The organism is Psychrobacillus vulpis (assembly GCF_006861825.1).
Taxonomy (GTDB): Bacteria; Bacillota; Bacilli; order Bacillales_A; family Planococcaceae; genus Psychrobacillus; species Psychrobacillus vulpis.
Window position 1 is genome coordinate 1 of the sequence record NZ_VDGI01000018.1, and the last position, 57,166, is coordinate 57,166.

A 57,166-nucleotide genomic window follows, 5' to 3' on the forward strand; every position below is an offset into this window, starting at 1 on the left:
CTTGCATGTATTAGGCACGCCGCCAGCGTTCGTCCTGAGCCAGGATCAAACTCTCCATAATAGAGAACTTAAAAAGCTCATTTTGTTTTGCTGGCATCATCATTAAATGATGTCAAAATTGTTTGCTCTCGGACTAACAAAGTTAGTCGTTCAAGCTATATGTCTTAACGTTTTGCATGTTCAGTTTTCAATGTTCATGTGTTTATATTGTCGTCTTGTTACAGCGACCTTTGTATCTTAACATCTTTTAAACATGAATGTCAACACTAAATCATAAAATTTATTAGAATGATTGGAAAGGTGCGAGCTCACAATGAAAACAAAGCTTTTATTAGTTGTTGCAATGGTATTCTTTTTTTCTCTATTTTTTATTATCCCAAATAATTATTCTTCTATTCTTCCTGTTTTTCAATTGATTGAAAAACCAACTGTCGTGTCCAAAGGAGCACACGGCAAAACAGTAACTATCGATTTAACTTTTGGAAAAGAGGATATGGAAACTTTTTTAAAAAACCTCGAAGCACCCTATCCACATTTTTTTATAAGCGAGGATTGGATAAAACGTTCACCTACTCTCATAAAAGTTATGAAGGAAAAAAATATTCCGATTAGTCTCTTAGGGCAAGAAGGTGCTAAATATATTGAAGACCCTACATTATTCAAAAAGGAAATAGATCAATTTGAAAAGTTAGTTGGTGAAATTCCTCTTTGGTTCCGCACGAAGGACTATGAGTTTCCAGTGGAATTGCAAAAGACTGCTTGGGAATACGAAGTAAATTTACTAAGCTCAAGCATGTATTGGGTTGAAGGAGAACCGAATCCAAAGTTACAAAAAGGTGATATCCTTAGCGTTCCGCTCCATCAAGAGGAACGAATGGATATGAAACAATTAAATCAATTACTAAAATCAGATTCTTTTCTATCTATTGAACAAAATATATTCGGTCTAACAACTAAAAGTAAAGCAATACCAGAATAACAACAAATTGTTCATGCCCAAGTTCTTCGCAAAAAAACTGCTCTGACTATATGTCAGAGCAGTTTTTATTTTGTCTTTAAAACAGCAGCTTCTTTTCTTGCTTTTCTACGTGCTTCTAATTTCAATCGGTCTTCCTCCGATTTTGCATTGTACTTTGGCAAAGCTAATAATTGATATGCATTAACTCCGAGAATTGGGAACAATAATAACGTCACCCAACTATCTACGTTGTCTGCACGAACCATCAATACTGGCAACCATTCTAAAGTTGATACAACAATCATAAAAAACAATGCTGAAATTAATGTATGTTTTTTTGTCATATTCGCTTTTACAATAGCTACAATAACTGCTGTAATTATTAAAACCGCCAATAAACCAACATATAACCATATTTGACCTGTTGTTTCAGCATTCGGTTTGAAGCGGAAAAATATTAAATCCAAAATTACAATTGCAATGATTAATAATTGAACCCAATTCCATAAAGTAAGTGTTCTGAAAATATTTACACCCATTTGATGAATCGTTAAGTAAGCAAAATAGCCCATTTGGGTAATGACACTTACTGTGAATCCCATAATAACCATAAAAGCGAATGCAGCAAAAAATTCGCTCCATTGCCCTGCTTCAAAATACTTTGCAAAAGCATCGTTCCAACGTATAAATAAACCTAACACACCTGTGATTAGTCCGCCTATCCACATTGCGTTTAGAAAAAATTTAAACCAGTTTCGAATTGTCACGGCAAAAAATCCTCCATATTTTAAAACTTCCTTTATAGATTGTAACAACCATTAACGAAAAAATCTATTTGTTCCTTACATCTATACATAATTAAATGAAAAATGTGAACAATAATCGAAAGGATGGTGACTGACTTGAAGTATCTTGCCCTCGTTTTATTAACTATTGGCCTGTTAGCGGGTTGTAATAATCCCACCTCATCTGCTCCTTCCTATGAGGAGATGAAAAAAATGATGATTGATGCATTACAAACAGAGGAAGGGAAAAAATCAATACGAAAACTTTTAGATGACCCTGAATTTCAAGGCCTTTTAGTAATTGACAGCGAACAAGTGAAGAAATCCGTTGAACAAACGATGTTATCAAAGGATGCAGAAGAGTTTTGGAAAGAAGTTTACCAAGACCCCAAATTTTCCGAAACAATGGCGAAAAGTATGTTGAAGCAACAAGAAGAACTAATGAAGTCTCTAATGAAAGATCCGACGTACTTAAAAGATTTAGAAAGCTTTTTTGGTTCAGCTGATATGAAAAAGGAATTAGGAAAAATACTACAGTCTAGTGACATGCGAAAAGAAATGGAAAAAGTTGTGGAAGAAACGATTCAAAGTCCTCTATTACAAACGAAGTGGCAAAAACTAGTTGAAGAAGCTGGCTCTGGTTCACAAAAAGGTGGAGGTGGAGGCGAGTCTTCCGATAAAGGTTCAGAATCCTCTCAGGATAAAGAGAAACAAGATGAAACACAAAAATAAGGCCGATCCTTGTTGGGAAACGGCCTTTTTCTTATGCTTTTTCAATTACTTTTTGAGCAATATCTAAATAAATTTTACCTGTTTCATGTGTTTCTGCATATACTGACGGTGCAAAGTCAATGTCGTTCCAATCAGGTTGACCAAGTGGAATTTGTCCTAGCAACTCAGTGCGTAATTCCTCTGCAAGTTTTGGACCGCCACCTTTACCAAATACCATCTCTCGTTCACCTGTTGATTTGGATTCATACCACGACATATTTTCAATAACACCTAATATTTCATGATCTGTTTGCAGAGCCATTGCGCCAGCTCTTGCAGCAACAAATGCAGCTGTTGGGTGAGGTGTCGTTACGACGATTTCTTTAGATGCAGGTAACATTTGGTGAATATCTAAAGCAACATCACCTGTACCTGGCGGCAAGTCTAGTAGTAGAAAGTCTAACTCTCCCCACTCTACATCTTTAAAAAATTGATCTAAAACTTTTCCAAGCATTGGTCCACGCCATACAACTGGTGTATTATTTTCCACGAAGAATCCCATAGAAATGACTTTTACACCTTTACGCTCTACAGGAATAATTCGATCTTCTTTTATTTGTGGAGTATCTTTTACACCCATCATGTCTGGAACACTGAAGCCGTAGATATCTGCATCTACTAAACCAACTTTTTTCCCTAAACGCGCTAGAGCTACTGCCAAGTTTACAGAAACCGTTGATTTACCAACCCCACCTTTACCTGATGCGATAGAAATGATTTTCACTTTACTATTCGGAGAAAGAATACTTTCATTGTCGCTGCCTTTTGCTTGACCGCGGAATTGTTCTAACACTTCTTTTGGTAGCTCTTCGAATCGGATGCCGACAGTTGCTGCTCCCGCATTTTTTAGAACTTCTACAACTTTCCCTTGCAGTTGCATTTGCTCACCAGAGTTAATTTTTGCAATTGCTAGTTTCACACTTACATGATTTTTTTCTTCTTTTATGGAAACATCTGAAATTCCGTTCGTTTCTTCCAGAGTTCTATGTAAAAATGGATCATTTAATTCTCCAAGTAACTCACGAACCTGTTGTTCATTAATCATTTGTAGACACTCCCCTTTTAGTTAACTATTCGCATTATAGTATACCATACACGAGTGCCTACAAACCCTACATTGCTCTTAGTAAATATTATCTTCTACAAAGCGACTTACACCTTTTGCGATTGCTTCTACCATTTTCTTTTGATACTTTTCAGATTTTAATAATTCTCTTTCCTCATTATTACTCAAAAATCCTGTTTCAACTAGTACAGCTGGAGCCTTTGCTTTCTTTAAAATATATACTTGTTTAATCGCAAGTGCTTCTCTTTCTGTATTTCCTATATCTTCACGAATTGCACCTTGAATAGATTTTGCTAATAGTTCGCCACCCTCGTGTCCTTCTGCATGATAAAATACTTGCGCTCCTCTCCATCTCTCTTCTGGAACTGCATTTACATGTAGACTTAACACAATATCCGCTTCGGAATTATTCATTATTTCTTCTCGAAGGAGTAAATCCGCACGCTTTCTAGCGCGAGTTGTATTATAGCTCTCATCTGGAGTATGCTCGGCGATCGCGTCCCCTTCTTTACTCCGTGTCATTACTACAGTTGCTCCTTTTGCTTTTAGTTCTTTCTCTAACTTTAGAGACATCGCCAGAGTAATATCTCTCTCCACCGTTTCTCCGTGGCTTGCCCCTCCGTCTATACCTCCATGCCCGGGGTCAATCACAATTTTCACTCCACTTAATGGTTCTGGTAAGAAGAAACTTAAATCGCTTGCTTTCGTTCCATAAAATACAGCAAGCAGAGAAATCAAAAACAATACTAAGATAACAAGCCACTTTTTCAGATCTATCGCTCCTTTTTCACTCATTATACGTATGAGGGACAAAGAGTATGTTAGCTTTATTGAACAACTTATTTATTCATTTCCCAATCCGATATATTCCTTTTTTATCTCTTAATCTACAACCATTTTTTACGAAAATACTTATCATATGCTCATTACTTTCATCTGTACTTCCAACATAATAATGAGCTTGGATCTTTTTCATCAGTTCTAGCGTAATCTTATGAATCTCTAATCCAAAACCTCTCCCTCTCATTTCTGGAACAATTCCGAAGTAGAACATTCTTCCTTCATCTTTCGTTCCATTTTCAATATGAGGAATACTTACCCCAACTAATTCGTTTTCTTTTAAAAAGTAATAGCAATTGCTTCTCCACGCTTCTCCTAGTTCACTACTTAAGGAGGTCATCACTTGTTCCATTGGCTGAGGGATATTTTTATTTGCTGTTCCTGTTCGGCATAAGTCATATGCTTCTGCAAACTCCAAATCAGTCATCAATCCTTCTGATAAAGAATGGAAAGTTAGATTAGTTTCTACGTGATATGTTTCATCTAATGTTTTTACATATTCATGAATGACCGAAATTTTTCGAAACCCATTATCCAGTAACCAGTTTTCAAATGCTTCTTCCATTAATAAAGATACATATTCAATTTCACCTTTCTTATACTCCATCAGTATTTTTGTCAAAGCTTCTTTATAATCTTCTTCAGAATTGCCTTTAATCTTTACTTGATCGACTAGCCAAAATGCTTTTTTATTTTTAATTATATTGAATAAATTCATACAAATTCCTCCATCTATATCGTTCTTTTCATTCCATGATAGAAAATAAAAAAACGTTAGACAAACCCCTAGTAAGTTTATCTAACGACTTCCTATTAAGTCCTGTTCTTCATCACTTTATCACTTAAATAGAAGGACGGTAATGCTAGCACAGTAATGACACCTATAATAATAAATACTATGGATCCTCCGTTTAAAACATCTAACAGAAAGCCTCCTAAACTTGGCCCGGCAATTTTACCAATCGAACTAACTCCTGATAAAGCAAAGTAAGTCCCTTTTTCGTGATCCTCACAAATTTCGTCAATATGTACATCGGTCATTGTAAACACGAGTACCTCTCCCGCTGTAAAGATCACCATTGCAAATATTAGAAAAAGAATATGTTCACTTTGACCAAATAATAATAACCCGACAGAAAGACATGTACTTCCAATGATTAGACATGCAGTTGTACTAATTACTTCACCGAGTTTATAAACAAAATACTGAATTACTAGTACAGTAATCGCATTTGTTGTAATGAGCCAAGCAAAATATTTCAATGCAAGCTCATGGTTAAACGTAATCCCTAAATATTGACTTAGTGTAGAATCGAACTGGCTATAACCAAAGCTGATGAATATTAAAGCTACTATAAAAAGGGTGAATCCATAATCTTTCTTGAATACGTAGAAAGACTGAAATATAGATACTTTTTTTGAATTCGTTGTTTCTTGTTTAATAGGATACTTTTTAAATAACAGTGCAAATGTAATGATATTGACTAGAAAAATAAAACCTACTGTGAAAAACAGTGTATCTGTCCCAAACTTTTGAAAATAAACAGATGTAAGCGGGGCAATTGCAGCGGATATATTGATTAAAAAATAGCGAATGTTAAAGATGAATCTTCTGTTTTCCGGTTCTGTGTAAAGACTTAATAATACCCGGTAGGTTGGTTCTACAATCGCTTGACTGACCCCAAGAATAGCTGCAAATATAATGAATCCAACATATTGATCGATAAATGGGAAATACATATAACTAATAAAATAGCCAACTAACCCAGCAAATATAACCTTATCTTTAGGATATTTATCTATGTATGGACCTATAAAGAAACTGACAATCAATTTTGATAAGGCAAGGGTGGAAATGATCGTACCTATTTGAACACCAGAGTAATCAAATTCATCTAATAAAAACAAAGTTAAGTACGGCAATACTAAAAACGTTCCAAATCTTGCAATAAAAATACTAATTAGAATTGTAGATATTACTACATTAAATTTACTTTTCATATGGTACCTCTTTTTCTCACAAAATTACCTTCCTAAGACATAAAAGAATAAATACATACATCTTTCCCTTTCAAAACAATCTCTTCTTCTAGCTTCATTCCATTTTTAATCGCTACTTTTCTGGAAGCTTGATTATCTGGTTGAATGAGTGAAATAAATCTAGTTATTCCTAATTGTTTTATTCCTCGATTAAGAAATGTTTTCGCCGCTTCAGAAGCATAACCTTTTCCCCAATATTCTCGAGCAATCCAATAACCTATTTCTAATTGTTGCTTACCATTTATAGTTTGTGGAACAATTCCAGCGTGGCCAATTGGTATATTATCTTCTTTTCGAACAATTAGCTTTAACCCATATTCTTCATTTGACTTGTAATGGCTTAGAATCCAGTCTAAAAACAATTGTGTTTCTTGCACATCACGTGTATTGCCATTTCCTATATATCGAACCATTTCAGGATCAGATAAAATGGAATACAAAAAATCAAAATCCGCTTGATCATACAGTCGATATGTTAGCCTCTCTGACGTAAATTTCATTCCCTCCACCTCCAATCCAATAAATTATTTCTATTTCCTAAATATCTCTTAATATACACCTCAAAAAAAACGGATACAATCACTTTTCCAAATAAAAATCTAGACATAAGTTACAGAATTATTACTGGTGCCTGGCACCAGTAATACTTCTGTTGTTTTCAATAACGATAAAAATACTATTCTTTTCTATAGCTAATAAGATTTTTTCTAATAAAAAAAGACCCCCAACCAAATTGGTTGAGAGCCTTTTGAAAATTTGAAATTAACGTTTTGAGAACTGAGGTGCACGACGAGCGCCTTTAAGTCCTGGTTTTTTACGTTCTTTCATACGTGGGTCACGTGTTAAGAATCCTGCAGATTTCAATGCTGGACGGAAATCAGGATCTACTGTAAGTAGTGCACGTGCAATACCGTGACGGATTGCTCCTGCTTGACCTGTGAATCCACCACCATTAACATTTACGTGGATATCGTAGCTACCTAGAGTTTGAGTAGTTACTAATGGTTGTTTAATGATTTCACGTAAAGTTTCGAATGGTACGTAATCTTCTACGTCACGTTTGTTGATAATGATTTTTCCTTCGCCTGGTACTAAACGTACGCGTGCTACTGAACTTTTACGGCGACCAGTGCCGATATATTGAACTTGTGCCAAGTGTATGTCCTCCTCTTAATTATTATCCGCGAAGCTCGTATGCTTCTGGTTGTTGTGCCGCATGTGGATGCTCTGCTCCAGCGTAAACGTTTAGTTTAGTAAACATTTGACGTCCTAAAGAGTTTTTAGGAAGCATACCTTTGATAGCTAATTCGATCATTTTCGTTGGGTACTTAGTACGCATTTCTAAAGCTGTACGTTGTTTAAGTCCACCAGAGAATTGAGTGTGACGGTAGTAAATTTTGTCATTTAACTTGTTCCCAGTTAAATGAATTTTGTCAGCGTTGATAATGATCACATGATCACCTGTATCAACGTTAGGTGTGAATGTTGGTTTGTTTTTACCACGTAAAATAGCTGCAACTTCTGAAGCTAGACGACCAAGAGTTTGGCCTTCAGCGTCAACTACTAACCATTTACGTTCTACTTCGTGACCTTTAGCCATGAATGTTGTACGCATGTATTTTGTCCTCCTAATTCAATCATAATCGATCTATAATTTTCTATATCCTCATACCAATAAGTTTCGGGGCTTATATTGTGGGGTTAATGAAAATACCATACATCATCATACCGTGAATAGGTGATTTAGTCAAGTATTTTTCAAAAAACACCTGGAAAAGTTGCTTCATTCGAAATACTCCACATTCTCCAAGTATAAACCGTGTGCTGGCGCGGTTTTTCCCGCCTTCTTTCGATCACAAGATTCCAGAATATCTCTTATCTCTTCTACACTTTTTTTTCCGATTGCAATTTCCCATAAAGTACCCGCAATTATTCGAACCATATTATATAAAAAACCGTTTCCGTTAATAACCATATGCAATTGGTTTGACCCTTTTTGGACTTCCAGTTTGATCGAATGAACCGTTCTAACAAAATCTTTCACGCTTGTATTAGAAGCACAAAAACTTGAAAAGTCATGTGTTCCAAGTAAATAACAAGATGCTTGTTTCATTAATTCGATATTCGGCTTATAACGATCTGCATGAACAGTAAAATTTCGCTCAAATGGACTATGTATTTCATTTAACGACCAAATATAACGATACGTTTTCCCTTTAGCATCAAAACGTGCATGAAAATCATCTCGTACTTGTTCTACCGATAATATGCGAATATCTCTTGGAAGTTGTACATTTAACGCCGTTTTCCATCTATCATTAGGTAGTGTGAGCGTACTATCAAAATGGATGACTTGGCCCGTTGCATGCACACCTGCATCCGTTCTTCCGCTAGCAACAACCTTCACACTTTCTCCTTTATGCATGGTTTGAAGTACCCGCTCTAATTCTAATTGAACAGTTCTTTTCCCTGGTTGCACCTGATAACCAGAAAACTCACTCCCATCATAACTAAAGATTGCTTTTAACCTCAACACTCACACCTCATTCTATTGCCTTAAAAATACAAGTACCCCTGCTAATACAACCAGTGAAAACATAGTAATCGTATCTCGTAATTCCCACTCAAGCTTACGATATCTTGTTCTTCCTTCTCCACCTTTATATCCTCTTACTTCCATGGCTGTTGCTAAATCTTCTGCACGCTTGAAAGCACTCACAAATAGTGGAATAAGAAGTGGAACAATGGCGTTCATTCTCTCTTTCAAACTACCTGTTGTCATATCAGACCCTCTAGCCATTTGCGCTTTCATTATTTTATCGGTTTCATCCATCAATGTTGGGATAAACCTTAACGAAATTGACATCATTAGTGCTAATTCGTGCACAGGAAGCTTCCATTTCTTCAATGGGTTTAATAATGTCTCTAATGCATCTGTAATCGAAATAGGGGTCGTAGTGAGCGTTAAAATAGATGTTAAAATGACAAGTACAAAAAAACGAATGGATATGAATATCCCTTGTCGTAAACCCTCTTCGTAAATCGTAATAAATTTCCAATGGTAAATGACGTCGCCTTCTCGTGTAAATATTAAATGCAATAAAAATGTAAAGATGATTAATATTACGACAGGCTTCAATCCGTTTATTAGGAAATACAGTCTTATTTTAGACATACGAATAATTAAAAATGTAAATACAACCAAAACTCCATATGTAATCCAGTTATTAGCGATAAATACGATAGCTATAAATAAAAATACAAATATCAATTTTGCACGTGCATCTAATCGGTGAATAAATGAATCGCCAGGAATGTAACGTCCAAATATCATTTTTTCTAGCATTACTCCTCACGCTCCTTTTTAATCAGTTGCGCAAGCTCTTCTGCTAGAGACTCTTCTGTTAAGCAAATTGTAGGTAGTTTTTTCCCTATCATTTGTTCTATCTTTTTTTGAAATCGAACACTTTGAGGCAACTCTAGTCGGAATTCCGTAAGACGCTCTTCATGTGCAAAAATTTCTTGAGGAGTACCCTCTAATACACATTTACCGTTATGCATTATCGCAATTTGGTCTGCATATCTCGCTGCATCTTCCATACTATGAGTTACTAGAACGGTAGTTAAACCTTTTTCTTTGTGAAGTGTATAGAATAAATCCATTATTTCCTTCCGACCTCTTGGGTCAAGACCAGCAGTGGGCTCGTCTAATACAAGTACTTTTGGATTCATCGCAAGTACACCAGCAATTGCCACTCTTCGCATTTGCCCACCTGATAAGTCAAAAGGTGATTTCTCTAATACTTCCTCTGGCAAGCCTAATAATTGGGTTAACTCGATAGCGCGACGTTTTGCTTCTACTTCTGGAACACCGAAATTCATAGGTCCGAACATAATATCCTTCAAAACAGTTTCATCAAACAATTGATGTTCTGGAAATTGAAAAACAATTCCTACTTTTTGTCTTACTTCTCTTAATTGCTTGTTTTTTTTATCTGCTTTTACTTCTACATCACCGATATTTATAGAACCATCTGTAGGTTTTAGTAATGCATTTAAATGTTGTAATATTGTCGATTTACCGGAACCTGTGTGACCAATAATAGCTTGATACGAACCTGACGCAATATGCAAGTCCACATCAAATAGTGCACGTTTTTCAAATGGTGTATTTTTCGCATAAGCATAGCTTACTTGTTGAAGTGTGATGTCCATAAATCATTCACCAACTCTTCTTCTGACATATGATCTGCAACTAACGGGATTCCTTGCGCTCGTAATAAACGAGAAATATTCATGGCAAAAGGTAAATCCAAACCGAGGTCAACTAATTCCTGCCCTTTTTGGAATATCTCTTCTGGTGTACCTTCTACATATTTCTCCCCTTGATTCATCATAATTACTCTATCTGCAAGTAGTGCTTCTTCTAAGTCATGGGTAATAGATATTACAGTTAAGTCTGTTTCTTCTTTTAGTTGACGTACTGTAGCAAGTACCTCTTCTCTACCTTGTGGATCTAACATAGAAGTAGCTTCATCTAACAACAATATCTTTGGCTTTAATGCAATAGCACCAGCAATTGCTACACGTTGTTTTTGTCCGCCCGATAAATGATGAGGCTCACTATTCATGAATTCACTCATGTTCACTTTTGCTAAAGATGCTTCTACTCGCTCTACCATTTCCTCAAAAGGGATACCATTGTTTTCTAATGCAAAAGCTACATCATCCTGGACAGTTGCTCCTACAAATTGATTGTCTGGATTTTGAAATACCATACCCATTTGAGAACGGGTTTCCCATAAATTTTGTTCATTTAAAGTTTCCCCAAAAACACGTACCGTTCCCGTCTGAGGAAATAGAAGACCATTCATTAATCGTGCAAGTGTCGATTTACCGGAACCATTATGTCCAACAATCGCAACCCATTGGCTTTCGTAAATTGTATACGATACATTATTTAATGCAGGACGTACATTACTATCATCTGTTGCATATGTAAAAGTTACATCTTGTAAAGAAATAATTTCGCGTTTCATCCTTTACCTCCTCTAGCTCATCTCAGCTGTACTAAACTCTACTTAACCATTCTACGATAAAATAAAAAAGCGCGCACCTCATTTTGAGAAATGCGCTCTTCTATAACTGCTTCAAGATTGGCTGCTCAAGACCAATCAGGAAAATGAGGTGCGTAGAGCTAGACGAGACGCTACTTATCAATTACGCCTTGGCGTAAATGAGTCCGCTCATCATAACACTCAGCTTTTATATTGTCGTATAAATCTAATAAATAAGTTTGAAAAAAGAAGAGGGTGGTAGAAACACCAATTGCCCTCTTCAGATTTTATGATTAAACTAACTCAATTACTACAACTGGTGCTCCGTCTCCGCGACGAGGTCCAACTTTCATAATACGAGTGTAACCGCCTTGACGATCTGCATAGCGTGGTGCTACATCATCAAACAATTTTTGTAATGCAAAAACTGTTGATTCGTTACCTTCTTCATCAGTAGAAGTTGCTACTTCACGACGAATGTAAGCAGCAGCTTGACGACGTGCATGCAAATCTCCGCGTTTACCTAAAGTGATCATTTTTTCAACAACTGAACGTAATTCTTTTGCACGTGCTTCAGTAGTTTGAAGGCGCTCATGAATGATTAAATCAGTTGTTAAGTCACGTAACATCGCTTTACGTTGAGAACTTGTACGTCCAAGTTTTCTGTAACCCATGGATGTTTCCCTCCTTTGGTGAATAGTTCAAATCTTGCTATATCAAAATCGCTTAGTCTTCTTTACGTAATCCTAAGCCAAGCTCATCTAACTTCGCTTTTACTTCTTCTAGAGATTTACGTCCTAGGTTTCTTACTTTCATCATGTCATCTTCTGATTTGCTTGCAAGCTCTAATACTGTATTAATACCAGCGCGTTTCAAGCAATTATAAGAACGAACAGAAAGATCAAGTTCTTCGATAGTCATCTCTAATACTTTTTCTTTTTGGTCTTCTTCTTTTTCAACCATGATTTCAGCAGTTTGTGCCTCATCTGTCATCCCTACAAAAATATTCAAATGCTCCGTTAAAATTTTCGCTCCAAGCGAAATCGCCTCTTTTGGACCGGTGCTGCCATCTGTCCACACATCAAGAGTTAATTTATCGTAGTTGGATAATTGGCCAACACGAGTATTTTCCACTTGAAAATTAACGCGTGAAACTGGAGTGTAAATAGAGTCGATCGGGATTACGCCGATAGGAAGATCCTCACGTTTGTTTTGATCAGCAGGAGTGTAGCCACGGCCTCGACCAGCGTACATACGCATACGGAAATGACCATTTTTGCCGATTGTTGCAATATAGAGTTCTGGGTTCAAAATCTCAACATCACTGTCATGTGTAATGTCAGCTGCTGTAACGGTCCCCTCTCCTTTTACATCAATCTCAATGACTTTTTCTTCATCAGAGTAGATTTTCAAAGCTAGTTTCTTCACATTCATAATAATAGATGCAACATCTTCCACTACGCCTTCAATAGTTGAAAACTCATGTAATACGCCATCAATTTGAATAGAAGTAACTGCAGCTCCTGGTAAAGAAGACAGAAGGATACGACGTAAAGAATTGCCCAAAGTATTTCCATAGCCACGTTCTAGCGGTTCTACAACAAATTTACCAAATTTGGCATTTTCGCTGACTTCTACACTTTCAATCTTTGGTTTTTCAATTTCGATCATTCCAATTTACCCTCCCTCAAAACATCGAATGTATAGGTTCTTTCCATCATGAATTCGATCGTTTAACTGATTGCTGTTCGCACAACCACAGTCTGTACAATAAATGATGTTCTCAAACAATTAAGTTTCACCTATTATACGCGACGACGTTTTGGTGGACGGCAACCATTATGTGGTACTGGTGTTACGTCTTTAATAGCTGTAACTTCTAGACCTGCAGCTTGAAGTGCACGGATAGCCGCTTCACGACCAGCACCAGGACCTTTAACTGTTACTTCTAATGTTTTTAGACCATGTTCCATGGAAGTTTTTGCAGCAGTTTCAGCAGCCATTTGTGCAGCGAATGGTGTAGATTTACGAGAACCTCTGAATCCAAGAGCTCCAGCACTAGACCAAGAAAGTGCATTACCTTGCATGTCTGTAATAGTCACAATTGTGTTATTAAATGTTGAGCGGATGTGAGCAATACCGGATTCGATATTCTTTTTCACACGACGCTTACGTGTTTGTTGTTTACGTGCCATGTTAAGAAGAAACCTCCTTTACCGATTATTTTTTCTTGTTCGCAACTGTCTTACGAGGACCTTTACGAGTACGAGCATTGTTCTTCGTATTTTGTCCGCGCACAGGTAAACCGCGACGGTGACGGATACCACGGAATGATCCGATTTCCATCAAGCGTTTAATGTTAAGTGATACTTCACGACGAAGGTCACCTTCTACTTTAAATGCACCAATTTGTTCACGGATTTTGTTTAACTCGTCTTCTGTAAGATCGCGTACGCGAGTTTCTTCAGAAATACCAGCTCCTACAAGTACTTTTTGTGCAGTTGTTTTACCAATTCCGTAAATATATGTTAATGAAATAACAACGCGTTTATCGCGTGGAATGTCAACACCAGCAATACGTGCCATATGTGTCGTGCACCTCCTTCTAATTAGCCTTGTCTTTGTTTGTGTTTAGGATTTTCACAGATTACCATTACTTTACCGCGTCGGCGAATTACCTTACATTTTTCGCAGATCGGTTTCACAGATGGTCTCACTTTCATCTAACCTAACCTCCTTAGTAGTCCGGAGTGCAAAAGATTATTTAAAACGGTACGTGATACGACCGCGAGTTAAATCGTAAGGAGATAGTTCAATTGTGACTTTATCTCCAGGTAAAATACGAATGAAGTGCATACGAATTTTACCCGATACATGCGCAAGTATCGTATGACCGTTTTCTAATTCTACCTTAAACATCGCGTTTGGCAAAGTCTCAACAACTGTTCCTTCGACTTCAATTACATCATCTTTCGCCATCAACCCTGTCTCCCTTCTATATACAAATCAGGTTCTCATCAATATTCAAACGTAATTTGCTGTTAGTATAGCCTCTAATAGAACGAAACTATTCGTTTCAAGCATATGTTTGGAAATCATGAGAGATGTTCGAAAGACACTCGTAAGGTTTCGCTTTTAGCAATCCACGGAGTAGACTGACTGGTAGAAACCTGTCTCCCTCATGTCAACATGTTCGTACGAAAGTGTTGGATGAGTCCCAATGTACCCGTTCGTTACATAGATGCTTCCACGAAACCCATTATACCCCTTCAGAAAGTGAAATGCACGTGGACTAGGGGGTCCTCGCTTTTATACATTTCTTCTCGTCCGTTCGTATACCGGGCGCAATATGCTTTTGCAGCTCTCGAAAAAAAACGTTTTCGTTCTTTGCATACTGCCCGGGTATTCAGTCGATCTGCGACAGGCACCGGGCTATTAGATGCGGTTGCCCTGTAACAGAGCATCTAGATCAGCAAAAACTTTTGTAATTTCTTGCTGTCCATTAATATTAGCTAAAATACCTTTGTTCTCATAATAATCAAGCAAAGGTTGAGTTTGCTTCATATTTACTTCCAGACGGTTTGTCACCGTTTCCGGATTATCATCCGCTCTTTGATAAAGCTCTCCACCATCTTTGTCACATACCCCATCTTTTATTGGTGGGTTAAAAACTAGATGGTAAGCAGTGCCACATTCTTTACAGATGCGACGACCAGTTAGACGTTTAATCAATTCTTCTTGCACTACTTGAATGTTCAACACATGTTCAAGTGATTTCCCTAGATCCGAAAGTAAAGCATCAAGTGCTTCTGCTTGAGGAACTGTACGTGGAAAACCGTCAAGTAAGAATCCATTTTCACAATCTGGTTTACTCAATCTTTCACGGACAATACCAATCGTTACTTCATCTGGCACTAAAGCACCTTGATCCATAAACGATTTTGCTTTTAAACCAAGTTCCGTACCATCTTTTATTGCTGCACGAAACATATCGCCTGTAGAAATATGAGGGATTGCGTACTTCTCAACAATTTTATCTGCTTGTGTACCTTTACCGGCACCTGGCAGACCCATTAAAACGATATTCATACGGAAATGCCCCCTCAGGACTATTTTGTAGATTTTTAGGAACTATATCGTTCCTAAAAACCAACATTATTTCATAAAACCTTTATAGTGACGTTTAACTAATTGTGATTCAAGTGTTTTCATCGTCTCAAGGGCAACACCCACAATGATTAGTAAACTTGTTCCGCCAATTTGTGCTGATTGCGGAAGTCCCGCAAATTTAACAAACAATAATGGCATGATTGCTATAATCGCAAGGAATATAGAACCAACAAAAGTCAAACGGTATAATACGCTAGTCAAGTAGTTCTGTGTGTTTATTCCCGGACGAATCCCTGGAATATACGCACCTTGCTTTTTCAAATTGTCTGCTACATTCTCTGGATTCACCTGAATGAATGCATAGAAGTAAGTAAACGCAAGGATTAAAGCAACGTAAATTGTCATACCAATAGGCTGTGTGTAATCTAATGCATGCGTAATAAAGTCAGTGACCTTATTTTGACCAAAAAACAACACAATAGATTGTGGAGCCATCAGGAAAGCAGATGCAAAAATTACCGGGATAACTCCCGCAGCATTTACTTTTAAAGGTAAGTGTGTTTGTTGACCACCCGTTTGAGCAGTACCAGCAACACGTTTCGCATATTGGATAGGAATTTTACGCAACGCTTGTTGTACATAAATAACTCCAACCGTAACAGCGATAATAGCCAATAATAGTAAAGCTAACACAATAATATTGATAAATAACGCTTCTCCAGCATCTTGAATTTTTTGCGCATACACTTGGTTTACTGCACTCGGAATAGCAGCTGCGATACCAGCGAAGATAATAATAGAAATACCATTACCAACACCTTTTGCAGTAATCTGCTCACCTAACCACATTAAAAATGCAGTACCTGCAGTTAACACAATTGCAATAACAAGATATGTCATGATGCCTTCGTCATTTATTAAAGTACCGCTATACATACGGTTAAAACCATATGACATAGCAAATGCTTGAATAAAAGCTAAAACGATTGTGAAGTAACGAGTGAACTGAGCAAGTTTACGTCTTCCGACTTCCCCTTGTTTAGACCACTCTGTAAACTTCGGTACTACGTCCATTTGCAATAATTGCACGATAATGGATGCAGTAATGTATGGCATAATTCCCATTGCTAGAATGGAGAAGTTCTTTAAAGCTCCACCGCCAAATGTATTTAAAAATCCGATCAAACCTAATTGATCCGTTTGTTTTAAAACATTTGCATCGACATTCGGTACTGGTATAAAAGTTCCGATACGAAAGACGATTAACATTAATAAAGTAAAAATGATTTTATTTCGAATATCTCTCACACGCATAAAGTTGGAGATTGTCTGAAACATTAAACCACCTCTGTTTGTCCGCCAGCATTCTCAATTGCTTCTTTAGCTGAAGCAGAGAATTTGTGAGCTTTTACAGTTAATTTCTTGTCAAGTGTTCCATTACCTAGAATCTTGATACCTGATTTTTCACTACTCACTACACCTGTTTCAATTAATAATGCAGGTGTTACTTCTGTGCCTTCTTCGAAACGATTTAATGTGTCAAGGTTCACAATTGCAAATTCTTTACGATTAATGTTCGTAAATCCACGTTTTGGCAAACGACGGAATAATGGGTTTTGACCGCCCTCAAATCCAGGACGAACCCCTCCTCCAGAACGAGCGTTTTGACCTTTATGACCTTTACCTGCAGTTTTACCATTACCAGAACCGATACCGCGACCTACGCGATTACGTGTAGAACGAGATCCTTCTGATGGTTTTAACTCATGTAGTTTCATATGGTGGCACCTCCTTATTCTTAAAATAAACCTTAAATTTCTTTCAAAGTTACTAAGTGAGCTACTTTGCCAACCATCCCGCGGATAGCTGCGTTGTCTTGATGCTCAACTGTTTGGTGTAATTTACGTAATCCAAGAGCTTCTGCTGTTTTGCGTTGATTTGGTTTAGTACCAATCAGGCTTTTAGTAAGGGTAATTTCTAATTTAGTTGCCATTGTAATTTCCCCCCTTATCCTAACAGTTCTTCTACTGATTTACCACGTAATTTAGCAACGTCCTCAGCACGTTTTAGTTCAGTTAATCCTTGTACTGTAGCACGAACCATGTTGATAGGTGTGTTAGATCCAAGTGATTTAGAAAGAATATCTGTAATACCAGCTAACTCTAGTACGGCACGCACTGGACCACCAGCGATAACCCCTGTACCAGGTGCAGCAGGTTTAACTAGAATAGATCCAGCTCCAAAGCGACCAATTACTTGGTGAGGAGTAGTTCCGCCAACTCTAGGTACTTCGATTAAGTTCTTCTTCGCATCTTCAACTGCTTTACGGATTGCATCTGGAACCTCTTGTGCTTTACCAGTACCAAATCCTACATGTCCATTCTTGTCACCGACAACTACTAATGCAGTAAAACGGAAACGACGTCCACCTTTTACAACTTTAGCAACACGGTTAATCGTAACTACGCGTTCTTCAAGTTCAAGTTTGTTTGGGTCAATACCACGCATGAAATATGTCCCTCCTTCTTCTTAAAATTCTAAGCCGTTTTCACGTGCAGCTTCAGCTAACGCTTTAACACGTCCATGATATAAGTAACCGCCACGGTCGAATACAACAGATTTGATGTTCTTTTCAACAGCGCGTTTTGCGATTGTTTCACCGATTGTAGCAGCAGCTTCAACGTTACCTGCTGTACCATTGAAATCTTTATCCATAGTAGACGCACTAACGATTGTTACACCTTGTGAATCATCGATAAGTTGTGCGTAAATATGTTTATTAGAACGGAATACATTTAAACGAGGACGTTCAGTAGTACCCGTGATTTTTGTACGTACACGTGCATGACGTTTTTTACGAACTTGATTTTTGTCTTGTTTCGTAATCACAGTGGTCACTCCTTTCTAATGCGAAATGCATTATTTACCTGTTTTACCTTCTTTGCGGCGTACAACTTCGCCTTCATAACGAATACCTTTACCTTTGTAAGGCTCTGGTGGACGTACTTGACGAATGTTAGATGCTAAAGCACCAACGCGTTCTTTGCTAATACCGCGAACGATAATCTTTGTATTAGAAGGAACTTCAACTTCAATTCCATCTTCAGGAGTGAACTCAACTGGATGTGAATACCCTACGTTAAGTACAAGTTTCTTACCTTGTAGTTGCGCACGGTAACCAACCCCAACTAACTCAAGTCCACGTTCAAATCCTTTAGACACACCTAGTACCATGTTTGCTAATAAAGCACGTGTTGTTCCATGGATTGTACGGTGTTCTTTAGACTCTGAAGGACGTACTAAAGTAATGACATTACCTTCTTGTTCAATTTTAATATCTTGATTAAAAGATCTTGTTAATTCACCTTTTGGTCCTTTAACTACTACTGTATTGTCAGCGTTAACTGTTACAGCAACATCTGCAGGAACCTCAATTGGTTTTTTACCTACTCGAGACATTTTGTTGCACCTCCATTCGTTTGTTGATTATTACCAAACGTAAGCTACGATTTCTCCGCCAACTTGTTTAGCGCGAGCTTCTTTATCTGTTAATAAACCATTTGAAGTAGAAACTAAAGCGATTCCTAAACCATTCAATACTTTAGGCACTTCATTTGTTTTAGCATAAACACGTAAACCAGGTTTTGAAATACGTTTCAAACCAGTAATAACGCGTTCGTCGTTTTGACCATATTTTAAGAAGATGCGAATGATTCCTTGTTTGCTATCTTCTACATACTCAACATCACGTACGAAACCTTCGCGTTTTAAAATTTCAGCGATTTCCTTTTTCAGGTTTGAAGCAGGAACTTCTAATTTCTCGTGACGAACCATGTTAGCATTACGAATGCGTGTAAGCATATCTGCAATTGGATCTGACATTGTCATTACATTTACCTCCTTCCCAGTTATAGGGGATTACCAGCTTGCTTTTTTAACGCCAGGAATTTGTCCCTTGTATGCAAGTTCACGGAAACAAATACGGCAAAGCTTAAATTTACGATATACAGAGTGCGGACGTCCACAGCGCTCACAGCGTGTGTATTCTTGCACTTTGAACTTTGGCGTACGTTGTTGTTTAACGATCATTGATTTTTTAGCCACGTTTTCGCCTCCCTTATTTTACTTTTGGAATGGCATACCGAATTGTGTTAATAACTCACGAGCTTCTTCGTCAGAGTTCGCAGTTGTTACAATTACGATGTCCATACCGCGTACTTTCGAAACTTTATCATAATCGATTTCAGGGAAGATTAATTGTTCTTTAACTCCAAGAGTGTAGTTACCGCGACCGTCAAATGCTTTTTTAGAAACACCACGGAAGTCACGTACACGAGGAAGAGAAATAGCGATTAATTTATCCAAAAAGTCATACATACGCTCACCGCGTAGAGTAACTTTTGCACCGATAGGCATTCCTTCACGAAGACGGAAACCAGCGATCGATTTTTTAGCTTTCGTAACTACAGGTTTTTGACCTGAGATAATTTGTAATTCTTCAACAGCAGCGTCAAGTGCTTTTGAATTGGAAACAGCATCACCCACACCCATATTGATAACGATTTTATCAACTTTAGGTACTTGCATTACTGATTTATATTCAAACTTGCTCATAAGAGCCGGAGAAACTTCCTTAAGATATTTTTCTTTTAGGCGGTTCATGTGTGTACCTCCCTTCTTTTTACTTATTTAATAATTTCACCAGATTTTTTCGCAACACGAACTTTTTTGCCATCTTCTACTTTATAACCTACGCGAGTCGGCTCGCCAGTTTTTGGGTCGATTAACATAACATTCGAAACGTGAATTGCAGCCTCTTGACTTACAATTCCGCCTTGCGGATTAGCTTGGTTTGGCTTCATATGTTTTTTGACGATGTTTACACCTTCAACTAACACACGGTCTTTCTTAGGAAAAGCAGAAAGGATAACACCTGTTTTCCCTTTATCTTTACCTGAGATTACCTTTACTTTGTCGCCTTTTTTAACATGCATTCTGTCGCACCTCCTTGATTGGCACTTTCATGTAAATTAAAGAACTTCTGGAGCTAAAGATACGATTTTCATGAAGTTGCTGTCACGTAGTTCACGCGCGACAGGTCCGAAAATACGAGTTCCACGCGGTCCTTTATCATCTTTAATGATAACGCATGCGTTCTCATCGAATTTGATATAAGTACCGTCTTTACGGCGTACGCCGCTTTTAGTGCGAACGATTACAGCTTTAACGACGTCACCTTTCTTGACAACGCCACCTGGTGTTGCTTTCTTAACTGTACATACGACGATATCGCCGATATTAGCAGTTTTACGTCCAGTACCACCAAGTACTTTAATAGTTAAAACTTCACGTGCACCTGAGTTGTCTGCAACTTTCATACGAGTTTCTTGTTGGATCACTTAGGTTACCTCCCTTCGGAATTAATAAGTTCCGAATTTTATTATTAGATAATAACCGCTTTTTCTACAACTTCCACGAGACGGAAACGTTTTGTAGCTGACAGCGGACGAGTTTCCATGATGCGTACGATATCGCCGATTTGCGCTTCGTTTTGCTCATCATGAGCCTTAAATTTCTTAGAATACTTAACACGTTTACCGTATAATTTGTGTTTTTTATGAGTTTCAACTAAAACAGTGATTGTTTTATCCATTTTATCAGAAACTACACGGCCAGTGTATACTTTGCGTTGATTACGCTCAGTCATGCCTGAAAACCTCCTTTATCAGTTGTTTGCACTGATTTCTCTTTCGCGAATCACAGTTTTCATACGCGCAATCGCTTTACGTACTTCACGAATGCGAGCTGTGTTTTCTAATTGACCAGTCGCCAATTGGAAGCGCAGGTTGAAAAGCTCTTCTTTCAGTGATTTTACTTTTTGTTCGATTTCTGCAGTAGTAAGTTCACGGATGTCATTAGCTTTCATTAGATTCACCACCAATTTCTTGACGTTTAACTACTTTACATTTAACAGGAAGCTTATGTGATGCTAAGCGTAGCGCTTCACGAGCGATCTCTTCAGATACACCAGCAATTTCAAACATAACTTTTCCTGGTTTTACTACAGCTACCCAACCTTCAGGAGCACCTTTACCGGAACCCATACGAACCTCAAGAGGCTTTTTCGTGTAAGGTTTATGTGGGAAAATTTTAATCCAAACTTTACCGCCACGTTTCATGTAACGTGTCATTGCAATACGAGCTGATTCGATTTGACGGCTTGTAATCCAGCTTGCTTCAGTTGCTTGTAAACCGAATTCACCGAATGATACTTCTTTACCGCCTTTCGCTTCACCACGCATTTTTCCGCGGTGTTCACGACGATATTTAACGCGTTTAGGCATTAACATATTATTTGCCTCCTTCCTCAGAGTTCTTCTTCACTGGAAGGACTTCACCACGATAGATCCATACTTTAACGCCTAGCTTACCATAAGTTGTGTCAGCTTCAGCATGTGCATAATCAATGTCAGCACGTAATGTATGAAGTGGTACAGTACCTTCACTATAGTGTTCAGCACGCGCGATGTCAGCGCCGCCAAGACGACCAGATACTTGAGTTTTAATACCTTTAGCGCCTGCACGCATTGTGCGTTGAATTGCTTGTTTTTGAGCACGACGGAAAGATATGCGGCCTTCTAATTGACGTGCGATACTTTCTGCTACTAATTTAGCATCCAAGTCTGCTCTTTTAATTTCTACGATGTTGATGTGTACACGCTTGCCAGTAGTGTCGTTTAAGTGTTTACGAAGTGCTTCAACTTCAGTACCACCTTTACCGATTACCATACCTGGTTTCGCAGTGTGAATTGTAATATTTACACGCTTAGCAGCACGTTCAATTTCAACTTTAGAAACTGATGCGTCTTTTAAACGAGTTTCAATGTGCTTACGAATTTTCAAGTCTTCGTGAAGTAGAGTTGCATAGTCTTTTCCAGCGTACCATTTTGACTCCCAGTCACGAATAATACCTACTCGTAATCCTATTGGATGTACTTTTTGACCCACGGATTATCCCTCCTTCTTCTCAGATACCACTACTGTGATGTGGCTTGTACGTTTGTTTATAGCACTTGCACGTCCCATAGCACGTGGACGGAAACGCTTCAATGTTGGACCTTCGTCAACGAAGACTTCAGAAACAACAAGGTTGTTAACATCTAAATCATAATTGTGCTCAGCGTTTGCAACTGCCGATTTTAATACTTTCTCAACAACAGGTGATGCTGCTTTAGGAGTAAGTTGTAAAATCGCAATAGCTTCACCGATTTGCTTACCTCTGATTAAATCAACGACTAATCTCACTTTACGAGGAGCAATGCGCACTGTTTTAGCAATAGCTTTTGCTTGTGACATTTGAATGACCTCCTCTCAAATTAGCGTCTTGTTTTCTTATCATCTGCACCATGACTTTTATAAGCGCGTGTTGGTGCGAACTCACCTAATTTATGACCTACCATGTCTTCAGTCACGTATACAGGAACATGTTTGCGTCCGTCATATACCGCGATTGTTAACCCGATAAAAGTAGGGAAAATTGTTGAACGGCGAGACCAAGTCTTAATCACTTGTTTTTTCTCAGAGTCCTTCTGTGCATCGACCTTTTTTAATAAATGATCGTCTGCGAAAGGTCCTTTTTTCAAGCTACGACCCATGCTGAAACCTCCCTCTGTGATTGCACCACGGCTCGTTCTTTGAACCGTAGTAAAACCACTTTATTTTTTACGACGACGAATGATAAGTTTGTCGGATTTGTTTTTCTTGCTACGAGTTTTGTATCCAAGAGTTGGTTTACCCCATGGAGACATAGGTGACTTACGACCGATTGGCGTACGTCCTTCACCACCACCGTGTGGGTGATCGTTCGGGTTCATTACAGATCCACGTACAGTTGGGCGTTTACCTAACCAACGATTACGACCCGCTTTACCAATGTTTACAAGTTCATGTTGTTCGTTTCCTACTTCACCGATAGTAGCACGGCAAACAGAAAGGATTAGGCGAACTTCACCAGATTGTAAACGTACGATAACGTATTTACCTTCTTTACCAAGTAATTGAGCAGATGTACCAGCTGAACGTACTAACTGACCACCTTTACCAGGTTTCATTTCGATATTATGGATAGTAGTACCCATTGGGATGTTTTGTAATGGAAGAGCGTTTCCTACCTTGATATCAGCTTCTGGACCTGACACGATTGTCATTCCAACTTCTAAGCCTTTAGGAGCTAGGATATAGCGTTTTTCCCCATCCACATAATTGATCAATGCGATGTTCGCAGAGCGGTTTGGATCATATTCAATAGTAGCAACACGTCCTGGAATGCCGTCTTTGTTTCGTTTGAAATCAATGATACGGTATTGACGTTTGTGTCCACCACCATGATGACGAACAGTAATTTTACCTTGATTGTTACGGCCGCCTTTACGTTTCACAGGAGCAAGAAGTGATTTCTCAGGTTTGTTCGTTGTGATTTCAGCGTAATCTAATGAAGTCATGTTACGACGTCCGTTAGTCGTTGGTTTATACTTTTTAATCGCCATTTTTTTCCCTCCTTTTTGAGCATTAATTCCTTATACAAGGATTAGATTTCGAATAACTCGATTTCTTTACTTTCAGCAGTTAGTGTAACAATCGCTTTACGACGTTTGTTAGTATATCCACCGAATTTACCTACACGTTTGAATTTACCTTTATAGTTCATGATGTTCACTTTCTCAACATCTACTCCAAAGATTTCTTCAACAGCATATTTTACTTGAGTTTTGTTAGCGCGAGTGTCCACTTCGAAAGTGTACTTTTTATCTGCCATAACTTCAGAAGAACGCTCGGTAATGACCGGACGTTTAATAATATCACGTGCTTCCATTATCCAAGCACCTCCTCAACTTTTTCTACTGCAGCTTTAGTCATCACTAATTTATCGTGACCAACTAAATCTAATACGTTAATGCCTGTTGCTGACACAACTGTGATTCCAGGGATGTTACGAGCAGCTAATGCTACGTTCTCATCTAAATCAGCAGTTACGAATAACGCTTTTTTGTTAAGTGAAAGATTAGACAATACCTTCACGAATTCTTTTGTTTTTGGTGCATCAAAAGCTAAACCTTCAAGTACTACGATGCTTTCTTCACGCACTTTCGATGAAAGAGCTGAAAGAAGAGCTAGACGACGTACTTTTTTAGGTAATTTATAGCTATAGCTACGTGGAGTTGGACCGAACACGATACCACCGCCACGCCATTGTGGAGAGCGAATCGAACCTTGACGAGCACGACCTGTTCCTTTTTGCTTCCATGGTTTACGACCACCACCTGCAACTTCAGAACGGTTCTTCACTTTGTGATTACCTTGACGAAGTGATGCACGTTGAGCAATGATAGCTTCAAATAAAACAGCTTCGTTTGGCTCAATACCGAAAACTTTATCGTTTAACTCGATTTCACCAACAGAAGATCCTGTTTGATTGAATAAAGATACTTTTGCCATTCCTGTTTCCTCCTTTCTTCAGAGACTATTTCGATTTAATAGCAGCTTTTACAACTACTAATGATTTACGAGAACCAGGAACATTACCTTTTACAAGTAGTAGGTTACGCTCAGCATCCACTCTTACGATTTCTAAGTTTTGGATTGTTACTGTGTGCCCACCCATTTGACCAGGTAATTTCTTTTGTTTGAATACGCGGTTCGGAGCAACTGGCCCCATTGAACCTGGACGACGGTGATAACGAGATCCATGGGCCATTGGTCCACGAGATTGTCCGTGGCGTTTAATAACACCTTGGAAACCTTTACCTTTAGTAACACCTGTTACATCAATTACATCGCCTTCTGTAAAACTTTCTACCTTGACTTCTTGACCAACCTCGTAATTAGCTGTATCCAAGCCGCGGAATTCGCGGATGAAGCGCTTAGGAGCAGTGCTTGCCTTAGCTACGTGCCCTTTAGCAGGTTTGTTAGAAAGCTTTTCACGCTTATCTTCAAAACCTAACTGAATAGCTTCGTAACCGTCTGTTTCAACTGTTTTCTTTTGAAGCACTACGTTTGGAGAAGCTTCAATAACAGTTACAGGGATTAAGTCACCGTTCTCAGCAAATACTTGCGTCATACCGATTTTTCTACCTAAGATTCCTTTGGTCATCCGTCACACCTCCTATAATAATTAATGTTTTTTTATCTTTTACCATTAAAGTTTGATTTCAATATCAACGCCAGATGGTAAATCAAGCTTCATTAACGCATCAACAGTTTGTGGTGTTGGGTTAACGATATCGATAAGACGTTTATGCGTACGCATTTCGAATTGTTCACGAGAATCTTTATACTTATGAACAGCACGAAGAATCGTATAAACAGATCTTTCAGTCGGAAGTGGAATCGGACCCGATACACTTGCACCTGAACGTTTAGCAGTTTCAACAATTTTCTCAGCAGATTGATCAAGAATTCTGTGATCATACGCTTTTAAACGGATACGAATTTTTTGTTTTGCCATTACTTTCCCTCCTTTTCGCCTATTTTCTAGACATTCTCCACGAAAATTTTCCAAACACTCGCCATGGCAAAGCGGCCGGGTGTGTCGGTAACCTCTCGCTTCATCGCAGTCAAAGACCAACATTCAACATTATATACAATAAAAAAAGATTAATCAAGTGTTTTTCTGAAATTCTTTTTATTTGTTTTAAATACGTTCCTCTCAGTTTATAAACATGCTTTTTAAGCCAGGTTTTAGTATAAGAAACTTTAAACGTAGAATCAAATGATATGGTAATTCATTGAATACATTCGTATAGTAGTAATTTTATAATAGAAAAAGGACAACCTCGTTAAAGATCGCCCTTTCTCTACTATAAGAACTTATTGTATTTATGAAAAAAACATAATTGCAACCCAACCAAAAACAATTAAAGGGACATTGTAACAAAGAAACGTTGGGACACATGTATCCCATATATGATTGTGTTGCCCGTCTACGTTTAGTCCTGCTGTAGGTCCAAGTGTTGAATCTGAGGCTGGTGAACCAGCATCTCCTAATGCTCCTGCTGTTCCAATCAACGTTATGGTTGCTAAAGGGCTTAAACCAAGCTCTAAAGCAAGTGGTACAAAGATGGCCGCTATAATTGGAATTGTAGCAAAAGAAGAACCAATTCCCATTGTTACAAATAAACCGATTATCAACATGATTAATACTGCCAAGCTTACGTTACCTGCAAGTAGTTCGGCAGAGGCTTCTACTAAACTCTCAACATGCCCTGTCGCCGTAATTACTGCAGCAAAACCATTTGCAGTTATCATTACGAAGCCTACAAACGCCATCATGCGCATTCCTTCTGTTAATAAGCGGTCGGCTTCTTGCCACTTTAGTGCACCTGTCACGTAAAGTACAGCAATACCGGACAGTGCTCCTGCAATCATTGAGTCTGTTTGAATCTGAACGTATAAGGCTGCCAATAATGCAACGACAGTAAAAACAATATTACTTTTCTTCACATCGACTTTTAAGCTTTCTATTTCAATATCACCTTGCTTGTAGTTCCTAGGCTTGCGATATAGAACAAAAGCTATTACTAAGCCAAATACCATCCCTAATGCCGGTACTGCCATTGCACGTGGAATATCTTCTAATGCAATTTTAAGTCCAGCCAGTTCCATTTGTGTTGCTACGATTTGCTGATAAATCGCACCAAAGCCGTATGGCAGAAACATATACGGTGTAATTAAACCAAAAGCCAATATACATGCAATTAAACGGCGATCCACTTCTAACATGTTTAAGATTTTCAAAATCGGTGGAACTAACAATGGAATAAATGCAATATGAATTGGGATTAGATTTTGTGAAAAAACAGCCATCATTATCAACAATAAAAAGACTAGTACTTTCGCTAACCCTGCCCGTTGAGAATTACCTTCTCTTTTCACAAGCTTCAAAATGGCTACGACTAACAGATCCGGTATACCCGTTTTCGAAATTGCAACAGCGAAGCCCCCTAGTAGCCCATAACTTAACGCAATAGTCGCTCCAGCACCTAATCCACCCGTAAACGCATCGATTGTTGCTGAGACGCTTAAACCAGCTGTAAGGCCTCCTACAAGGGCACCCATTATCAATGAAAATACAACATTAATACGAAGTAAACTCAAAACTACCATTACACCAACCGCTATTAATACAGCATTCATAAACAACACTCACTTTCACGCACTAGATTGCTAATACGATAGAGTTTAAAGTGATTTAGTATAAAAGTCAAGGAGAAAAGCGCAAGGCAACCTATACACTCTGGTTGTTATTCACTATTTCCTGCGTTCCTTGGACAAAACATATGCTATACGACTACAAAGCCAATTCTCACTGCTCTCAAGTAAATGAAGGAGGAAATACTGCGAGTAATTTGGATTTACTTGCTCAACGGAAATTAAGTTTCGCTCGCCTGAAGCATATTGTATTTTCTCTCCAAGACCCCGCCGCAGCGGTACGAGGGCACTGAAAAAGTGTTATTCTAATAATTTTTTATCAAATAGTCGTTAAGAGAATTTATCGCTTTGGCATTCGCTTTCCGCGGGCGAGGGACGAGCCTCCTCCTTCGCTTTGCTTCGTGCGGGGTCTCGTCTGTCTCGCTTTTCCCGCAGGAGTATCATGCGTCGCGCTAAATTCTCTTAAATAAATACAGCAAATAGTTCCTACAAAAATACTGATTCGAGTTTTTCAGTGCCCGCAGCGGCACTTATCTCTATCAATAACAAAAGTGCAGAGCGTCTGTCTTAGAGAAATATAAATTCTAAAACACAAAAACCCTTTGCTATAAAAACAAAGGGTCCAAAACATTTTAAAGTGATTCATTTACAACTCTTTTATAATATCCAATAGATAGAAAAGCAAAGGCAGAATATAAAACCACATAAATACTCATCGTAATAAGTAACGGAGCAACAAGTTCTGTTCCAAAGAACATCCAACCTGACTTAACTGCAAAATAACTATGCGCAAGTCCAATTACTAATGGTACACCAAAGTTAAACAACTGTTTCATATAAATACCTTTCATCAAATCTTTCTTGGAAAACCCAATTTTTCGAAGTATCGTGTAGGAAGCGCGTTCCTCTTCAGCCTCTGTCATTTGTTTAAAGTACAAAATACTTCCCGTGGTCATTAAAAATGCTAACCCAAGGAATCCAGTGATGAAAATAACAAGACCAAATACTTCAAGATTAGATTGTCTAAATGACTCTTGTGAATCAAGTGACACAACTTCTTTATGACCTTCAACATTCACGAATTCGAAAGATCCATCATTAGTTGTTTCTTCATATAGTGATTGTACTTCTTTTATTTTTGTTCTATCTACTAAGTCAATTCCCGTTTGATTAGTCCAAACTGTTTGTTTTTGTACAACTGGATCATTTGCAAGTAACTCAAACAGTTCATCCGTTACTACCAGGGCTGGACTACTATAAGTAGCTCTATAACTTATTAAAGGCTCCTCATCTAGTTTTTTGATTTGCACAGTAACTTCACCTGAACTTGTCATTATGTGGACTGGTTTATTGACCTGAAAGGGCATAAATTCGGCTAACATTCCAGAATAACCTACTAAGTAACCTTCCCCTTCTTTCAACTTGAAGTTTGGCATTACCTTATGAACCTCACTATGCTTCATGATTATCGTTTCGGTTGATTTAGGATCAATCATCATCCCTTCAGGTAATTCATTCTCAAGAAGCTCTGACATGTCATGCTTTGCTGAAAGTAACGAGAAGTCAACTTGCTTATATTCTATTTTTTCTTCATGCAAACGTTCAGTAAAGGATTGACCTTGATCATTAAATAAGATGAAATCATATGGAACACTTCTCTGTGCCGTTGCCGATGCTGAATAGTAAGAAATGTATGATAGAGACAAAATCGCTAACGCAATGGCCGACAATACTGTAATGAGCGTGAGCGACTTCGCATTTCCTTTCATACGATGCATAATTGGAGTCAGGGACAAGACATCTACAATAGACAGACGCCCTCTTTTTTGTTTTCTAATTATGTTCATCAAAAATGCAACGGAAAAGCGAAAAACAAAAAATGTCCCCCCAATTGTAGCTCCTAAAATTAGCATCATTCTAATAAATAAAATATTTACACTCGCACTATCCCCCTCAAACAACTTTGTCGATAAGTAATAACCATACACGATGGACACTAGACCGATGAAACCAAGAAACATTTGAAATGCACTAAACCGTTTCACTCTTGTATCCGCATCCTTACTTGCATTAAATAAGCTAAGTAAAGAAGTCCTACGAATCATAAATGACGTTTGGATTAACACGATTATTAATAAAATCGCAAATACAAACAAAGTCATTTGAAATGCTTGTATGGAAAATGAGATTGAAACTAACGCTTCTTTTTCTAATATACGCAAAAGAATCATCGTGAATAAACGAGATGTTAAAAATCCTACCCCTACCCCTATGGCAATGGCACCAGACCACAATATTACGTTTTCTAATGCTATTAATCGAGTAACAAGTCCTTTAGACATTCCGATTAATTGATACAGACCGATTTCTTTACTCCGTCTTCTCATGAATAGATGGTTTGCATACAGAACAAAAAATACAACGATAAATAACAATAGATATTGTGCCGTTTTTAATGATGCAGCAACTTTAACACTGCCTGAAATGTTTTCTACACTTGGATTATATTGCAACGTGATAAAAGAGAAGTACAATGTCACACTAAAGATAAGAGCAAAGAAATATAAATAGTAATGTTTGATGTTCTTTTTCATACTTCTTAAAACTAATTGACTAAGCGTCATAACCATCACCACCAAGCACACCTTGCGTATTCATTATCTCTTGGAAAAATGCTTTGCGATTCTTTTCCCCTTTATATAGCTCTGTGTAAAGTTGTCCATCTTTTAAAAATAACACTCGACTACAGAAGCTAGCAGCTACTGGATCATGGGTAACCATCATAATCGTTACTTTCTTTTCAAAATTAATCTTCTCTAAATTACTCAATAGAGCTGTTGCAGCTTTTGAATCGAGCGCTCCAGTTGGTTCGTCTGCAAAAACAATAGACGGATTCGTTATTAATGCTCTTGCGGCAGATGTTCTTTGCTTTTGCCCACCAGAAATTTCATTTGGATATTTAGGTGCTAATTCTTTTATTCCCAATAAATTCGTGATCTCATTAAAACGCTGCTCTGCTTCAGTTTTCGATACTTTACTCATTGATAAGGGCAATAATATATTTTCTTTCACTGTTAGAGTGTCTAACAAATTATAATCTTGAAAGATGAATCCTAATTGTTCTCTACGAAAACTAGATAATTCGCGCTCTTTCATCATTCTTAAATTTTTTCCGTTTATTTCAATAACACCTTCTGTTGCAAAGTCAATGGAACAAAGAACATTTAATAATGTCGTCTTCCCAGAACCTGAAGGCCCCATAATCCCTACAAATTCACCAACGTTTACTTCCATATCTATACCTTTTAGTACTTCTTGTGCATTTAACTTCTTGCCATACACTTTTTTTATTTTACGTCCACTTAATATCTTCATTTTTTTCCTCCCACCACTTAGTAACTCCATTGTACTGCTTCAATTTGCATTTATCGTTTGATTTAGATGACAAATAAAAAGAGTAGATGACAGTTTTGTCACCTACTAGAAATTTGAAGAAATTGATTCTTTAAAGGAAAACATAAAGAAAATGTAGTACCAACACCTAGCTCCGATTGCACCAATACTACTATTCCTAGTTTTTCAGCTGCATTTTTAGCTAAGTATAGGCCCATACCTGTGGATGCTGTAGTAAGACGCCCTGTTGATCCAGTAAATGATTTGTCAAAAATTCTAGGCAAATCTGCTTTACTAATCCCAATCCCCTCGTCTTGTATATGCAATAATACATGACCGGTTTGGTCTCTAGTTACAAAAACCCTAATTTCTGTGTTTTCATCGCTATATTTCACTGCATTAGTTAATAACTGCCGAACAATGAATGAGAACCATTTTTGATCCGTCAGCACTTCTACCTCTAAATCCACTAGGTCAAAGCCTATTCCTTTTTCCATACACCAGGCAAGTAGTTCACGAATTTCTTTATGTATAATTTTCTGAAGTACAATAGTCTCCATCATATTATCTATTCCAATAGAAGGTAGTCTTGTATTGTGCAATTGTTGGTCTAATAGCAAGTGAATACGGAGCCATTCTAGCTCCATTTTTTTCTGTAAAATAGGATTCTCTATTGAATCTATCATTAATCTTATAGCAGTTATAGGCGTCTTCATTTCGTGAATCCATATAAGAGTACGATCATTTTCCTCGGAAAAGTCTACCTTGACGGCATTTAACTCTTCTCTACTTTTTAAGACTACTTCTTCTATCGCTTCAGCAAAGAGATGTTCAAAAGGAGTACACCCATCAGGAAACAAAGCAAGAAGAGTATCAAAATCAAGCTGTTTTTCCAGTTGAATCATGACATTCAACTTTCTCAAATATCGTGTTTCAATAAAAAAACGCCATGCTAAAAACAGAATAAACAAGATTATATTCACGCTATTAATATAAATTGTAGATGTATGAACAAATGCAACATCTAATGCTAGAATAAAATTTAACCAAATTTGCATAACAATAAAAAAAAGAATCCACGCTTTTCTTTCTTTCAAAAATAATAGCAACACAACAGACTATACCTCCTTTGTTATCGCCATATAACCTAGACCTTTTTTCGTTACAATAACATCATTTAAGCCAATTTCCTCAAGTTTAATACGTAGTCTATTAACATTAACTGAAAGTGTATTGTCATTGACGAACCTTTCATCATCCCATAATTTCCGCATAAGTTCGTCACGAGAAACAATTTTATCTACCGATTGTAATAATACACGCAATATAAAGAGCTCGTTCTTTGTTAGTTCGCTCGTTTGATCATTACATGTAATGCTACTTCTTGAATAATCAATAATTGAGCCATTCCAACTATTAATGTCTACTTTCTCATCTAAATAATCATATGTTCTACGAAATGTAGCCTGAACTTTGGCAAGAAGTACATCCATATTAAACGGTTTTTGAACGAAATCATCTGCCCCCATTTGCATAGCCATTACCATATCCATTGGATGATCACGTGACGACAAGAAGATTATCGGTACCTTTGAAATATGGCGAATCTCTCTACACCAATGGAATCCATCAAATGCAGGAAGCTGAATGTCTATAATTACTAATTGCGGCTTTTCTTCTACAAAAATCTGTATTACTTTTTGAAAGTCATTCGGTCGGATTACATCAAATGACCATTGGACAAATCTCTCTTTAATCATTTCAAAAATGGAATAGTCGTCTTCTATTACCAATATTTTAGCGTTCACTACACTCACCTCTTACCAATTAGTTTACACTATTTTTTCGCATAAAAAAAATCCATCTCGTCGTCACGAGATGGATTTTAACTTGTAATTTAGAAATTACTTAGTAATAGTAGCAACTACACCAGCGCCTACAGTACGTCCACCCTCACGGATAGAGAACTTAGTACCTTCTTCAAGAGCGATTGGAGCGATCAAAGAAACTGTCATTTCGATGTTGTCTCCAGGCATAACCATTTCTACGCCTTCTGGAAGGTTACAAACGCCAGTTACGTCCGTTGTACGGAAGTAGAACTGTGGACGGTAGTTAGAGAAGAATGGAGTATGACGTCCACCCTCTTCTTTTGAAAGAACATAAACTTCAGCTTTGAAGTCTGTGTGTGGTGTGATTGTACCTGGTTTAGCTAATACTTGACCACGTTGGATATCTTCACGAGCAACCCCACGAAGAAGAGCACCGATGTTGTCACCAGCTTCTGCATAGTCAAGAAGTTTACGGAACATTTCAACACCTGTAACAGTAGTTGATTTTGCATCTTCAACGATACCGATGATGTCTACAACGTCTCCAACTTTAACTTGGCCACGTTCAACACGTCCTGTAGCAACTGTACCACGACCTGTGATTGAGAATACATCCTCGATTGGCATCATGAATGGTTTGTCAGTTTGACGTTCTGGAGTTGGGATATAGCTATCAACAGCGTCCATTAACTCAACAATTTTTTCTTCCCAATCTGCTTCGCCTTCAAGAGCTTTAAGAGCAGAACCTTTAATTACTGGAATGTCGTCGCCTGGGAAATCGTATTCAGAAAGAAGGTCACGAATTTCCATTTCAACTAATTCAAGAAGTTCTTCGTCGTCTACCATGTCACATTTGTTCATGAATACAACTAGGTAAGGAACACCTACTTGACGTGAAAGAAGAATATGCTCACGAGTTTGTGGCATTGGGCCATCAGCAGCAGATACTACTAGAATACCGCCGTCCATTTGAGCTGCACCTGTGATCATGTTTTTAACATAGTCAGCATGTCCTGGGCAGTCTACGTGTGCATAGTGACGACTTGCAGTTTCATACTCAACGTGTGAAGTATTGATTGTGATTCCACGTTCTTTTTCTTCTGGTGCGTTGTCGATGTCAGCGTATGATTTAGCTGTACCACCCATTTTTTTAGAAAGAACTGTTGCGATAGCAGCAGTTAAAGTTGTTTTACCATGGTCAACGTGTCCGATTGTACCAATATTAGCATGCGTTTTTGAACGGTCAAATTTTTCTTTAGCCATTAGAGAAATCCTCCTCAGTAATTGTATGATTTTTTATGATAAAAGGTAGAGGGCGTACGTCCCCCTATCTTTTATACACTACAAATTAGTTATACTTTAATTTTGGTGAAATTTCAATTATTCACCTTTATGTTTTTTAATAATTTCTTCCGAAATTGATTTTGGAACATCTTCATAGTGATCAAACACCATAGAGAATACTCCACGTCCTTGCGTATTAGAACGTAAAGACGTTGCATATCCGAACATTTCAGCAAGTGGAACCATTGCACGAACAACTTGTGCGTTTCCACGAGCATCCATACCTTCAACGCGACCACGACGAGACGTGATATCACCCATGATGTCTCCTAAATATTCTTCAGGAATAACAACTTCTACTTTCATGATTGGCTCAAGAAGTACTGGGTTTACTTTAGATACAGCATTTTTCAATGCCATAGATGCAGCAATTTTAAATGCCATCTCATTCGAGTCAACATCATGGTATGATCCGTCGAATAATTTAGCTTTAATATCGATTAATGGGAAACCAGCAAGTACACCATTGTCAAGAGAGTCACGAAGACCCGCTTCTACAGCTGGAATATATTCACGTGGAACAACCCCACCAACGATTGCGTTCTCAAATTCAAAGCCTTTTCCTTCTTCGTTTGGAGAGAACTCAATCCAAACGTGTCCGAACTGACCACGTCCACCAGATTGGCGTACGAATTTACCTTCAACTTGTGCCGAAGAACGGAAAGTTTCACGGTAAGATACTTGTGGAGCACCTACGTTAGCTTCAACCTTAAATTCACGACGCATACGGTCAACTAGAATATCAAGGTGAAGTTCACCCATACCAGCGATAATTACTTGACCAGTTTCTTGGTCAGTATGAACGCGGAATGTTGGATCTTCTTCAGAAAGTTTTTGTAGAGCTTGACCCATTTTATCTTGGTCTGCTTTAGTTTTAGGCTCAACAGATAACGAAATAACTGGTTCTGGGAATTCCATAGACTCAAGAATTACTAGAGCTTTTTCATCACATAGTGTATCACCAGTAGTTGTATCTTTTAGACCTACAGCGGCAGCGATATCTCCAGCGTAAACTTGAGAAATCTCTTCACGAGAGTTAGCATGCATTTGTAGAATACGGCCTACACGCTCACGCTTACCTTTTGTAGAGTTTTGTACGTATGAACCTGCTTGAAGAGTACCAGAATACACACGGAAGAATGTTAACTTACCAACATAAGGGTCAGTCATTACTTTAAACGCTAATGCAGAGAATGGTTCTGAGTCATCTGAATGACGTTCAATTTCTTCTTCGCTATCTGGGTCGATCCCTTTCATAGCAGGAATATCAAGTGGTGATGGAAGGTATGCAACAACTGCGTCCAAAACTTTTTGAACACCTTTGTTTTTAAATGCAGTACCACATACTACTGGATAGAATTGTATGTTTAGAGTACCTTTACGAATACCATTAACTAATTCTTCGTTCGTAACTTCTTCTCCACCAAGATATTTTTCCATCAAATCTTCGTCAAGTTCAGCTACCGCTTCAACTAATTTTTCACGGTATTCTTCAGCTTGTGCTTTGTATTCTTCTGGAATTTCTACTTCTTGGATATCAGTTCCTAAATCATTACCATATACAGTAGCTTTCATCGTTACTAAGTCGATAATTCCACTGAATTGGTCTTCAGAACCAATTGGTAACTGAATAGGATGAGCGTTAGCTTGTAAACGGTCACGAAGTGTTCCTACAGAATATAGGAAGTCCGCACCTGTTTTATCCATTTTGTTTACGAATACAATACGTGGTACGCCATAAGTTGTAGCTTGACGCCATACTGTTTCAGTTTGAGGTTCAACACCAGATTGAGCATCTAGTACTGTAACTGCACCATCAAGTACACGAAGTGAACGTTCAACTTCAACTGTGAAGTCTACGTGTCCAGGTGTATCAATGATATTTACACGGTGGTTATCCCAAGCAGCTGTCGTTGCAGCAGAAGTGATTGTAATACCACGTTCTTGTTCTTGTTCCATCCAGTCCATTTGTGATGCACCTTCATGCGTTTCACCAATTTTGTGGATTTTACCAGTGTAATATAGAATACGCTCCGTAGTAGTCGTTTTACCAGCATCGATGTGAGCCATGATACCGATATTACGTGTTTTTTCTAAGGAGAACTCTCTAGCCATATTGTATTTCTCCTTCCAATTCGGATTAGAGTATGATTTTTAAATGAATCTTACCAACGATAGTGTGCGAATGCTTTGTTAGCTTCCGCCATTTTGTGCATATCTTCACGTTTCTTAACTGATGCACCTGTGTTGTTTGATGCGTCAAGAATTTCGTTAGCTAAACGCTCTTCCATCGTTTTTTCTCCACGAAGACGTGAATAGTTTACTAAGTAGCGAAGACCTAGTGTTGAACGACGGTCAGGACGTACTTCAACTGGTACTTGGTAGTTTGCACCACCAACACGACGAGCACGTACTTCAAGAACTGGCATTACATTGTTTAGTGCAGCTTCGAATACTTCTAAAGCGTCTTTACCAGAACGTTCTTTTACAAGATCAAACGCTCCGTATAGAATTTTTTGAGAAGTACCTCTTTTACCATCAATCATCATTTTGTTAATTAAACGAGTTACTAGTTTTGAATTATAAATTGGATCTGGTAACACGTCACGTTTGGAAACAGGACCTTTACGAGGCATGTGTTTTCCTCCTTTCGACGAATGTCAAATTATTGATTACTAAAAATTAGTTTTTCTTTTCTTTCGGGCGTTTTGCACCGTATAAAGAACGGCTTTGCATACGACCATTAACACCAGCTGTATCAAGAGCACCACGTACGATATGATAACGTACCCCTGGTAAGTCTTTTACACGTCCTCCGCGGATAAGTACAACACTATGTTCTTGTAGGTTGTGTCCTTCTCCTGGAATATAAGCAGTAACCTCTAACGTATTTGTTAAACGTACACGCGCATATTTACGAAGTGCTGAGTTTGGTTTTTTCGGCGTCATAGTACCAACACGAGTACAAACCCCACGCTTTTGTGGCGAGTTAAGATTTGTAGCTGATTTTTTAAAGCTGTTATAGCCTTTTCCTAATGCTGGAGACTTTGATTTCGTGATATTGGATTTACGAGGCTTACGTACCAATTGGTTAATTGTAGGCATCGATTATTCCTCCCTTCATTTGTTCTTGTTAATACCACACATCCAGGTGGTTCATTTTTGGGGTAAAAACAAAGTCTTTGTGTTTCACACAAAAACTGTTACACAGTAATAGCTACTACCGACGCGCCTAAACGCAATCCACAAGCTTTACCAAGATCTACTTTAGACTCAACATAGTGAACAAAAACATTGTTTTCAAGTGCTGTTTGACTTGCAAGTTCAATGATTTTCTTTTCTACATCAAGCGCAATATAAACTTCTTTGACAAGCCCTTTTTTCATTGCTTTTACTGCTTGCTTTGTACCGATGATTGTATTTTTTGCTTGCTTCACTTTTTCATAAGACATTTTCATATCCTCCAAAGCTACAAGTCAGATAACTATCAACCTTAAATATATTATCATTCCTAGAAAAAGGTGTCAACACTAATTATAAAAAATATTAGGGAGAACAGTACCAGATTCTTATTTGACTTAGTTCAGTGGGATCTTAAACCCCACTGAATCAAGTTAAATTTTCTCCCTAATATTCAAATATTATTCAGCGCTTACTGCTTCTTTTTCCGTATCTTTATTACCGATAATTTGAATTTGACGATAACGTTGCATACCTGTACCAGCCGGAACTAGTTTACCGATAATTACGTTTTCTTTCAATCCTAGTAATTCATCACGTTTTCCTTTAATCGCTGCATCTGTTAAGACACGAGTCGTTTCTTGGAATGATGCTGCAGATAGGAATGATTCCGTTTCAAGTGAAGCTTTTGTAATACCAAGAATTACTGGGCGACAAGTTGCAGGTATCTTACCTTGAAGAACTGCATCTTTATTCGCTTCAGCAAATTGATGAATATCAAGCAGTGATCCTGGAAGTAATTCCGTTTCACCAGCTTCAATAACACGAATTTTACGAAGCATTTGGCGAACCATTACTTCGATGTGCTTATCACCAATTTCTACCCCTTGCATACGGTAAACTTTCTGTACTTCTTTTAATAAGTACACTTGAACCGTCGAAACATCTTTTACTTTTAACAATTCTTTAGGATCCACAGAACCTTCTGTTAATACTTGACCACGATTAATAACATCGTTTACTTGAACTTTTAGACGAGCATTATAAGGTGCTAAGTACTTACGGGTTTCTACGCTACCTTGAATTGTAATTTCTTTTTGACCTTCTCTAATTTCATCAATTTCAGTGACAATCCCTGTAATTTCTGAAATAACTGCTTGCCCTTTTGGATTACGAGCTTCGAAAATTTCTTGGATACGTGGAAGACCTTGAGTAATATCGTCTCCAGCAACCCCACCTGTATGGAATGTACGCATCGTTAACTGTGTACCTGGTTCTCCGATTGATTGAGCAGCAATAATACCAACTGCTTCTCCAACCTCTACAGTATCACCAGTTGCTAAGTTAAGACCGTAACATTTTTTACATACACCGTGTTTTGTGTTACATGTGAATGCGGAACGAATCGTTATCTCTCCGATACCTGCTTCTTCAATAACACGAGCAACGTCTTGTGTAATAAGTCCGTCTTTTTCTAAGATAACTTCATTTGTAGTAGGATGGAAAATTGTTTTCTTTGTATGGCGACCAACAATACGCTCACCAAACTCTTCAATTACTTCCGTACCTTCCATAAGTGAACCAATTAGCAAACCACGGTCTGTTCCACAATCATCTTCACGTACGATAACATCTTGTGCCACGTCAACAAGACGACGAGTTAAGTAACCGGAATCGGCCGTTTTAAGTGCAGTATCAGCAAGACCTTTACGAGCACCGTGTGTTGAGATGAAGTATTCAAGTACTGTTAACCCTTCACGGAACGAAGACTTGATCGGAAGTTCGATAATTCGACCAGCCGGGTTGGCCATCAGTCCACGCATACCTGCAAGCTGAGTAAAGTTGGATGCGTTACCACGGGCACCAGAGTCACTCATCATGAAGATTGGGTTCATGTTATCTAGAGATTTCATCAGTTTATCTTGAATTACTTCTTTCGCTTTACTCCAATGTCCGATTACACTAGCATAACGCTCGTCTTCCGTGATTAGACCACGACGGAATTGTTTCATCACTTTATCTACTTTTCCTTGTGCTTCTTCAAGAATTTCACCTTTATCAGGAAGTACCACGATATCAGAAATACCGATTGTAATACCTGCTTTAGTTGAGTATTTAAATCCTAGAGATTTCATACGGTCAAGCATCTTAGACGTTTCTGTAATATGGAAACGTTTAAATACTTCCGCAATGATATTTCCAAGAATTTTCTTCTTGAATGGCTGAACAAGATCCATAGAATCGATATGTTTCTTCACATCAGTAGATGTAGAAACAAAGTATTTTTCAGGAGTTTCAATTTGTAGATTGAAATCCGTTGGCTCATTAATATACGGGAACGTTTCTGGAAGTATTTCATTGAAAATGACTTTACCTACAGTTGTTAGTAATAACATTTTGTTTTGTTCGTCCGTAAATGTTTGGTTTTTTAATGATGATGCAGCAATTGCAATACGAGTATGCAAATGTACATGACCAGTGTTATATGCAATCAATACCTCTTCTGGACCATAGAAAGTTGTACCTTCCCCTGTTGCACCTTTACGCTCAAGAGTTAAGTAATAGTTTCCTAAAACCATATCTTGAGATGGAGTAACAACTGGTTTTCCATCTTTCGGGTTCAAAATGTTTTGAGCTGCAAGCATTAGTAAACGAGCTTCTGCTTGTGCTTCCGCTGATAGTGGTACGTGAACAGCCATTTGGTCACCATCGAAGTCAGCGTTATAAGCTGTACATACTAATGGGTGAAGACGAATTGCACGACCTTCAACTAATGTCGGCTCAAATGCTTGAATTCCTAGACGGTGAAGAGTAGGTGCGCGGTTTAGTAAAACCGGATGCTCCTTAATAACATCTTCTAATACATCCCAAACTTCTGCATGCATACGTTCAATTTTACGTTTTGCACTTTTAATATTGTGTGCTAAACCACGTTCAACAAGTTCTTTCATAACAAATGGTTTGAATAATTCAATTGCCATTTCTTTTGGAAGACCACATTGATACATTTTTAAGTTTGGTCCTACTACGATAACCGATCGACCAGAATAGTCTACACGTTTACCAAGTAAGTTTTGACGGAAACGACCTTGTTTCCCTTTCAGCATATGTGAAAGTGATTTCAAAGGACGGTTACCTGGTCCTGTTACAGGACGGCCACGACGACCATTATCAATTAAAGCATCTACTGCTTCTTGTAACATACGTTTTTCGTTCTGAACAATGATACTTGGAGCACCTAAGTCAAGTAAACGTTTTAAACGGTTGTTACGGTTAATAACACGACGGTATAAATCATTTAAATCAGAAGTAGCAAATCGTCCACCATCTAATTGAACCATCGGACGTAATTCTGGTGGAATTACCGGAAGAACGTCTAAAATCATCCACTCTGGTCTGTTTCCTGAGTTACGGAAAGATTCTACTACCTCTAGACGTTTAATCGCACGTGTACGACGTTGACCTTGTGCAGTTTTTAACTCTTCTTTTAAACTTTCTGTTTCTTTTTCTAAATCAATTTCTTGAAGTAGACGTTTAATCGCTTCCGCACCCATAGCTGCTTGGAATTTAGTACCAAACTTATCTCGGTATGCGCGATACTCTTTTTCAGAAAGTAATTGTTTCTTTTCAAGTGGCGTGTCCGCAGGTTCAATTACTACATAAGAAGCAAAATAAATTACTTCTTCAAGTGATCTTGGAGACATATCCAAAATTAGACCCATACGACTTGGAATACCTTTGAAATACCAAATATGTGAAACTGGTGCAGCTAATTCGATGTGTCCCATGCGTTCACGACGGACTTTTGCACGCGTTACTTCCACTCCACATCGATCACATACGACACCTTTATAACGAACTCGTTTATATTTACCACAGTGACATTCCCAATCCTTTGTAGGACCAAAAATACGTTCACAGAACAAACCATCTTTTTCTGGTTTCAACGTTCGGTAATTAATCGTTTCAGGTTTTTTTACTTCCCCGTAAGACCATGAACGGATTTTATCAGGTGAAGCTAAACCAATTTTCATATACTCAAAATTATTAACATCTATCAAGGAGCCTACCTCCCTTTAGTCTTGTGTCTTTTGAAAGACTTTCCAAGTAGCTCTGCATTATGCAATTTTATATGGAAACTCGGACAGGGTTCACCTGTCCGATTTCTATTAAGTAAGATAAAAAAGTATAAACTTTTTTAAATAGTTACTGCCCAAGCTTCGGCACCGTAAGCTCGAGGTCAAATGATGTTTACTCCAATAGCTAAGAAACTGCCTCCTAGTAGAACATCATTTATTATCGAAGCCAAACAGGCGTCCTTCGCTTTTTTTATTCCACAGACCCGACTGGCTCTTCTTCATTTGCTAAAGGCAAAATTCCAAGTGCGTCAGCTGCAGGAATATCGTCGTCTTCATCTAAATCACGAAGTTCAATTTCTTCTTCGTCAATCGTTAACATTTTAACGTCCATACCTAAGCTTTGTAATTCCTTGATCAATACTTTGAATGATTCTGGAACGCCTGGTTCTGGTACACTCTCACCTTTAACGATTGCCTCATACGTTTTAACACGTCCAACAACGTCATCTGATTTAACAGTTAATATTTCTTGTAATGTATAAGCTGCACCGTATGCTTCTAGTGCCCATACTTCCATCTCTCCGAAGCGTTGTCCACCAAATTGCGCTTTCCCTCCAAGAGGTTGCTGAGTAACAAGTGAGTAAGGTCCAGTAGATCGAGCATGTAGCTTATCATCAACCATGTGGGCAAGTTTAATCATGTACATGATCCCAACAGAAACTCTGTTATCAAATGGTTCACCTGAACGTCCGTCATATAGAATCGTTTTACCGTCACGGTTTAGTCCAGCTTCTTCCATTGTACTCCACACATCTTCTTCGTTGGCACCATCAAATACTGGTGAAGCCATATGAACACCTAGTAGTCTTGAAGCCATACCTAAGTGTAGCTCTAAAACTTGCCCTATGTTCATACGAGAAGGTACACCTAGTGGATTTAACATGATATCAACTGGTGTTCCGTCTGGAAGGAATGGCATGTCTTCTTCAGGAAGAATACGTGAGATAACCCCTTTGTTACCATGACGTCCGGCCATTTTATCCCCAACAGAGATTTTACGTTTTTGAACGATATATGCACGAACTAATTGGTTAACACCTGGAGATAACTCATCGCCATCTTCACGATTAAATACTTTTACATCTAAAACAATTCCACCAGCTCCATGAGGTACACGTAGTGATGTGTCACGAACTTCACGTGCTTTTTCACCGAAAATAGCGTGAAGTAAACGTTCCTCTGCAGTTAATTCCGTAACTCCTTTTGGAGTTACTTTACCAACTAAAATGTCACCATCGCGAACTTCAGCACCAATACGGATAATTCCACGGTCGTCTAAGTTGCGTAATGCATCTTCTCCAACGTTCGGAATGTCTCTCGTAATTTCTTCTGGCCCGAGTTTTGTGTCACGTGATTCTGATTCGTATTCTTCAATATGCACTGAAGTATATACATCATCTTTCACAAGACGTTCACTCATAATTACAGCATCCTCATAGTTGAATCCGTCCCATGTCATGAAGGCAACTAAAACGTTACGCCCTAAAGCTAACTCTCCTTGTTCCATAGAAGGACCATCTGCAAGAATATCCAAAGGTTTTACATGATCGCCAACTTTTACAATTGGTCGTTGGTTTATAGATGTTCCGTGATTAGAACGTTCGAATTTGTGTACTTTATAAGAAGTTAAATCACCTTTAACTTCTTTACCGTCTACTTCTTCGATACGACGAACACGAATTTCTTTTGCTTCTACATGCTCAACAATACCAGCGTATTTTGCAATTACTGCAGCACCTGAGTCACGAGCGTTGACGTGTTCCATTCCAGTTCCAACAAATGGAGCTTCTGGGTTTAATAAAGGAACAGCTTGTCGTTGCATGTTCGCTCCCATTAACGCACGGTTCGAGTCATCGTTTTCTAAGAAAGGAATACATGCTGTCGCTGCAGAAACTACCTGTTTCGGCGAAACGTCCATGTAATCGATTTGTTCACTTCTAAATACTGTGTTATCTCCACGGAAACGTCCTACTACTTCTTCTCGTAAGAATGCACCGTCATCAGATAACGGAGAATTGGCTTGAGCAACTACATAGTTATCCTCTTCATCAGCCGTTAAATAGTCGATGCGTGAAGTTACACGACCCGTTTCAGGATCAACACGTCGGTAAGGTGTTTCGATAAAACCAAATTTATTCACTTTTGCAAAGCTTGAAAGTGAGTTAATAAGCCCAATGTTTGGTCCCTCTGGTGTTTCAATCGGACACATACGACCATAGTGAGAATAGTGAACGTCACGTACTTCAAATCCAGCACGTTCACGCGTTAAACCACCTGGCCCAAGCGCTGAAAGACGACGCTTATGCGTTAGTTCAGCAAGTGGATTTGTTTGGTCCATGAACTGAGATAATTGCGAACTACCAAAGAATTCTTTAATAGATGCAATAACTGGACGGATATTAATTAATTGTTGAGGAACAATTGATTGTGTATCGTTAATAGACATACGTTCACGAACTACACGTTCCATACGAGAAAGACCAATACGGAATTGGTTTTGAAGTAATTCCCCAACTGAACGTAAACGACGGTTACCTAGATGATCGATGTCATCTGTGTTCCCAACGTTAAATAACAAGTTAAAGAAGTAGCCAATAGAAGATACAATATCCGCAGGCGTAATGTTTTTAACTTCGTTTTCTACATACGCGTTGCTAATTACATTAATTTCTTTTTGGTCTTCGTCATTAGGTGCATAAATTTTAATCGATTGAATTGTAATATCGTCTTCTAAAACGCCACCAACTTGTGATAATGTTTTGAAGCCAATTCCATTTTCTAAATGAGGAATCAGTCGATCTAGTACTCGTCTATCAATAAGCGTACCAGCCTCTACTAATATCTCACCCGTCTCTGGATCCACTAGCGTTTCAGCTACTGTTTGATTAAACAAGCGATTTTTTATATGCAATTTTTTATTCATTTTGTAACGACCAACATTCGCTAAGTCATAGCGTTTTGGGTCAAAGAAGCGAGAATATAACAAGCTTTTCGCACTTTCAACTGTTGGTGGTTCACCTGGGCGTAGACGCTCATAGATTTCAAGTAACGCTTTCTCAGACGTTTCTGTGTTATCTTTTTCAAGCGTGTTACGTAAATATTCATTATCACCAATTAAATCGATGATTTCTTGATCTGATCCAAAGCCTAAAGCTCGAAGTAAAACAGTAACTGGTAATTTACGAGTGCGATCGATACGAACGTATACTACGTCTTTTGCATCGATTTCATATTCTAACCATGCACCGCGGTTTGGAATAACTGTAGCTCCAAAGCCTTTTTTACCGTTTTTGTCTGTTTTGTCGTGGAAGTAAACACTTGGTGAACGGACTAACTGAGATACGATAACGCGCTCAGCACCATTGATTACGAAAGTACCTGTTTCCGTCATTAATGGGAAATCCCCCATGAAGACGTCTTGTTCTTTCACTTCATCCGTTTCTTTGTTGTGGAGACGTACTTTTACGCGCAAAGGTGCAGCGTAAGTTGCGTCACGTTCTTTTGATTCGTCGACGGAATATTTCGGTTCATTTAAACTATAGTCGACAAATTCAAGTGATAGATTGCCTGTAAAATCCTCGATAGGTGAAATGTCTTTGAACATTTCGCGTAAACCTTCTTCAAGGAACCATTCGTAAGATGCTGTTTGAATTTCGATTAGATTCGGAAGTTCAAGCACCTCACTAATACGCGCAAAACTTCTGCGCTGGCGGTGTTGTCCGTACTGAACTAGTTGACCTGTCAACTCATTCACCCCTCAATAAAGCGATAATAGGTCTTTTCGATATGAACAATTTAGTGTATGATATCGAAAGACAAAAAGAAAACGAGTTCTAATGTAAGAGCTCATTTTCGATTAACCAAACTTTTTCTCGGCCAGTATACCCTTATTTACAAATTTTATTCAAAAGGCAAAAGGGCATACGTCCTCAAAATAATATTTTTGCATTTTATTATAATATCATAGCGATTTTGTCAAGTCAATCTTTGTAGCTTTTAAAATCCAGTAGCCTTTTTCTTTGTCTACTACCTCTACTTGACCAAAAATCTCTTCCAAATGACTAAAAGTAGATGGTGCCCCTTGTTTCTTTTGAATCACAACCCACAATTCTCCCCCTGAAACCAACTTTTCATAGGATTCCTTGTAAAAACGAAAAATAGTCTCTTTCCCAGCGCGAATCGGTGGATTAGTTAATATAGCCGCAAAGTTTACAGTTTTAACTGCTGACAACCCATCACTTTCATAGATTCGTACATTTTGTATCCCGTTAGCAGCAGCATTTTTTTCTGCAAGTTGGATTGCACGTGTGTTAACATCTACTAAATGAACTGTTCTCTCTTCATTTGCTTTTGCAATGGAAAGGCCGATTGGACCATATCCACAACCTACATCTAAAATGTCTCCTTCTAGTTTAGGCATTTCAAAAGCATTGATTAATACACGGGAGCCAAAATCTACTTCGCTCTTACTAAATACACCAGCATCTGTTTCAAACCGAAAATTATGACCAAGCAATGTGAAATTCCAATGCCGCGGTTTACTTTCCGTTTGAGGTTTTCTAGAGTAATAGTGATCAGACACTGAATAACCCTCCATAATACATACGAAGAAAAGCCCGTCGTTAACTGACGAGCTTTTTCATCGAAATGCACAAAAATTACTTAACTTCTACGTTAGCGCCTACTTCTTCAAGTTGAGCTTTGATAGCTTCAGCATCTTCTTTAGATACGCCTTCTTTAAGTGGTTTTGGAGCGTTATCTACTAATTCTTTAGCTTCTTTCAAGCCAAGACCAGTGATTTCACGAACAACTTTGATTACTTTGATTTTTTGGTCTCCTGCAGAAGCAAGGATTACGTCAAATTCAGTTTTTTCTTCAGCTGCAGCAGCACCGCCACCTGCAACTACTGCTACTGGAGCAGCAGCTGTTACACCGAATTCTTCTTCGATTGCTTTTACTAAGTCGTTTAACTCAAGAACTGTCATTGATTTGATAGCTTCTAAGATTTGCTCATTGTTCATTTTATTTTCCTCCTATAATTGGATAATTTTTAGGCTATTTGCCGTGTTTTACTTGTTAAGCCGCGTAATAAATTATGCGCCTTGTTCTTCTTTTTGTTCTGCAACAGCTTTTGTTGCAAGCGCAAAGTTGCGCATTGGAGCTTGAAGTACTGAAAGAAGCATAGAAAGAAGTCCTTCGCGTGATGGAAGTTCCGCTAATGCTTTCACATCTTCAGCAGATGCTACAGCTCCTTCGATGATTCCAGCTTTAATTTCAAGCTTTTCGTTCTTTTTAGCAAAATCATTGATGATTTTTGCAGGTGCAACTACATCTTCGTTAGAAAATGCAACTGCGTTTGGACCAACAAGGTATTCGTTAACCCCGTCAACTCCAGCGATTTCAGTAGCACGGCGTGTAAGTGAATTTTTGTAAACTTTAAATTCCACACCAGCTTCACGAAGTTGTTTACGTAATTCAGTTACTTGCGAAACGTTTAAACCACGGTAGTCAACTACTACTACAGAAGCAGCAGCTTTAAACTTTTCTGCAATTTCTTGAACTTGCACTTTTTTCGTTTCAATTGCATTGCTCATCTTGGCACCTCCTATAAGAATTGGCCATTTATACCGACAAAAGAAAAGCCTCTGATCTACGGATAGACACAGAGGCAGAAAGTCATCATCTAAAAGAATCTGAATTTGCTTGTCCTCGGTAGGATATTAAGTGACAAGTCACTCCTACTGTCTTCGGTACAAATGTATATTTCACAACAAAAGTCATCTTATCAGATAGACTTGTAATTGTCAATTATTATTTTACTGATTGAGTATCAATTTTTACAGCTGGACCCATAGTAGTTGTAACATTTACAGACTTCATATAAATACCTTTAGCAGCAGCTGGTTTAGCTTTTTGTACTACTTCAAATACCGCTAAGAAGTTTTCCACTAATTTGTCGTCTTCGAAAGAAACTTTACCGATTGGAGCGTGAATGATACCAGCTTTGTCAGCACGGTATTCTACTTTACCAGCTTTGATTTCTTCGATAGCTTTTGTTACGTCAAATGTAACTGTACCTGTTTTTGGGTTTGGCATTAAGCCTTTTGGTCCAAGTACACGACCGATTTTACCAACTTCACCCATCATGTCTGGAGTCGCTACGATTACATCGAAATCGAACCATCCTTGTTGGATTTTGTTGATGTATTCTACATCACCTGCATAGTCTGCACCAGCAGCTTCTGCTTCTTTTAATTTTTCGCCTTTAGCAAATACTAATACGCGTTGTGTTTTACCAGTTCCGTTTGGAAGCACAACTGCTCCACGGATTTGTTGGTCATTTTTACGAGTATCGATTCCTAAACGGAAAGCAACCTCTACAGTTGCATCAAAATTAACTGTGCTTGTTTTTTTAGCAAGTTCAATTGCTTCTTTAGCTGAGTATACTGCATTACGATCAACTAACTTTGAAGCTTCTTGTAATTTTTTACCTTTGTTAGCCATTTAAAATATCCTCCTTGATAGTGGTTTTAGCGGAATAAACCTCCCACGTGTAAAGGTTGCAGTTATCCTTAGCGAACAACCACAACCTTCCAAAAAACGAATGCGTCTTATAAAACTGCGCAGGGAATATTAGTCTTCGATCGTAATACCCATGCTACGTGCAGTACCTTCAACCATCAACATAGCTGCTTCAACAGATGCTGCATTTAAATCTGGCATTTTTTGTTCTGCGATTTCGCGAACTTTATCACGTTTCACCACAGCCACTTTAACGCGGTTTGGTTGACCTGATCCAGATTGAATACCAGCTGCTACTTTAAGTAGAACTGCTGCCGGCGGAGTTTTTGTAATGAATGTAAAAGAACGATCTTCAAATACAGAAATTTCAACCGGAATGATTAGACCTGCTTGATCCGCAGTACGAGCGTTGAACTCCTTACAGAATCCCATGATATTAACACCTGCTTGACCTAATGCAGGACCAACCGGTGGTGCTGGATTTGCTTTACCAGCAGGAATTTGTAATTTTACAACTTTAATCACTTTTTTAGCCACGAGACACACCTCCTTAAGTCCGTGATGTGGTAATTGGGTTGCCCCTCCCACTCAAATATCTGTCTCTCAGCATATCGCTGATAACATTATAAAAATTAATGCAGACTTATTTTTAGTCTGACCTTTGAAATGATACCACTTTTCTTACTCTTTAGCAAGTGACTAACTAAAATTATATTTTACGCACTTGATCGAAGTCTAACTCCATGTTTGTTTCTCGACCAAACATATCTACTGATACAGTTACTTTTCCTTTATCTGCATCTATTGTTTCCACTTTCCCTTGGAAGTGGGCAAATGGACCTTCAAGTACTTCCAGTAATTCTCCAATTGTGAAATCTACCTCTACTTTACGATCATCTGTACCCATTTGTTTTAACATAGATTGCACTTCTTCTGGGGCTAAAGGCGTTGGTTTTGTTCCTCCACCTGAAGAACCTAGAAATCCAGTTACCCCTGGTGTGTTTCGAACAACATACCATGCATCGTCTGTCATAACTAGTTCTACAAATACATATCCCGGGAAAGTTTTTCGTGAAACTACACGTTTTTTCCCATCTTTAAAATCTGTTTCTTCTTGCTCGGGAATGAATACTCGGAAAATTTTATCTGACATCCCCATTGTTTCTACACGTTTTTCTAAGTTTGCTTTTACTTTATTTTCATACCCAGAGTAAGTATGAACGACATACCAATTTTTCTCCATAAATACAGGACTAATCGTCCTTCCCTCCTATTCTCAGACAAATGAAAAAACCCGTTCGTTTACTAAGACGGGCTATTTTTAAAAAATATTTACATGTTGCATTTTATAAATCTAAATACCAACGGAAAAATTCTGAAATCCCTAAATCTACTAAAGCAAAAAATACAGCCATAATTGCAACAGTCGCAAGAACGATTACTGTATATCTTGTAAGCTCTTTTTTTCTAGGCCAGCTTACTTTTCTCATTTCAGACATTACATTTTTAAAAAATCCTCCAACATTAGCCATTCTAGCTAAACCTCCACACGGAAAATCTATCTCATTTTCACGCTCATATCGTTTGCTTATGAAGCGTATGTGCGTTACAATGCGTACAATATTTTTTTCGTTCTATACGTATAGATGCGCTCTCTTTCGATGTAGGAACCGTATAATTTCGGTGGCCACATTGCACACAACTTAAGACAATTTTCTTTGTCATTTTCTCACCTTTTTGGCGTATAAGTCTTTTTCAAGATTATCATTTTACATAAACGGTGTCAACAAAATGCCAGTGTTCATGCATAATTACTACCAATCTCCATATAACGCTCTAATTTACGTTTCACTCGTTGAAGTGCATTGTCAATTGATTTTACATGTCTATTTAATTCTTCTGATATTTCCTGGTAAGATTGACCATCTAAGTATAAAGCAAGCACCTGCTGCTCTAACTCACTTAATATTTCCGCCATCTTCCCTTCCATATAATCATAGTCTTCCCGATTAATAATTAGCTCCTCTGGATCGTCGATGACTGAGCCAGCAATCATATCCATAAGAGTTCGATCTGATTCTTCGTCGTATATAGGCTTGTCTAATGAAACATATGAATTTAGTGGTATATGCTTTTGACGAGTTGCTGTTTTAATAGCTGTGATAATTTGTCGCGTAATACATAACTCGGCAAAAGCACGGAAAGAAGCTAGCTTCTCTTCTCTAAAATCACGTATTGCTTTATACAATCCAATCATTCCTTCTTGGAGAATATCTTCTTTATCTGCCCCAATTAAAAAGTAGGATCTGCCTTTCATACGAACGAAAGAACGATACTTGGTTATTAAATAATCTAGCGCTTCAGTGTTTCCTTGATGAACCATCTCTACAAGCTCTTCGTCTTGTAAACTATCCAATTGTTGTAGATTCTGTTCTGTCTTTTCCAATGAAGTCACCTCGGCAATATAGGAATAGTTACCATAAGTATACAGGAAGAAAATTTACAGCGTCAATGAATCATTTTAATCCTCTTCGCCATTTTTCGAAAATTTCTGCAACTTCATCCGACAAAGGTATTTTCGAAGTTGGCTTATTCTCTTGGATATGTCTCACTTTTTTTGTAATATTCGATGAAATAGCAACCATTTCGATTTCAAATTCTCGAGCAGATTTTCTTAATGCCCCTTGTCCAAAAATAACTCTTTGCTCCGTCAAATCGGAAGTTGCTACATGAATTTGAATCCTCCGACCACTTAACTCCTGTGTAAGCTTCTCAATTCGTTCATCAGCAGTTTCGTTTTCTCGCGTGTAAATTATTTCTACGTCATTTTGTTTCTTCTTGTTTTCTATTCCTGGCATTAGATGTGCATCAAAAACTACAATCACTCGAATACCAGTAAATGCTTTATATTCTGCCATTAGCTCGATCAGTCGGTCTCTAGCGTCTACTAATTTTTCTTTTTTTAACTTTTTTAACTCATTCCATGCGCCGATGATATTATATCCATCGACAAGTAATATTTGCATCTATTTATCCTTTAAGCGGACGTCTTACACGCAGTACTTCGTACAATAGTATAGCCGTTGCAACAGACGCATTTAAGCTTGTAACATGACCTACCATTGGCAAATGGTAAAGGAAATCACACTTATCTTTTAATAAGCGACTCATACCCTTTCCTTCACTTCCTATAATGATTGCTAAAGGAAGTGTTGCATCCATGTTTCGATAATCAGTAGACTTCGATGCATCCGTGCCCGCTATCCAAACACCACGTGATTTTAATTCATCCACTGTTTGCGCTAAATTACCCGCACGATAAACCGGAATGTGTTCAATAGCACCAGTTGAGGCCTTTGCAACAACTGCTGTTAGCCCGACTGCACGTCTTTTCGGAATAATAATACCATGCGCCCCAACCGCATCTGCTGATCGCATAATGGATCCAAGATTATGTGGGTCTTCAATTTCATCTAATATAATAAAAAGCGGATCCTCTTGTTTACTTGCAGCTAGGTCAAACAATTCATCTAGCTCCGCATAACGATACGCGGCAACTGAAGCTACAATACCTTGATGATTCGCATCTGTTAAATTATCTAGCTTCTTCTTCGGAACAAATTGAACGATAATTCCTGCTTCTTTTGCTAACTGGATAATTTCAGAAACGCCACTTTTTTGTACACCTTCTGCAATCCATACTTTATTCATATCTCTTCCAGAACGTAATGCTTCTACTACAGGATTTTTACCTGCAATAATTTCTCCTGTTTGCTCTGTCATTTATTTTTTCTCCCCTTTCTGATCATCAATAAATTGAACTGCAAAATGAAGTAATTCGTCCAAGCGATCTTTTTGTTCACTCAAGTACAAACTTCCAACGACCGCTTCAAATGCCGTACTATAATGATATGTTTGGACATCTGTATTTTTAGGAACCGTTCCCGATTTTGCATTTCTACCTCTTTTTAATATCGCTAATTCTTCTTCTGTTAAAAAATCTGTGTTTATTAACTCTCGAACAATCATTGCCTGCGCTTTTGCAGATACGTATTTGGTAGCTTCTCTATGCAAAATGTTTGGCTTTACACGCCCAGAACGGATGAGATGCTCTCGAACAACTTGTTCGAATACAGCATCTCCCATATACGCTAGGGCTAAAGAATTTAATTGTTTTACATCTGATATTTTAAAATTTCCCACAAGTTTATCCTCTTCTCCATCGAATACCTTGCGCAGTATCTTCCAAAATAATATTCATATCTTTTAATTGATCTCTTATTTCATCTGCTCGAGCAAAGTCGCGATTTTTTCTCGCTTGATTACGTTCTTCGATTAACGCATCGATTTCTTCATCTAATATTTCTTTTTCTTGTTGAAGGGAAATTCCTAATACACCCATCAGCTCATCGAATATTGTTAAGAACTGTTTCAACACTTGTTCAGCTGTTTGTTTTTCAAGTAAATACGTATTCGCAAGCTTCGAAAGTTCGAAAACTGCCGCTATACCATTAGCAGTGTTAAAATCATCGTCCATTGCGGTCGTAAATTGCCCTTTCACTTCCTCGATTTTGTGTAACCAAATATCATGTTGATCACCTAAATCCGCAGTTGCGTTCAAACGATGCATCACATTTGCATATGAAGTACGAATTCGTTCAAGACCTGCTTCCGCTTGTTCCACTAAATCTATTGAATAGTTAATCGGATGACGATACTGCACACTCAACATAAAAAATCTTAAAACTTGTGGATCGATTTGCTGACGAATATCATTTACTAATATAAAATTACCAAGTGATTTCGACATTTTTTCATTATCGATATTAATATAACCATTATGCATCCAATATCGTGCAAAGGTTTTTCCAGTCATCGCTTCTGATTGCGCAATTTCATTTTCGTGATGAGGGAATGTTAAATCTTGCCCACCTGCATGAATATCAATAGTATCACCTAGTATTTCACGCGCCATAACTGAACATTCGATATGCCAACCTGGGCGACCTTGCCCCCATGGACTTTCCCAGAAAATTTCACCTGGTTTCGCCGCTTTCCAAAGCGCAAAATCTAGAGCATCTTCTTTCTTTTCACCCGTTTCAATACGCGCTCCTACTTTTAAATCGTCTACTGACTGGTGCGAAAGCTTACCGTATCCTTCAAACTTTCTCGTACGGTAATATACATCTCCCTGAGATTCATACGCATACCCTTTTTCTTCAAGCACTTTAATAAAATCAATAATTTCATTCATATGATCAGTTACACGAGGGTGTGCATCTGCTTTACTGCAACCTAGTGCTTCTACATCAGCAAAATAAGCATTAATAAAACGTTCAGTTAGCTCTGAGACATCTTCTCCAAGTTCATTTGCAGCTTTAATGATTTTGTCATCTACATCTGTGAAATTCGATACAAAAGTTACTTCATACCCGCGATATTGCAAATACTTCCTTACCGTATCGTAAATGATAACAGGACGAGAATTCCCTATATGAATGTAGTTGTATACAGTTGGTCCACATACATACATTTTAACCTTGCCCTCTTCCATTGGTACAAAGGGTTCTTTTTCACGTTTTAATGTGTTAAATATTTGAATTACCATATCTCATTGTCTCCTATTCCTATTTATTTTTTACTTGTCAGTCGTTCTATTTCTTCTTTTAAATCCGTAATTTCACTTTCCATCTTCCTACATCTATCAGTAAATGGATCAGGTAAATCTTGATGATCTAAATTACGTTTCACCTTTACCCCATCCTGGATAACGATAACACCAGGAATTCCTACAACTGTTGAGTTTGTCGGAACATCCTTCAACACAACTGAACCTGCTCCAACCTTACTATTTTCTCCAATAGTAATAGATCCTAATACTTTTGCTCCAGTTGCAACAAGTACATTGTTTTCTAGTGTAGGATGTCTTTTTCCTTTTTCTTTCCCAGTACCACCAAGTGTAACTCCTTGGTAAATAGTACAATCATCGCCGATTTCACAAGTCTCACCAATGACAACACCCATTCCGTGATCTATAAAAAAACGTCTTCCAATTGTTGCGCCTGGGTGAATTTCGATTCCCGTGAAAAATCTACTTATTTGCGAAATGACACGAGCAAGAAAAAATAATTTCTTTTTATAGAAAGCATGAGCAAGCCGATGACTCCAGATTGCATGTAAGCCGGCATACGTTAAAACAACTTCAAGCATACTTGTCGCTGCCGGATCTTGCTCAAACACTACTGCAACGTCTTCTTTCATACGCTCTAACATTATTAATCCTCCTTTAAATAACAAATGCGAAAACGCTGGAGCCTGAACGTAGAGGCGCTTGTAGAAAGTTATCTACAAATCCAGATTTTATAATTACCTAAGAAATAAAAAAAACGCCTCTGTCTATAAATAGACAGAGACGCATTAGGCGCGGTTCCACTCTGATTGAAAAGGCAAATACAACACCCTTTCCACTTCGCATCTTTAACGCAGATGTTACGTCCAGCCTACTCACATGTTCGGCATGGCGCTCTGAGGTGCATTTCAGTAACTCATTGGTTCAGACCACTTTCAGCCGGTGATGGTCCTCTCTAAAGAACGTGTGTTACTTACTTCTCCTCTTCCTAGCTTTCTATAGCTTCCGTTCGGAATTTGTATCCTCATTTTCACACCTAATAAAGAGAAAGTCAATCTTATTGTTTGGCGTATTTTGCAACACGCTCAATTACTTTCTCTTTACCAATTAAGCTTATTGCATTAGGTAGTTCAGGGCCATGTGTTTGACCAGTAGTCACTACACGGATTGGCATAAATAAATTTTTTCCTTTATGACCAGTTTCTTTTTGTACCGCTTTAATCGCTGCTTTTATTTCATCTGCTTCAAATGTTTCTAAAGACTCCAGTTGCGTTTTGAACGCAGCCATTACTTCCGGTACTTGCTCACCAGCTAATACTTCTGTTGCTTCTTCAGTATATTCAAGCTCATCATTAAAGAACAATGACGATAATTGTACAATTTCTGCACCAAAGCTCATTTGCTCATGATATAAAGCGATTAAACTAGTTGCCCATTGAAGCTGCTCTTCTGACAATTCAGCAGGAAGTAGTTCAGCTTTTTGTAAATGTGGCAATGCAAGCTCTACTACTTTTTCAAGTGGTAATTGCTTAATGTATTGATTGTTCATCCACGTTAGCTTTTGTTTATCAAACATAGATGGTGATTTAGACAAGCGATTTACATCAAAGATTTTGATGAATTCTTCTTTTGAGAAAATTTCATCTTCCCCTTCAGGTGACCACCCTAATAACGCAAAGAAATTGAACATTGCTTCAGGCAAATACCCAAGATCTTTATACTGCGTTACAAACTGAATAATAGACTCATCACGTTTTGAAAGCTTTTTGCGACTTTCATTGATAATTAGCGTCATATGACCATACTCTGGATATTCCCATCCAAATACATCAAACACCATTAATTGTTTTGGAGTGTTTGATAAATGCTCTTCCCCACGGAACACGTGTGAAATTTTCATAAAATGATCATCTAGTACAACAGCATAGTTATACGTTGGGATTCCGTTTGCTTTCACAAGTACCCAATCACCAACATCTTTGGACTCGAATGTAACCGTTCCACGTACTAAATCTTCAAATGAATACGTTACATTTTCTGGAACACGCATACGAATTGTATATTGCAAGCCTTCATCTTCTTTTACTTGTACTTCCTCTGCTGATAAATGACGACATTTACCATTGTACATTGGAGCAGCTACTCCATTTGCTTTTTGTACTTCACGATCTGCTTCTAATTCCTCAGAAGTACAGAAGCATTTATAGGCATGACCTTTTTCTAACATTTCTTCAGCATGCTTCGTATAAACATCTAGACGCTCCATTTGACGATACGGTGCATAAGGACCACCAATATCAACAGATTCATCATAGTCGATTCCTAACCACTTTAAATTTTCAAGCTGTGATAATTCGCCGCCTTCAATATTACGCTCAATATCTGTATCCTCGATACGAACAATAAACTTCCCATTATGATGACGTGCAAACAAATAGTTAAATAATGCTGTACGTGCTCCTCCAATATGTAAATGTCCTGTAGGACTTGGTGCGTAGCGTACGCGAACTTCTTGTGTCATGGTTGATCCTCCTAGTTTTCGTGCATATAAACTTTATTTATTCTACCACTGCTATCGTGTTTTTTAAAGTTAGTCTTTTTTCACCAGTAATATAGTTGCCATGGATGCAATTCCCTCTTCACGACCAGTAAATCCAAGCCTTTCCGTCGTTGTTGCTTTTACGTTTACTTGTGATGTATCAGCTTGAAGTAATTCTGCTACACGTGCGCGAATTGTTTCTATGTGTGGCGCCATTTTTGGCTTTTGTGCAATTATAGTACAGTCAATGTTTCCTAATTTGTAACCACGAGCGTCTACTAGCTTCCAAATATGCTCGAGTAATTTTGCTGAATCTGCATCCTTAAAATCAGGATCCGTATCTGGGAAATGTCTCCCAATATCTCCTTCTCCAATCGCCCCTAACGCTGCATCCGTAACTGTATGAAGCAGTACATCTGCATCAGAATGCCCGATTAGCCCTCTTTCATAAGGAATTGTTACTCCTCCAATAATTAACGGACGATTATCCGCAAATTCATGTACATCAAACCCTTGACCAATTCGTATCATTTTATAATTCCTCCAGCTCACGACTTTTTAATATAAATTCTCCAAAAAGGAGGTCTTCTTGCGTCGTCATTTTTACATTATCATATGTACTTTCCACGATGTGTACATCTTCACCTAGACGTTCTACAAGCATTGCTTCGTCTGTACCTAAAAATCTAGCATCGTCTGCAAGACGTTCTGCCTTTTCTAACAATGAAAACTGAAAAGCTTGTGGAGTTTGAATAAT

General features: G+C 38.1%; 72 protein-coding genes, 1 rRNA gene and 2 other annotated features (1 of these 75 cut by a window edge). Of the genes, 2 read left to right on the forward strand and 71 right to left on the reverse strand.

The genetic code is table 11. From position 1 onward, the window contains the following. A 16S ribosomal RNA gene (locus tag FG384_RS14890) occupies positions 1–61 on the reverse strand; the annotation flags it as partial. 252 nt (positions 62–313) lie between these two features. On the opposite strand from FG384_RS14890, the gene FG384_RS14895 reads away from it, so the two are divergent. Next, positions 314–979, forward strand: a complete 666-nt coding sequence (locus FG384_RS14895) for a hypothetical protein (RefSeq protein WP_142643386.1) — start codon at positions 314–316, stop codon at positions 977–979. A gap of 65 nt (positions 980–1,044) precedes the next feature. On the opposite strand, the gene FG384_RS14900 is transcribed toward FG384_RS14895, so the two are convergent. After that, positions 1,045–1,725, reverse strand: coding sequence for a KinB-signaling pathway activation protein (locus FG384_RS14900; RefSeq protein WP_142643387.1), 681 nt, complete (start codon positions 1,723–1,725; stop codon positions 1,045–1,047). Between the two features lie 123 nt (positions 1,726–1,848). On the opposite strand from FG384_RS14900, the gene gerD reads away from it, so the two are divergent. Next, entirely contained in the window at positions 1,849–2,475 is a 627-nt protein-coding gene (gene gerD / locus FG384_RS14905; protein WP_205961810.1) for a spore germination lipoprotein GerD, read from the forward strand. 31 nt (positions 2,476–2,506) lie between these two features. Here the strand turns inward: gerD and FG384_RS14910 are convergent, their stop codons facing one another. The 69 genes from FG384_RS14910 to ispD all read right to left on the reverse strand — a co-directional run. Further along, on the reverse strand, positions 2,507–3,559 hold the full coding sequence (locus FG384_RS14910; RefSeq protein WP_142643389.1) for an Mrp/NBP35 family ATP-binding protein: 1,053 nt from the start codon (positions 3,557–3,559) through the stop codon (positions 2,507–2,509). 78 nt (positions 3,560–3,637) lie between these two features. Further along, complete coding sequence (locus FG384_RS14915; RefSeq protein WP_142643530.1) at positions 3,638–4,351, reverse strand: N-acetylmuramoyl-L-alanine amidase; 714 nt, start codon at positions 4,349–4,351, stop codon at positions 3,638–3,640. A gap of 76 nt (positions 4,352–4,427) precedes the next feature. Continuing rightward, positions 4,428–5,138 carry a GNAT family N-acetyltransferase gene (locus FG384_RS14920; RefSeq protein ID WP_142643390.1) on the reverse strand — a complete coding sequence of 237 codons (711 nt, stop codon included), beginning with the start codon at positions 5,136–5,138 and terminating at the stop codon, positions 4,428–4,430. A gap of 95 nt (positions 5,139–5,233) precedes the next feature. Next, complete coding sequence (locus FG384_RS14925) at positions 5,234–6,421, reverse strand: MFS transporter (RefSeq protein ID WP_142643391.1); 1,188 nt, start codon at positions 6,419–6,421, stop codon at positions 5,234–5,236. Between the two features lie 32 nt (positions 6,422–6,453). Further along, the gene (locus FG384_RS14930) at positions 6,454–6,960 is read right to left on the reverse strand and encodes a GNAT family N-acetyltransferase (RefSeq protein WP_142643392.1); all 507 of its coding nucleotides are present in this window, start codon (positions 6,958–6,960) and stop codon (positions 6,454–6,456) included. Between the two features lie 262 nt (positions 6,961–7,222). Next, a complete protein-coding gene (gene rpsI, locus FG384_RS14935; RefSeq protein ID WP_142643393.1) occupies positions 7,223–7,615 on the reverse strand; it encodes a 30S ribosomal protein S9 in 393 nt (130 codons plus the stop codon). 22 nt (positions 7,616–7,637) lie between these two features. Continuing rightward, entirely contained in the window at positions 7,638–8,075 is a 438-nt protein-coding gene (gene rplM, locus FG384_RS14940; protein WP_142643394.1) for a 50S ribosomal protein L13, read from the reverse strand. A gap of 168 nt (positions 8,076–8,243) precedes the next feature. Further along, complete coding sequence (gene truA / locus FG384_RS14945; RefSeq protein WP_142643395.1) at positions 8,244–8,996, reverse strand: tRNA pseudouridine(38-40) synthase TruA; 753 nt, start codon at positions 8,994–8,996, stop codon at positions 8,244–8,246. A 12-nt stretch (positions 8,997–9,008) separates the two neighbouring features. Continuing rightward, positions 9,009–9,806: an energy-coupling factor transporter transmembrane component T family protein gene (locus tag FG384_RS14950; RefSeq protein ID WP_142643396.1), complete on the reverse strand. Its 798-nt coding sequence runs from the start codon at positions 9,804–9,806 to the stop codon at positions 9,009–9,011. After that, positions 9,806–10,675, reverse strand: a complete 870-nt coding sequence (locus FG384_RS14955) for an energy-coupling factor ABC transporter ATP-binding protein (RefSeq protein WP_142643397.1) — start codon at positions 10,673–10,675, stop codon at positions 9,806–9,808. Before FG384_RS14955 ends, FG384_RS14950 begins: the two co-directional genes overlap by 1 nt. Next, a complete protein-coding gene (locus FG384_RS14960; RefSeq protein WP_142643398.1) occupies positions 10,651–11,499 on the reverse strand; it encodes an energy-coupling factor ABC transporter ATP-binding protein in 849 nt (282 codons plus the stop codon). Before FG384_RS14960 ends, FG384_RS14955 begins: the two co-directional genes overlap by 25 nt. 311 nt (positions 11,500–11,810) lie before the next feature. Next, entirely contained in the window at positions 11,811–12,191 is a 381-nt protein-coding gene (gene rplQ / locus FG384_RS14965) for a 50S ribosomal protein L17 (protein ID WP_142643399.1), read from the reverse strand. 52 nt (positions 12,192–12,243) lie between these two features. Further along, complete coding sequence (locus FG384_RS14970; protein WP_142643400.1) at positions 12,244–13,188, reverse strand: DNA-directed RNA polymerase subunit alpha; 945 nt, start codon at positions 13,186–13,188, stop codon at positions 12,244–12,246. Positions 13,189–13,322: 134 nt separating this feature from the next. Next, on the reverse strand, positions 13,323–13,712 hold the full coding sequence (gene rpsK / locus FG384_RS14975; RefSeq protein WP_053591340.1) for a 30S ribosomal protein S11: 390 nt from the start codon (positions 13,710–13,712) through the stop codon (positions 13,323–13,325). 25 nt (positions 13,713–13,737) lie between these two features. Beyond that, positions 13,738–14,103: a 30S ribosomal protein S13 gene (gene rpsM / locus FG384_RS14980; protein WP_142643401.1), complete on the reverse strand. Its 366-nt coding sequence runs from the start codon at positions 14,101–14,103 to the stop codon at positions 13,738–13,740. Positions 14,104–14,126: 23 nt separating this feature from the next. Then, positions 14,127–14,240, reverse strand: a complete 114-nt coding sequence (rpmJ, locus tag FG384_RS14985) for a 50S ribosomal protein L36 (RefSeq protein WP_003247619.1) — start codon at positions 14,238–14,240, stop codon at positions 14,127–14,129. A 37-nt stretch (positions 14,241–14,277) separates the two neighbouring features. Further along, entirely contained in the window at positions 14,278–14,496 is a 219-nt protein-coding gene (infA, locus tag FG384_RS14990) for a translation initiation factor IF-1 (RefSeq protein WP_016429904.1), read from the reverse strand. Between the two features lie 456 nt (positions 14,497–14,952). Further along, complete coding sequence (locus tag FG384_RS14995; RefSeq protein ID WP_142643402.1) at positions 14,953–15,606, reverse strand: adenylate kinase; 654 nt, start codon at positions 15,604–15,606, stop codon at positions 14,953–14,955. Between the two features lie 66 nt (positions 15,607–15,672). Continuing rightward, positions 15,673–16,965, reverse strand: coding sequence for a preprotein translocase subunit SecY (gene secY, locus FG384_RS15000; protein ID WP_142643403.1), 1,293 nt, complete (start codon positions 16,963–16,965; stop codon positions 15,673–15,675). Then, positions 16,965–17,405 carry a 50S ribosomal protein L15 gene (gene rplO, locus FG384_RS15005; protein WP_142643404.1) on the reverse strand — a complete coding sequence of 147 codons (441 nt, stop codon included), beginning with the start codon at positions 17,403–17,405 and terminating at the stop codon, positions 16,965–16,967. The genes secY and rplO overlap by 1 nt, the downstream gene beginning before the upstream one ends. Positions 17,406–17,437: 32 nt before the next feature. Continuing rightward, entirely contained in the window at positions 17,438–17,620 is a 183-nt protein-coding gene (rpmD, locus tag FG384_RS15010; RefSeq protein WP_142538201.1) for a 50S ribosomal protein L30, read from the reverse strand. Between the two features lie 14 nt (positions 17,621–17,634). Then, complete coding sequence (gene rpsE, locus FG384_RS15015; RefSeq protein ID WP_142643405.1) at positions 17,635–18,135, reverse strand: 30S ribosomal protein S5; 501 nt, start codon at positions 18,133–18,135, stop codon at positions 17,635–17,637. A 21-nt stretch (positions 18,136–18,156) separates the two neighbouring features. Then, a complete protein-coding gene (rplR, locus tag FG384_RS15020; RefSeq protein ID WP_142643406.1) occupies positions 18,157–18,516 on the reverse strand; it encodes a 50S ribosomal protein L18 in 360 nt (119 codons plus the stop codon). Positions 18,517–18,546: 30 nt separating this feature from the next. Beyond that, entirely contained in the window at positions 18,547–19,086 is a 540-nt protein-coding gene (gene rplF, locus FG384_RS15025; protein WP_142643407.1) for a 50S ribosomal protein L6, read from the reverse strand. Between the two features lie 30 nt (positions 19,087–19,116). Then, positions 19,117–19,515: a 30S ribosomal protein S8 gene (gene rpsH / locus FG384_RS15030; RefSeq protein ID WP_142643408.1), complete on the reverse strand. Its 399-nt coding sequence runs from the start codon at positions 19,513–19,515 to the stop codon at positions 19,117–19,119. A gap of 30 nt (positions 19,516–19,545) precedes the next feature. After that, a complete protein-coding gene (gene rpsN, locus FG384_RS15035) occupies positions 19,546–19,731 on the reverse strand; it encodes a 30S ribosomal protein S14 (protein ID WP_053591330.1) in 186 nt (61 codons plus the stop codon). An 18-nt stretch (positions 19,732–19,749) separates the two neighbouring features. Further along, positions 19,750–20,289, reverse strand: coding sequence for a 50S ribosomal protein L5 (rplE, locus tag FG384_RS15040; RefSeq protein ID WP_142643409.1), 540 nt, complete (start codon positions 20,287–20,289; stop codon positions 19,750–19,752). Between the two features lie 23 nt (positions 20,290–20,312). Then, entirely contained in the window at positions 20,313–20,621 is a 309-nt protein-coding gene (rplX, locus tag FG384_RS15045) for a 50S ribosomal protein L24 (RefSeq protein ID WP_142643410.1), read from the reverse strand. Positions 20,622–20,657: 36 nt separating this feature from the next. Then, the gene (rplN, locus tag FG384_RS15050) at positions 20,658–21,026 is read right to left on the reverse strand and encodes a 50S ribosomal protein L14 (protein WP_053591327.1); all 369 of its coding nucleotides are present in this window, start codon (positions 21,024–21,026) and stop codon (positions 20,658–20,660) included. 44 nt (positions 21,027–21,070) lie between these two features. Beyond that, positions 21,071–21,334, reverse strand: a complete 264-nt coding sequence (gene rpsQ / locus FG384_RS15055) for a 30S ribosomal protein S17 (RefSeq protein ID WP_142643411.1) — start codon at positions 21,332–21,334, stop codon at positions 21,071–21,073. A gap of 18 nt (positions 21,335–21,352) precedes the next feature. Next, positions 21,353–21,553, reverse strand: coding sequence for a 50S ribosomal protein L29 (gene rpmC, locus FG384_RS15060; protein WP_053591325.1), 201 nt, complete (start codon positions 21,551–21,553; stop codon positions 21,353–21,355). Then, positions 21,543–21,977: a 50S ribosomal protein L16 gene (rplP, locus tag FG384_RS15065; RefSeq protein WP_053591324.1), complete on the reverse strand. Its 435-nt coding sequence runs from the start codon at positions 21,975–21,977 to the stop codon at positions 21,543–21,545. The genes rpmC and rplP overlap by 11 nt, the downstream gene beginning before the upstream one ends. Before the next feature lies 1 nt (position 21,978). Next, positions 21,979–22,635 (reverse strand): 30S ribosomal protein S3, encoded by a 657-nt coding sequence (rpsC, locus tag FG384_RS15070; RefSeq protein ID WP_142643412.1) that lies wholly within the window; start codon positions 22,633–22,635, stop codon positions 21,979–21,981. A gap of 3 nt (positions 22,636–22,638) precedes the next feature. Next, the gene (gene rplV, locus FG384_RS15075; protein ID WP_142643413.1) at positions 22,639–22,983 is read right to left on the reverse strand and encodes a 50S ribosomal protein L22; all 345 of its coding nucleotides are present in this window, start codon (positions 22,981–22,983) and stop codon (positions 22,639–22,641) included. Between the two features lie 20 nt (positions 22,984–23,003). Next, complete coding sequence (gene rpsS, locus FG384_RS15080; protein ID WP_090567829.1) at positions 23,004–23,282, reverse strand: 30S ribosomal protein S19; 279 nt, start codon at positions 23,280–23,282, stop codon at positions 23,004–23,006. Positions 23,283–23,342: 60 nt separating this feature from the next. Continuing rightward, on the reverse strand, positions 23,343–24,173 hold the full coding sequence (gene rplB / locus FG384_RS15085; RefSeq protein WP_142643414.1) for a 50S ribosomal protein L2: 831 nt from the start codon (positions 24,171–24,173) through the stop codon (positions 23,343–23,345). 41 nt (positions 24,174–24,214) lie between these two features. Beyond that, positions 24,215–24,499, reverse strand: coding sequence for a 50S ribosomal protein L23 (rplW, locus tag FG384_RS15090; protein ID WP_142643415.1), 285 nt, complete (start codon positions 24,497–24,499; stop codon positions 24,215–24,217). Further along, positions 24,499–25,122 carry a 50S ribosomal protein L4 gene (gene rplD, locus FG384_RS15095; protein WP_142643416.1) on the reverse strand — a complete coding sequence of 208 codons (624 nt, stop codon included), beginning with the start codon at positions 25,120–25,122 and terminating at the stop codon, positions 24,499–24,501. Before rplD ends, rplW begins: the two co-directional genes overlap by 1 nt. Before the next feature lie 25 nt (positions 25,123–25,147). Then, on the reverse strand, positions 25,148–25,777 hold the full coding sequence (rplC, locus tag FG384_RS15100; protein WP_142643417.1) for a 50S ribosomal protein L3: 630 nt from the start codon (positions 25,775–25,777) through the stop codon (positions 25,148–25,150). A 45-nt stretch (positions 25,778–25,822) separates the two neighbouring features. After that, on the reverse strand, positions 25,823–26,131 hold the full coding sequence (gene rpsJ / locus FG384_RS15105; protein WP_042478628.1) for a 30S ribosomal protein S10: 309 nt from the start codon (positions 26,129–26,131) through the stop codon (positions 25,823–25,825). 371 nt (positions 26,132–26,502) lie between these two features. Next, entirely contained in the window at positions 26,503–27,819 is a 1,317-nt protein-coding gene (locus FG384_RS15110; protein WP_142643418.1) for a Na+/H+ antiporter family protein, read from the reverse strand. Positions 27,820–28,466: 647 nt separating this feature from the next. Then, positions 28,467–30,458: an FtsX-like permease family protein gene (locus FG384_RS15115; RefSeq protein ID WP_142643419.1), complete on the reverse strand. Its 1,992-nt coding sequence runs from the start codon at positions 30,456–30,458 to the stop codon at positions 28,467–28,469. Continuing rightward, complete coding sequence (locus tag FG384_RS15120; RefSeq protein WP_142643420.1) at positions 30,448–31,209, reverse strand: ABC transporter ATP-binding protein; 762 nt, start codon at positions 31,207–31,209, stop codon at positions 30,448–30,450. Before FG384_RS15120 ends, FG384_RS15115 begins: the two co-directional genes overlap by 11 nt. A 98-nt stretch (positions 31,210–31,307) precedes the next feature. After that, positions 31,308–32,339, reverse strand: coding sequence for a sensor histidine kinase (locus FG384_RS15125; protein WP_142643421.1), 1,032 nt, complete (start codon positions 32,337–32,339; stop codon positions 31,308–31,310). A 6-nt stretch (positions 32,340–32,345) separates the two neighbouring features. Then, positions 32,346–33,035 (reverse strand): response regulator transcription factor, encoded by a 690-nt coding sequence (locus FG384_RS15130; protein ID WP_142643423.1) that lies wholly within the window; start codon positions 33,033–33,035, stop codon positions 32,346–32,348. A 96-nt stretch (positions 33,036–33,131) separates the two neighbouring features. Beyond that, positions 33,132–34,319 carry an elongation factor Tu gene (gene tuf / locus FG384_RS15135; RefSeq protein ID WP_142643425.1) on the reverse strand — a complete coding sequence of 396 codons (1,188 nt, stop codon included), beginning with the start codon at positions 34,317–34,319 and terminating at the stop codon, positions 33,132–33,134. A gap of 117 nt (positions 34,320–34,436) precedes the next feature. Beyond that, on the reverse strand, positions 34,437–36,515 hold the full coding sequence (gene fusA / locus FG384_RS15140; RefSeq protein WP_142643427.1) for an elongation factor G: 2,079 nt from the start codon (positions 36,513–36,515) through the stop codon (positions 34,437–34,439). A gap of 50 nt (positions 36,516–36,565) precedes the next feature. Beyond that, complete coding sequence (rpsG, locus tag FG384_RS15145) at positions 36,566–37,036, reverse strand: 30S ribosomal protein S7 (RefSeq protein ID WP_053591310.1); 471 nt, start codon at positions 37,034–37,036, stop codon at positions 36,566–36,568. Positions 37,037–37,082: 46 nt separating this feature from the next. Next, positions 37,083–37,505, reverse strand: a complete 423-nt coding sequence (rpsL, locus tag FG384_RS15150) for a 30S ribosomal protein S12 (protein WP_053591309.1) — start codon at positions 37,503–37,505, stop codon at positions 37,083–37,085. 98 nt (positions 37,506–37,603) lie between these two features. Further along, positions 37,604–37,852, reverse strand: coding sequence for a ribosomal L7Ae/L30e/S12e/Gadd45 family protein (locus FG384_RS15155; protein WP_142643429.1), 249 nt, complete (start codon positions 37,850–37,852; stop codon positions 37,604–37,606). 189 nt (positions 37,853–38,041) lie between these two features. Beyond that, positions 38,042–41,641, reverse strand: coding sequence for a DNA-directed RNA polymerase subunit beta' (gene rpoC / locus FG384_RS15160; RefSeq protein ID WP_142643431.1), 3,600 nt, complete (start codon positions 41,639–41,641; stop codon positions 38,042–38,044). Between the two features lie 268 nt (positions 41,642–41,909). Beyond that, the gene (gene rpoB, locus FG384_RS15165) at positions 41,910–45,464 is read right to left on the reverse strand and encodes a DNA-directed RNA polymerase subunit beta (protein ID WP_142643433.1); all 3,555 of its coding nucleotides are present in this window, start codon (positions 45,462–45,464) and stop codon (positions 41,910–41,912) included. A gap of 216 nt (positions 45,465–45,680) precedes the next feature. Next, complete coding sequence (locus FG384_RS15170) at positions 45,681–46,301, reverse strand: class I SAM-dependent methyltransferase (protein ID WP_142643435.1); 621 nt, start codon at positions 46,299–46,301, stop codon at positions 45,681–45,683. Between the two features lie 76 nt (positions 46,302–46,377). Continuing rightward, positions 46,378–46,740 carry a 50S ribosomal protein L7/L12 gene (rplL, locus tag FG384_RS15175; protein ID WP_142643436.1) on the reverse strand — a complete coding sequence of 121 codons (363 nt, stop codon included), beginning with the start codon at positions 46,738–46,740 and terminating at the stop codon, positions 46,378–46,380. Positions 46,741–46,812: 72 nt separating this feature from the next. After that, entirely contained in the window at positions 46,813–47,313 is a 501-nt protein-coding gene (rplJ, locus tag FG384_RS15180; RefSeq protein ID WP_142643438.1) for a 50S ribosomal protein L10, read from the reverse strand. Positions 47,314–47,345: 32 nt separating this feature from the next. Beyond that, positions 47,346–47,488: a sequence feature (ribosomal protein L10 leader region), on the reverse strand. A 42-nt stretch (positions 47,489–47,530) separates the two neighbouring features. Next, the gene (gene rplA / locus FG384_RS15185; RefSeq protein WP_142643440.1) at positions 47,531–48,223 is read right to left on the reverse strand and encodes a 50S ribosomal protein L1; all 693 of its coding nucleotides are present in this window, start codon (positions 48,221–48,223) and stop codon (positions 47,531–47,533) included. A 129-nt stretch (positions 48,224–48,352) separates the two neighbouring features. Next, positions 48,353–48,778, reverse strand: coding sequence for a 50S ribosomal protein L11 (gene rplK / locus FG384_RS15190; protein WP_142643442.1), 426 nt, complete (start codon positions 48,776–48,778; stop codon positions 48,353–48,355). A 172-nt stretch (positions 48,779–48,950) separates the two neighbouring features. Next, positions 48,951–49,484 carry a transcription termination/antitermination protein NusG gene (nusG, locus tag FG384_RS15195; RefSeq protein WP_142643444.1) on the reverse strand — a complete coding sequence of 178 codons (534 nt, stop codon included), beginning with the start codon at positions 49,482–49,484 and terminating at the stop codon, positions 48,951–48,953. 103 nt (positions 49,485–49,587) lie between these two features. Continuing rightward, the gene (gene secE, locus FG384_RS15200; protein WP_142643446.1) at positions 49,588–49,773 is read right to left on the reverse strand and encodes a preprotein translocase subunit SecE; all 186 of its coding nucleotides are present in this window, start codon (positions 49,771–49,773) and stop codon (positions 49,588–49,590) included. Positions 49,774–49,816: 43 nt separating this feature from the next. Beyond that, positions 49,817–49,966: a 50S ribosomal protein L33 gene (rpmG, locus tag FG384_RS15205; RefSeq protein WP_142643448.1), complete on the reverse strand. Its 150-nt coding sequence runs from the start codon at positions 49,964–49,966 to the stop codon at positions 49,817–49,819. Positions 49,967–50,042: 76 nt separating this feature from the next. After that, on the reverse strand, positions 50,043–50,687 hold the full coding sequence (gene sigH, locus FG384_RS15210; RefSeq protein ID WP_142643450.1) for an RNA polymerase sporulation sigma factor SigH: 645 nt from the start codon (positions 50,685–50,687) through the stop codon (positions 50,043–50,045). A gap of 70 nt (positions 50,688–50,757) precedes the next feature. Further along, positions 50,758–51,267, reverse strand: coding sequence for an NYN domain-containing protein (locus FG384_RS15215; protein ID WP_142643452.1), 510 nt, complete (start codon positions 51,265–51,267; stop codon positions 50,758–50,760). A gap of 4 nt (positions 51,268–51,271) precedes the next feature. Further along, complete coding sequence (gene rlmB / locus FG384_RS15220) at positions 51,272–52,024, reverse strand: 23S rRNA (guanosine(2251)-2'-O)-methyltransferase RlmB (RefSeq protein ID WP_142643454.1); 753 nt, start codon at positions 52,022–52,024, stop codon at positions 51,272–51,274. Further along, positions 52,025–52,444: a Mini-ribonuclease 3 gene (locus tag FG384_RS15225; protein WP_420849970.1), complete on the reverse strand. Its 420-nt coding sequence runs from the start codon at positions 52,442–52,444 to the stop codon at positions 52,025–52,027. A gap of 4 nt (positions 52,445–52,448) precedes the next feature. Further along, the gene (gene cysS, locus FG384_RS15230) at positions 52,449–53,849 is read right to left on the reverse strand and encodes a cysteine--tRNA ligase (RefSeq protein ID WP_142643455.1); all 1,401 of its coding nucleotides are present in this window, start codon (positions 53,847–53,849) and stop codon (positions 52,449–52,451) included. A gap of 23 nt (positions 53,850–53,872) precedes the next feature. Further along, the gene (gene cysE / locus FG384_RS15235; protein ID WP_142643457.1) at positions 53,873–54,514 is read right to left on the reverse strand and encodes a serine O-acetyltransferase; all 642 of its coding nucleotides are present in this window, start codon (positions 54,512–54,514) and stop codon (positions 53,873–53,875) included. 132 nt (positions 54,515–54,646) lie between these two features. Continuing rightward, positions 54,647–54,869: a binding site (T-box leader), on the reverse strand. Positions 54,870–54,927: 58 nt separating this feature from the next. After that, on the reverse strand, positions 54,928–56,391 hold the full coding sequence (gene gltX, locus FG384_RS15240) for a glutamate--tRNA ligase (protein WP_142643459.1): 1,464 nt from the start codon (positions 56,389–56,391) through the stop codon (positions 54,928–54,930). Positions 56,392–56,460: 69 nt separating this feature from the next. After that, complete coding sequence (ispF, locus tag FG384_RS15245) at positions 56,461–56,940, reverse strand: 2-C-methyl-D-erythritol 2,4-cyclodiphosphate synthase (protein ID WP_142643462.1); 480 nt, start codon at positions 56,938–56,940, stop codon at positions 56,461–56,463. Between the two features lies 1 nt (position 56,941). Continuing rightward, positions 56,942–57,166 carry the 3' end of a 2-C-methyl-D-erythritol 4-phosphate cytidylyltransferase gene (gene ispD / locus FG384_RS15250; RefSeq protein ID WP_142643464.1) on the reverse strand. 468 nt of this gene lie beyond the right edge of the window, so 225 of the gene's 693 nt are visible here — the last part of the coding sequence; its start codon lies off the right edge, out of view — the gene reads right to left on this strand; it ends in the stop codon at positions 56,942–56,944.

What these genes read in the sequence shown, in the direction of transcription:
- FG384_RS15110 (WP_142643418.1), bottom strand. Translation starts at nt 27,819, where the DNA reads ATGAATGCTGTATTAATAGCGGTTGGTGTAATGGTAGTTTTGAGTTTA.
- rplL (WP_142643436.1), bottom strand. Translation starts at nt 46,740, where the DNA reads ATGAACAATGAGCAAATCTTAGAAGCTATCAAATCAATGACAGTTCTT.
- rpmD (WP_142538201.1), bottom strand. Translation starts at nt 17,620, where the DNA reads ATGGCAACTAAATTAGAAATTACCCTTACTAAAAGCCTGATTGGTACT.
- rplB (WP_142643414.1), bottom strand. Translation starts at nt 24,173, where the DNA reads ATGGCGATTAAAAAGTATAAACCAACGACTAACGGACGTCGTAACATG.
- rpmC (WP_053591325.1), bottom strand. Translation starts at nt 21,553, where the DNA reads ATGAAAGCTAATGACATCCGTGAACTTACTACTGCAGAAATCGAACAA.
- rpsS (WP_090567829.1), bottom strand. Translation starts at nt 23,282, where the DNA reads ATGGGTCGTAGCTTGAAAAAAGGACCTTTCGCAGACGATCATTTATTA.
- rplJ (WP_142643438.1), bottom strand. Translation starts at nt 47,313, where the DNA reads ATGAGCAATGCAATTGAAACGAAAAAAGTGCAAGTTCAAGAAATTGCA.
- rpsL (WP_053591309.1), bottom strand. Translation starts at nt 37,505, where the DNA reads ATGCCTACAATTAACCAATTGGTACGTAAGCCTCGTAAATCCAATATC.
- secE (WP_142643446.1), bottom strand. Translation starts at nt 49,773, where the DNA reads ATGGCTAATGTTGGAGGATTTTTTAAAAATGTAATGTCTGAAATGAGA.
- rplV (WP_142643413.1), bottom strand. Translation starts at nt 22,983, where the DNA reads ATGTCACAAGCAAAAGCTATTGCTAAAACAGTGCGCATTGCTCCTCGT.
- FG384_RS14950 (WP_142643396.1), bottom strand. Translation starts at nt 9,806, where the DNA reads ATGCTAGAAAAAATGATATTTGGACGTTACATTCCTGGCGATTCATTT.
- rpmG (WP_142643448.1), bottom strand. Translation starts at nt 49,966, where the DNA reads ATGACAAAGAAAATTGTCTTAAGTTGTGTGCAATGTGGCCACCGAAAT.
- FG384_RS14925 (WP_142643391.1), bottom strand. Translation starts at nt 6,421, where the DNA reads ATGAAAAGTAAATTTAATGTAGTAATATCTACAATTCTAATTAGTATT.
- rplO (WP_142643404.1), bottom strand. Translation starts at nt 17,405, where the DNA reads ATGAAACTACATGAGTTAAAACCATCAGAAGGATCTCGTTCTACACGT.
- FG384_RS14955 (WP_142643397.1), bottom strand. Translation starts at nt 10,675, where the DNA reads ATGGACATCACACTTCAACAAGTAAGCTATGCTTATGCGAAAAATACA.
- rpsH (WP_142643408.1), bottom strand. Translation starts at nt 19,515, where the DNA reads ATGACAATGTCAGATCCAATTGCAGATATGCTTACACGCATTCGTAAT.
- rlmB (WP_142643454.1), bottom strand. Translation starts at nt 52,024, where the DNA reads ATGACAGAGCAAACAGGAGAAATTATTGCAGGTAAAAATCCTGTAGTA.
- FG384_RS14920 (WP_142643390.1), bottom strand. Translation starts at nt 5,138, where the DNA reads ATGAATTTATTCAATATAATTAAAAATAAAAAAGCATTTTGGCTAGTC.
- FG384_RS14895 (WP_142643386.1), top strand. Translation starts at nt 314, where the DNA reads ATGAAAACAAAGCTTTTATTAGTTGTTGCAATGGTATTCTTTTTTTCT.
- FG384_RS14970 (WP_142643400.1), bottom strand. Translation starts at nt 13,188, where the DNA reads ATGATCGAAATTGAAAAACCAAAGATTGAAAGTGTAGAAGTCAGCGAA.
- FG384_RS14960 (WP_142643398.1), bottom strand. Translation starts at nt 11,499, where the DNA reads ATGAAACGCGAAATTATTTCTTTACAAGATGTAACTTTTACATATGCA.
- FG384_RS14910 (WP_142643389.1), bottom strand. Translation starts at nt 3,559, where the DNA reads ATGATTAATGAACAACAGGTTCGTGAGTTACTTGGAGAATTAAATGAT.
- infA (WP_016429904.1), bottom strand. Translation starts at nt 14,496, where the DNA reads ATGGCGAAAGATGATGTAATTGAAGTCGAAGGAACAGTTGTTGAGACT.
- rplW (WP_142643415.1), bottom strand. Translation starts at nt 24,499, where the DNA reads ATGGAAGCACGTGATATTATTAAACGTCCGGTCATTACCGAGCGTTCT.
- FG384_RS15215 (WP_142643452.1), bottom strand. Translation starts at nt 51,267, where the DNA reads ATGCAAATATTACTTGTCGATGGATATAATATCATCGGCGCATGGAAT.
- rplM (WP_142643394.1), bottom strand. Translation starts at nt 8,075, where the DNA reads ATGCGTACAACATTCATGGCTAAAGGTCACGAAGTAGAACGTAAATGG.
- rplQ (WP_142643399.1), bottom strand. Translation starts at nt 12,191, where the DNA reads ATGGGTTACAGAAAACTTGGACGTACAAGTTCTCAACGTAAAGCGATG.
- rplF (WP_142643407.1), bottom strand. Translation starts at nt 19,086, where the DNA reads ATGTCTCGAGTAGGTAAAAAACCAATTGAGGTTCCTGCAGATGTTGCT.
- rpmJ (WP_003247619.1), bottom strand. Translation starts at nt 14,240, where the DNA reads ATGAAAGTGAGACCATCTGTGAAACCGATCTGCGAAAAATGTAAGGTA.
- gltX (WP_142643459.1), bottom strand. Translation starts at nt 56,391, where the DNA reads ATGACACAAGAAGTTCGCGTACGCTACGCACCAAGTCCTACAGGACAT.
- rplX (WP_142643410.1), bottom strand. Translation starts at nt 20,621, where the DNA reads ATGCATGTTAAAAAAGGCGACAAAGTAAAGGTAATCTCAGGTAAAGAT.
- rpsG (WP_053591310.1), bottom strand. Translation starts at nt 37,036, where the DNA reads ATGCCTCGTAAAGGTCCTGTTTCCAAACGTGACGTGTTACCAGATCCA.
- rplA (WP_142643440.1), bottom strand. Translation starts at nt 48,223, where the DNA reads ATGGCTAACAAAGGTAAAAAATTACAAGAAGCTTCAAAGTTAGTTGAT.
- secY (WP_142643403.1), bottom strand. Translation starts at nt 16,965, where the DNA reads ATGTTTCAGACAATCTCCAACTTTATGCGTGTGAGAGATATTCGAAAT.
- gerD (WP_205961810.1), top strand. Translation starts at nt 1,849, where the DNA reads ATGGTGACTGACTTGAAGTATCTTGCCCTCGTTTTATTAACTATTGGC.
- cysE (WP_142643457.1), bottom strand. Translation starts at nt 54,514, where the DNA reads ATGTTAGAGCGTATGAAAGAAGACGTTGCAGTAGTGTTTGAGCAAGAT.
- FG384_RS15115 (WP_142643419.1), bottom strand. Translation starts at nt 30,458, where the DNA reads ATGACGCTTAGTCAATTAGTTTTAAGAAGTATGAAAAAGAACATCAAA.
- FG384_RS14995 (WP_142643402.1), bottom strand. Translation starts at nt 15,606, where the DNA reads ATGAATATCGTTTTAATGGGTCTGCCAGGTGCCGGTAAAGGTACACAA.
- ispF (WP_142643462.1), bottom strand. Translation starts at nt 56,940, where the DNA reads ATGATACGAATTGGTCAAGGGTTTGATGTACATGAATTTGCGGATAAT.
- rpsE (WP_142643405.1), bottom strand. Translation starts at nt 18,135, where the DNA reads ATGCGTGGTATTGACCCAAACAAACTTGAACTTGAAGAACGCGTAGTT.
- rpsQ (WP_142643411.1), bottom strand. Translation starts at nt 21,334, where the DNA reads ATGACTGAGCGTAATCAACGCAAAGTATACACTGGCCGTGTAGTTTCT.
- rpsM (WP_142643401.1), bottom strand. Translation starts at nt 14,103, where the DNA reads ATGGCACGTATTGCTGGTGTTGACATTCCACGCGATAAACGCGTTGTT.
- FG384_RS15155 (WP_142643429.1), bottom strand. Translation starts at nt 37,852, where the DNA reads ATGTCTTATGAAAAAGTGAAGCAAGCAAAAAATACAATCATCGGTACA.
- FG384_RS14930 (WP_142643392.1), bottom strand. Translation starts at nt 6,960, where the DNA reads ATGAAATTTACGTCAGAGAGGCTAACATATCGACTGTATGATCAAGCG.
- rpsK (WP_053591340.1), bottom strand. Translation starts at nt 13,712, where the DNA reads ATGGCACGTAAACAACAAACACGTAAGCGTCGTGTGAAAAAGAATATC.
- FG384_RS15120 (WP_142643420.1), bottom strand. Translation starts at nt 31,209, where the DNA reads ATGAAGATATTAAGTGGACGTAAAATAAAAAAAGTGTATGGCAAGAAG.
- nusG (WP_142643444.1), bottom strand. Translation starts at nt 49,484, where the DNA reads ATGGAGAAAAATTGGTATGTCGTTCATACTTACTCTGGGTATGAAAAT.
- rplP (WP_053591324.1), bottom strand. Translation starts at nt 21,977, where the DNA reads ATGTTAATGCCTAAACGCGTTAAATATCGTCGTGAACACCGCGGAAAA.
- fusA (WP_142643427.1), bottom strand. Translation starts at nt 36,515, where the DNA reads ATGGCTAGAGAGTTCTCCTTAGAAAAAACACGTAATATCGGTATCATG.
- rplD (WP_142643416.1), bottom strand. Translation starts at nt 25,122, where the DNA reads ATGGCAAAAGTATCTTTATTCAATCAAACAGGATCTTCTGTTGGTGAA.
- rpsJ (WP_042478628.1), bottom strand. Translation starts at nt 26,131, where the DNA reads ATGGCAAAACAAAAAATTCGTATCCGTTTAAAAGCGTATGATCACAGA.
- rplE (WP_142643409.1), bottom strand. Translation starts at nt 20,289, where the DNA reads ATGAACCGCCTAAAAGAAAAATATCTTAAGGAAGTTTCTCCGGCTCTT.
- tuf (WP_142643425.1), bottom strand. Translation starts at nt 34,319, where the DNA reads ATGGCTAAAGAAAAATTTGACCGTTCAAAAACGCATGCTAATATTGGT.
- cysS (WP_142643455.1), bottom strand. Translation starts at nt 53,849, where the DNA reads ATGGTAATTCAAATATTTAACACATTAAAACGTGAAAAAGAACCCTTT.
- rplC (WP_142643417.1), bottom strand. Translation starts at nt 25,777, where the DNA reads ATGACCAAAGGAATCTTAGGTAGAAAAATCGGTATGACGCAAGTATTT.